The 57,671-nt window shown below is 60.0% G+C and carries 39 protein-coding genes, 12 pseudogenes and 2 riboswitches (1 of these 53 running past the window's edge); of the genes and pseudogenes, 17 read left to right on the top strand and 34 right to left on the bottom strand.

What is annotated here, in order from left to right; genetic code table 11:
• Positions 1-32, top strand: the end of a protein-coding gene (locus tag X760_RS65900) for a helix-turn-helix transcriptional regulator (protein ID WP_023721455.1). The gene continues 202 nt to the left of window position 1, outside the view; only the last 32 of its 234 coding nucleotides appear in the window; the start codon falls outside the window, past its left edge; the stop codon is at positions 30-32.
• 874 nt (positions 33-906) lie between these two features.
• Here X760_RS65900 and X760_RS65895 read toward each other — a convergent pair.
• From X760_RS65895 to X760_RS75195, 5 genes and pseudogenes are all read right to left on the bottom strand, one after another.
• Positions 907-1,623, bottom strand: a complete 717-nt coding sequence (locus X760_RS65895; RefSeq protein ID WP_023721453.1) for an OmpW family protein — start codon at positions 1,621-1,623, stop codon at positions 907-909.
• Between the two features lie 752 nt (positions 1,624-2,375).
• Positions 2,376-4,466, bottom strand: a complete 2,091-nt coding sequence (locus X760_RS65885) for a prolyl oligopeptidase family serine peptidase (protein ID WP_023721451.1) — start codon at positions 4,464-4,466, stop codon at positions 2,376-2,378.
• Positions 4,467-5,214: 748 nt separating this feature from the next.
• Positions 5,215-6,787 (bottom strand): annotated as a pseudogene (locus tag X760_RS0139120) (IS66 family transposase).
• Positions 6,788-6,841: 54 nt separating this feature from the next.
• Positions 6,842-7,195 carry an IS66 family insertion sequence element accessory protein TnpB gene (tnpB, locus tag X760_RS65875; RefSeq protein WP_023721448.1) on the bottom strand — a complete coding sequence of 118 codons (354 nt, stop codon included), beginning with the start codon at positions 7,193-7,195 and terminating at the stop codon, positions 6,842-6,844.
• Positions 7,176-7,643, bottom strand: a complete 468-nt coding sequence (locus tag X760_RS75195) for a transposase (protein WP_156948185.1) — start codon at positions 7,641-7,643, stop codon at positions 7,176-7,178. The genes tnpB and X760_RS75195 overlap by 20 nt, the downstream gene beginning before the upstream one ends.
• Before the next feature lie 912 nt (positions 7,644-8,555).
• Here X760_RS75195 and X760_RS65860 point away from each other — a divergent pair.
• From X760_RS65860 to X760_RS77335, 4 genes are all read left to right on the top strand, one after another.
• The gene (locus tag X760_RS65860; protein WP_245278689.1) at positions 8,556-9,926 is read left to right on the top strand and encodes a lysine N(6)-hydroxylase/L-ornithine N(5)-oxygenase family protein; all 1,371 of its coding nucleotides are present in this window, start codon (positions 8,556-8,558) and stop codon (positions 9,924-9,926) included.
• Between the two features lie 506 nt (positions 9,927-10,432).
• Positions 10,433-11,212, top strand: coding sequence for a phytanoyl-CoA dioxygenase family protein (locus X760_RS65855; RefSeq protein ID WP_023721444.1), 780 nt, complete (start codon positions 10,433-10,435; stop codon positions 11,210-11,212).
• 333 nt (positions 11,213-11,545) lie between these two features.
• Entirely contained in the window at positions 11,546-13,549 is a 2,004-nt protein-coding gene (locus X760_RS65850; RefSeq protein WP_023721443.1) for a class I tRNA ligase family protein, read from the top strand.
• Positions 13,550-13,853: 304 nt separating this feature from the next.
• Positions 13,854-14,006 (top strand): hypothetical protein, encoded by a 153-nt coding sequence (locus X760_RS77335; protein ID WP_023721441.1) that lies wholly within the window; start codon positions 13,854-13,856, stop codon positions 14,004-14,006.
• Between the two features lie 371 nt (positions 14,007-14,377).
• On the opposite strand, the gene X760_RS65845 is transcribed toward X760_RS77335, so the two are convergent.
• The 3 genes from X760_RS65845 to X760_RS65835 form a co-directional block, all read right to left on the bottom strand.
• Positions 14,378-15,853, bottom strand: a complete 1,476-nt coding sequence (locus X760_RS65845; protein WP_023721439.1) for an NAD-dependent succinate-semialdehyde dehydrogenase — start codon at positions 15,851-15,853, stop codon at positions 14,378-14,380.
• Positions 15,854-16,337: 484 nt separating this feature from the next.
• Entirely contained in the window at positions 16,338-17,759 is a 1,422-nt protein-coding gene (locus X760_RS65840) for a pitrilysin family protein (protein ID WP_023721437.1), read from the bottom strand.
• 956 nt (positions 17,760-18,715) lie between these two features.
• Positions 18,716-18,931: a hypothetical protein gene (locus X760_RS65835; protein WP_245278688.1), complete on the bottom strand. Its 216-nt coding sequence runs from the start codon at positions 18,929-18,931 to the stop codon at positions 18,716-18,718.
• A gap of 382 nt (positions 18,932-19,313) precedes the next feature.
• Between X760_RS65835 and X760_RS65830 the strand changes: the two genes are divergently transcribed.
• The gene (locus tag X760_RS65830) at positions 19,314-19,526 is read left to right on the top strand and encodes a cold-shock protein (protein ID WP_023721434.1); all 213 of its coding nucleotides are present in this window, start codon (positions 19,314-19,316) and stop codon (positions 19,524-19,526) included.
• A 250-nt stretch (positions 19,527-19,776) separates the two neighbouring features.
• Here the strand turns inward: X760_RS65830 and X760_RS65825 are convergent, their stop codons facing one another.
• Positions 19,777-20,247 (bottom strand): MucR family transcriptional regulator, encoded by a 471-nt coding sequence (locus X760_RS65825; RefSeq protein WP_023721433.1) that lies wholly within the window; start codon positions 20,245-20,247, stop codon positions 19,777-19,779.
• Positions 20,248-20,892: 645 nt separating this feature from the next.
• Between X760_RS65825 and X760_RS65820 the strand changes: the two genes are divergently transcribed.
• Positions 20,893-21,195 (top strand): DUF982 domain-containing protein, encoded by a 303-nt coding sequence (locus tag X760_RS65820; RefSeq protein WP_023721432.1) that lies wholly within the window; start codon positions 20,893-20,895, stop codon positions 21,193-21,195.
• 825 nt (positions 21,196-22,020) lie between these two features.
• Positions 22,021-23,055 carry a cytochrome-c peroxidase gene (locus X760_RS65815; RefSeq protein WP_031194669.1) on the top strand — a complete coding sequence of 345 codons (1,035 nt, stop codon included), beginning with the start codon at positions 22,021-22,023 and terminating at the stop codon, positions 23,053-23,055.
• A 462-nt stretch (positions 23,056-23,517) separates the two neighbouring features.
• Here the strand turns inward: X760_RS65815 and X760_RS65810 are convergent, their stop codons facing one another.
• From X760_RS65810 to X760_RS65800, 4 genes and pseudogenes are all read right to left on the bottom strand, one after another.
• Complete coding sequence (locus X760_RS65810) at positions 23,518-23,856, bottom strand: hypothetical protein (RefSeq protein WP_031194667.1); 339 nt, start codon at positions 23,854-23,856, stop codon at positions 23,518-23,520.
• A 245-nt stretch (positions 23,857-24,101) separates the two neighbouring features.
• Positions 24,102-24,611 (bottom strand): annotated as a pseudogene (locus X760_RS65805) (phenylalanine--tRNA ligase beta subunit-related protein); the annotation flags it as partial.
• Positions 24,612-25,004: 393 nt separating this feature from the next.
• Positions 25,005-25,095 (bottom strand): annotated as a pseudogene (locus X760_RS78175) (MOSC domain-containing protein); the annotation flags it as partial.
• Between the two features lie 161 nt (positions 25,096-25,256).
• Positions 25,257-26,762 (bottom strand): PLP-dependent aminotransferase family protein, encoded by a 1,506-nt coding sequence (locus tag X760_RS65800; protein WP_031194665.1) that lies wholly within the window; start codon positions 26,760-26,762, stop codon positions 25,257-25,259.
• Between the two features lie 72 nt (positions 26,763-26,834).
• On the opposite strand from X760_RS65800, the gene X760_RS65795 reads away from it, so the two are divergent.
• Together X760_RS65795 and X760_RS65790 are read left to right on the top strand one after the other, a co-directional pair.
• Positions 26,835-28,067 (top strand): aminotransferase class I/II-fold pyridoxal phosphate-dependent enzyme, encoded by a 1,233-nt coding sequence (locus X760_RS65795; protein WP_023721427.1) that lies wholly within the window; start codon positions 26,835-26,837, stop codon positions 28,065-28,067.
• 52 nt (positions 28,068-28,119) lie between these two features.
• The gene (locus X760_RS65790) at positions 28,120-29,022 is read left to right on the top strand and encodes a dihydrodipicolinate synthase family protein (RefSeq protein ID WP_023721426.1); all 903 of its coding nucleotides are present in this window, start codon (positions 28,120-28,122) and stop codon (positions 29,020-29,022) included.
• Positions 29,023-29,353: 331 nt separating this feature from the next.
• Here the strand turns inward: X760_RS65790 and metE are convergent, their stop codons facing one another.
• Together metE and X760_RS76585 are read right to left on the bottom strand one after the other, a co-directional pair.
• Positions 29,354-31,699: a 5-methyltetrahydropteroyltriglutamate--homocysteine S-methyltransferase gene (gene metE, locus X760_RS65785; protein ID WP_023721425.1), complete on the bottom strand. Its 2,346-nt coding sequence runs from the start codon at positions 31,697-31,699 to the stop codon at positions 29,354-29,356.
• A gap of 94 nt (positions 31,700-31,793) precedes the next feature.
• Positions 31,794-31,995, bottom strand: a riboswitch (cobalamin riboswitch).
• Between the two features lie 493 nt (positions 31,996-32,488).
• Positions 32,489-32,776: pseudogene (locus X760_RS76585) on the bottom strand (MFS transporter); the annotation flags it as partial.
• Between X760_RS76585 and X760_RS65770 the strand changes: the two are divergent.
• Complete coding sequence (locus X760_RS65770) at positions 32,739-33,479, top strand: DUF6538 domain-containing protein (protein WP_348633248.1); 741 nt, start codon at positions 32,739-32,741, stop codon at positions 33,477-33,479. The pseudogene X760_RS76585 and the gene X760_RS65770 overlap by 38 nt on opposite strands.
• 31 nt (positions 33,480-33,510) lie before the next feature.
• Positions 33,511-33,642, top strand: a complete 132-nt coding sequence (locus X760_RS78930) for a hypothetical protein (RefSeq protein ID WP_023721421.1) — start codon at positions 33,511-33,513, stop codon at positions 33,640-33,642.
• Positions 33,643-33,959: 317 nt separating this feature from the next.
• On the opposite strand, the gene X760_RS65765 is transcribed toward X760_RS78930, so the two are convergent.
• Positions 33,960-34,793, bottom strand: coding sequence for a helix-turn-helix transcriptional regulator (locus X760_RS65765; protein ID WP_036245509.1), 834 nt, complete (start codon positions 34,791-34,793; stop codon positions 33,960-33,962).
• Positions 34,794-35,011: 218 nt separating this feature from the next.
• Positions 35,012-36,328: pseudogene (locus X760_RS65760) on the bottom strand (MFS transporter); the annotation flags it as partial.
• 281 nt (positions 36,329-36,609) lie between these two features.
• Here X760_RS65760 and X760_RS65755 point away from each other — a divergent pair.
• Positions 36,610-37,287, top strand: coding sequence for a transposase (locus X760_RS65755; RefSeq protein WP_245278687.1), 678 nt, complete (start codon positions 36,610-36,612; stop codon positions 37,285-37,287).
• 32 nt (positions 37,288-37,319) lie between these two features.
• Here the strand turns inward: X760_RS65755 and X760_RS78170 are convergent.
• The 11 genes and pseudogenes from X760_RS78170 to X760_RS65715 form a co-directional block, all read right to left on the bottom strand.
• Positions 37,320-38,256 (bottom strand): annotated as a pseudogene (locus X760_RS78170) (adenosine kinase).
• A 44-nt stretch (positions 38,257-38,300) separates the two neighbouring features.
• Positions 38,301-38,507: pseudogene (locus X760_RS79175) on the bottom strand (adenosine kinase); the annotation flags it as partial.
• Positions 38,508-38,615: 108 nt separating this feature from the next.
• Entirely contained in the window at positions 38,616-39,791 is a 1,176-nt protein-coding gene (gene metK, locus X760_RS65745; RefSeq protein ID WP_023721418.1) for a methionine adenosyltransferase, read from the bottom strand.
• A gap of 54 nt (positions 39,792-39,845) precedes the next feature.
• Positions 39,846-40,221 (bottom strand): annotated as a pseudogene (glyA, locus tag X760_RS75175) (serine hydroxymethyltransferase); the annotation flags it as partial.
• An 896-nt stretch (positions 40,222-41,117) separates the two neighbouring features.
• Positions 41,118-41,909 (bottom strand): hypothetical protein, encoded by a 792-nt coding sequence (locus X760_RS77325; RefSeq protein WP_023721416.1) that lies wholly within the window; start codon positions 41,907-41,909, stop codon positions 41,118-41,120.
• A 266-nt stretch (positions 41,910-42,175) separates the two neighbouring features.
• On the bottom strand, positions 42,176-42,334 hold the full coding sequence (locus X760_RS77320) for a hypothetical protein (RefSeq protein WP_023721414.1): 159 nt from the start codon (positions 42,332-42,334) through the stop codon (positions 42,176-42,178).
• Between the two features lie 103 nt (positions 42,335-42,437).
• Positions 42,438-43,850: a hypothetical protein gene (locus tag X760_RS65735; protein ID WP_156948183.1), complete on the bottom strand. Its 1,413-nt coding sequence runs from the start codon at positions 43,848-43,850 to the stop codon at positions 42,438-42,440.
• 174 nt (positions 43,851-44,024) lie between these two features.
• Positions 44,025-45,557, bottom strand: coding sequence for a Fic family protein (locus X760_RS65730; RefSeq protein WP_023721412.1), 1,533 nt, complete (start codon positions 45,555-45,557; stop codon positions 44,025-44,027).
• A gap of 534 nt (positions 45,558-46,091) precedes the next feature.
• Positions 46,092-46,610: an FAD-dependent oxidoreductase gene (locus X760_RS75165; protein WP_348633247.1), complete on the bottom strand. Its 519-nt coding sequence runs from the start codon at positions 46,608-46,610 to the stop codon at positions 46,092-46,094.
• Between the two features lie 3 nt (positions 46,611-46,613).
• Positions 46,614-47,214 (bottom strand): annotated as a pseudogene (locus X760_RS78925) (phosphomethylpyrimidine synthase ThiC); the annotation flags it as partial.
• Between the two features lie 177 nt (positions 47,215-47,391).
• Positions 47,392-47,507: riboswitch (TPP riboswitch) on the bottom strand.
• Positions 47,508-48,008: 501 nt separating this feature from the next.
• Positions 48,009-49,166 (bottom strand): porin, encoded by a 1,158-nt coding sequence (locus X760_RS65715; protein WP_023721406.1) that lies wholly within the window; start codon positions 49,164-49,166, stop codon positions 48,009-48,011.
• A 1,068-nt stretch (positions 49,167-50,234) separates the two neighbouring features.
• Between X760_RS65715 and hemN the strand changes: the two genes are divergently transcribed.
• On the top strand, positions 50,235-51,575 hold the full coding sequence (gene hemN / locus X760_RS65710) for an oxygen-independent coproporphyrinogen III oxidase (RefSeq protein WP_023721405.1): 1,341 nt from the start codon (positions 50,235-50,237) through the stop codon (positions 51,573-51,575).
• A 227-nt stretch (positions 51,576-51,802) separates the two neighbouring features.
• Here hemN and X760_RS0139055 read toward each other — a convergent pair.
• Positions 51,803-52,030, bottom strand: a pseudogene (locus tag X760_RS0139055) (VapC toxin family PIN domain ribonuclease); the annotation flags it as partial.
• 8 nt (positions 52,031-52,038) lie between these two features.
• Here X760_RS0139055 and X760_RS78155 point away from each other — a divergent pair.
• Positions 52,039-52,362, top strand: a pseudogene (locus tag X760_RS78155) (transposase); the annotation flags it as partial.
• Positions 52,363-52,372: 10 nt separating this feature from the next.
• On the opposite strand, the gene X760_RS65705 reads toward X760_RS78155, so the two are convergent.
• On the bottom strand, positions 52,373-53,335 hold the full coding sequence (locus X760_RS65705) for a membrane protein (RefSeq protein WP_023721404.1): 963 nt from the start codon (positions 53,333-53,335) through the stop codon (positions 52,373-52,375).
• A gap of 186 nt (positions 53,336-53,521) precedes the next feature.
• Between X760_RS65705 and X760_RS78150 the strand changes: the two are divergent.
• A pseudogene (locus X760_RS78150) lies at positions 53,522-53,695 on the top strand (3-methyl-2-oxobutanoate hydroxymethyltransferase); the annotation flags it as partial.
• A 273-nt stretch (positions 53,696-53,968) separates the two neighbouring features.
• A complete protein-coding gene (locus tag X760_RS78920) occupies positions 53,969-54,574 on the top strand; it encodes a cold-shock protein (protein ID WP_280940429.1) in 606 nt (201 codons plus the stop codon).
• A 116-nt stretch (positions 54,575-54,690) separates the two neighbouring features.
• Here X760_RS78920 and X760_RS65695 read toward each other — a convergent pair whose 3' ends face one another.
• The 4 genes from X760_RS65695 to X760_RS0139045 all read right to left on the bottom strand — a co-directional run.
• Positions 54,691-55,773, bottom strand: a complete 1,083-nt coding sequence (locus tag X760_RS65695) for an HPP family protein (RefSeq protein ID WP_023721401.1) — start codon at positions 55,771-55,773, stop codon at positions 54,691-54,693.
• Between the two features lie 724 nt (positions 55,774-56,497).
• On the bottom strand, positions 56,498-56,758 hold the full coding sequence (locus X760_RS65690; protein WP_023721400.1) for a hypothetical protein: 261 nt from the start codon (positions 56,756-56,758) through the stop codon (positions 56,498-56,500).
• Positions 56,755-57,012 (bottom strand): hypothetical protein, encoded by a 258-nt coding sequence (locus X760_RS65685; protein WP_023721399.1) that lies wholly within the window; start codon positions 57,010-57,012, stop codon positions 56,755-56,757. Before X760_RS65685 ends, X760_RS65690 begins: the two co-directional genes overlap by 4 nt.
• A gap of 185 nt (positions 57,013-57,197) precedes the next feature.
• Positions 57,198-57,671: TCP-1/cpn60 chaperonin family protein (locus X760_RS0139045; RefSeq protein ID WP_031194654.1), on the bottom strand; the 474-nt coding region annotated here is incomplete at its 5' end.

The raw sequence follows: 57,671 nt of genomic DNA, 5'->3' as shown, positions 1-57,671 counted from the left end.
CGTGCGAGATTCTGTTGAGCCTGCGGTCATAACTGATGCCGGCGCCTCTCGCGGAGCCACCGCTCCCGGTGGACCAGCCCGCTTTTCTGCGGCAAGCTCAGGCGTCTCGGCCATTCGGCTCCCGCCCTGGCGCGGGTCGTCAGACCCTCGCAACCTGATCTGGTGGGCCTTTCCCAGCGGTTCAGGGTGGGCGGCGCGCCCTTCTACGGCCGCCGCGGCTTCCAGCAACCCTTCGCTCTCGCTTCGGGTCCTTCTGTTCGTTTCGGTCCTCTGGATGCGGTTCGCCTGGACGGCGGCCCTTCCGGCCGCAACCCGCCGCCCACCCCCCCACTTCCCGGGAAAGCAGCGATTGGCGAGCGGAGGACGACGTTGCATGCAAGACAGAAGCGAACCATTAGCGGAGACCGAGGTGAGGGCAGCGCTCGGGCGCCAGGCTCTATCAGGAGGTCCCAGACCGCATCATTGCCGAGATGGAGCCCGGTACCGTACCGTGTGTGCCGCGGGCAGGGCGAAGCGCGGCCCTGGGCTGCCGAGGGACGCTTTGGGGCGCCAGCCCACCGGTGCAGCAGAAAAGAACCGGCAGCTCGCAGCATGGCTGAACACGGCATCTTGTCGCCGTGGAGGAGGTCCGTGCGCGCAGGCGCATAATCTCACACAGAACGTCGGGGAGACCGATGCCGGCAAAGAGTCTGGCCGCTGCATCCTGATCTAAGGCGCGTCTCTAGGCACTTCCATTTCAGGCATTAGTCGAGGCCGCGTTGACCAGGGTACGCTTCTTGGTCCACTCGAGGAAGGCGGCCGCCCTCTGTACAACGGCTTCTTCCCGTGCAGGGGCGACCGAAAAAAGGGCGCACAAGGCGCCCTTCATTTCAGATCAGCTATAGCAAGCCGCCTCGCCTTCCGTTGTCAGAAGCGGTAGGTGACACCTGCGCCTATCAGCCAGGGATCGAGCGCCGCCTTCCCCGTCAGCTTGGCGCCGGCCACGGTGACGTCGAAGTCTGGCTTCAGGAAAAGCTTCTTCACGTCGAAGTTGACGCCCCAGTGCTCGTCCACCATGTAGTCGAACCCGACCTGCAGTGCGGTGCCGAAGGTGTTCTTAACCTTGAGATCATCGGCGCTGCCGGCATCCTGATTATAGAAGATTGTATAGTTCACGCCGGCGCCGACATAGGGCTTGAAAGCACCGAAATCGGTAAAATGGTACTGCAATGTCAGCGTGGGCGGCAGCAGCCAAACCTTGCCGATATTGCCCAGCCCGCCGATCGAGCCCTGGCCTGCGATGTTGGCATAGGTGGTGCCGAGGATAAGCTCGGCGGCGACGTTGTCGGTGAAGAAATACGAGATATCGAGTTCGGGCGTCACGGTGTTCGAATAGGAAAGACCGGAGCCGGGCGCCGTATCAACGTAGCCCGAATCCTGGGTGATGACCCCCAACCCACGGAGGCGGATCTGCCAAGGGCTTGGCCATTCCGAGGCCAAGTCTCCTTCGTCCGAGGCCAAGACTGCTACTTCCGGGACGCTCGCGGCCTGCGCAAGGTCCGCCGCGGCGGCCTGGTGTCCCATCACCATGAGGATGACAGCCGCTGTTATTCCCTGGACCACGCCCGGTCGCGTTCTGGCCATGATATTCTCTCCTTTTTCTTCAGACATGGTGCGTTGCACTACTAAGAATCTCATTTTATCAGTTTATACTGAAGCATTCTCATACTCACCTTGCATGAGACAGTGCCGTCATTATTTGCGAATTCGCGCAATCACGGACCTGTGCTCACTTTTTTTGAAACATTGCCTTGTTTGGCGCACCAATCAGCCATCGGCTTGCCAACCGATCGCGCTGCGAAGGAAATTGTTGCCCAAGGCAATGAATGCCGCCCGCTCGCGATTGTCCTTGCGGTAGCTGTGCCTACCTGCGCTGGGCTTCGTAGAAGTAAGCGGGATAGGCACTGTATTTAGCGAAGCCGGAATCCTCAGTGAGGACCCCCAACGCGCGCAGGCGGATCTGCCAAGGGCTTGGTTCTGCGATGACCCAGGTTGCTGTCGTAGGGCACGGGCGAGGCGGAGGGTCGCGCAGGGGAGGCGGAGGAACGTACAGGGCTCGTGCAAGCTCCGCCGCGACGGCCTGCTGCCCCATCAGCACCAGGACGATGGCCGCTGTTACTCCCCGCGCCACGTTTGTTCGCTTTGTTGCCATGGTATTGTCTCCTTGCTTTTCAGACATGATAGGCTGCAATGGGAATAGTCTACTGTATTGTTTGAGGCAGACTTAGCTCTGTCGCGCATTTTACGCAAACTCGGTACTCATTATTTGTGCAGTTGTTGCAGACATTCGATCTATACCCACTTATTCCTAGTTTGCTCTGTCGCGCTCCCGGTCGTCAATGAGCGCTATCGGCGTGCCAGCCGATCACGTTGCGAAGAAAGTTGGTGCCAAGACTGATGAATGCGGCCCGCTCGCGATTGTCCTTGCCGTAGCCGTGCCCGCCCGCGCTGAGCTCGTAGAAGTAAGCGGGATATCCAAGGGCCTGCAGCTTTGCGGCCATCTTGCGCGCGTGGCCCGGGTGGACGCGGTCGTCGCGCTTCGTGGTGGCGAGCAGGACAGGCGGATAGGGCTGTCCCGGCGTCGCGGCGTGATAGGCGGAGATTTCCTTCAGGAAAACCCAATCGTCAGCCTTGTCGGGATCGCCATATTCGTCGATCCAGCTCGCGCCCGCCAGGAGCTTGGTGTAGCGGCGCATGTCGACAAGCGGAACTGTGCAGAACAGCGCGCCGAAGTGCTCAGGGTAGCGGGTCAGCATGTTGGCAATCAGCAGGCCGCCATTTGACCCGCCCTCGGCGGCAATCCGCCTCGGCAGCGTAATGCCCCTTCGCACCAGGTCGGCGGCAACGGCGGCGAAATCGTCATGGGCAAGACGTTTGCCCTGTCTGCGCCCGGCATCGTGCCAACGGGTGCCGAACTCGCCGCCGCCCCGGATGTTCGCCACCACGCACGTGCCGCCGCGTTCGAGCCACAGCTTGCCGAGCGAGGAATTGTAGGAGGGCAGGAGCGATATGCCGAACCCGCCATAGGCGGTGAGGTGAACCGGGGCATCCCCGTTCCCGTCAGCCGGACCGACCTGCGTATAGGGAATCATCTCGCCATCGATCGAGACCGCCTCGTGGCGCGTGACCACCAGTCCGGATGCGTCGAAATTCTCCGGGCTGCGCTTCAGGATTACTGAAACGCTGAGAGGCGGCGCGGCGTCGAGATCCAATAGGAAAAGCTGCGGCGGCGTGATCGGATCCTGAGCCCAGACCAGGATCTCTCCATTGGTCTCGTGATCTGCCGCATCGAGTGACCAGAGATCAACAGTCCGTTCGGCGGGAAACGTGTTCAGGGCTCGGCGCGTCCATTCCTGCGGGCCCGGGGTGAATATCTCGAATCTAGGAACGAGGTTCGCCAGGTAGGCGACAATGAGCTTCCCGTTGTTCCAGAAGAAGGACTGCAGGACCCGCCTCTCGGCTGGTTCGAACAGAGTGCTAAAACGGCGCTCGCCAGCCAGGAAAGAGGAAAGCGAGATGCCGATCAGCGCGTCGGCGCAATAGGTCGTCCCGGCAACCGTCCATGCTTTACGCGGCTTTACCGCCAGCCAATCGCCGAAGGTGTTCCATCTGGCGTCCTTGGGAAGGCCGATCTCAATCTTCGGCCCGCTTCTATCGCCAATGCGGACTATTTTGTCGAGCCAAGCCAGCTGCTCGACGAACCACAGGCGCTCGCTCTTGGCGGTACGGTCCAGATGGCCACACACAACGAGGGTTTCGGAACCCGTCTCGAAGATTACCGGCGCGGTGAGGGGATCCGCGCCACGGTTCCACAGTCGCACGGTGCGCGCGTAACCGGAGCGGGTGGCCATGCCATGACCAAGCGCACTGGAAAGCAGAAGCGTGTTGGGGTCGAGCCAATCAATGTTGCCCTTGGCCTCGGGGAGATTGAACCCGTCGGCGACAAAGCTCAGGGAGCTCAGGTCGAATTCGCGATGCACGACCGCGTCGCTGCCGCAGCGCGACAGGCGCAGAATGGCTCTTTCCCGTCTCTCCGGCTCGATCGATGCGCTGCCCCAGACCCAATCTTCTCCGTCGCTAGCGGCGAGGGCGTCCAGATCGATCAGCAGCTCCCACTGGGGATCAGTCTTCATGTAGGCGGCAAGGGTGGTCCGGCGCCACAGCCCGCGCGGATTTCCGGCATCTTGCCAGAAATTGTAGAGGTACTGACCGCGGCGCGTGATACGGGGAATCCTGTCGGGACGGTCGAAAATCGCTGTAAGCGCCGCCCGGTCGCGCTCAAACTGCGTTCCCGCGAAGTTCTTCAGGGTCTTTGCCGACTGGCTGGCGGTCCACGCAAGTGCCCGTTCGCCTTCTACATCTTCAAGCCAGAGATGGGGGTCATCGTCGGGTGCATTCAGCGTTGGACGGAAATCGAATGCGGTCATGTCCGGCTAACCCGAAGAGTGAAGTCGCCTGGAAAACAGGCGCAAAGTCTTCCGTCGGCCCGGGAAAGCTCCGCTTTCGCGGCTGCGACCGCATGTTCGGCGGGCATGATCATGCGATGATTTCTCCTCTGTCCGTGCCGCAGCGCGTTTTGCGGACAGCCCCGCAGGAGTCGTGCCAAATAGGAAAATCGTTTCCAAGCAATGCGATCATCCTGATGACGCTGTGTCTCATGTCCGACATCGTCGAACATCCGACAACGAGTGCAGCCGTGACCGCCTGATAGAACCTCCCGTGCCAGATCGGTGGGCACTGCGGATGCAGTGAAGCTCACCGCGAAACTGGCCGAACTTCGGGTCGACATCGGCGACGCGGCGATCGACGACCACTTCGTCGCCGGGGTCGGGCGCGGCACAGCGTGAGGACACCGCGGCGCGATCATCGAATAACTGCGTTTACGTTGCCTCTATCCTGGCCCACCCGTGGGCGCGCAAAAGACTGCTTTACGGCCTCAGCCCTTTGCCTGGATCAAGTCGCAGGGACCGAATGGCGCACGGCAGAGTGGCCATAACGCAATTGTCTTCCGGCTATCTTTCCAGAGATTCGACAATCCAGTTGGTGAAGGTCCCATATCGCCCAATCATTGATGTGCTTAGGTATGGGCATGCGCCCATCGAAAGCGCTCATTTCCCCGCACGTCGACGCCGCCTTTCAACGACGGTCGCTTTCAGATGGACGCGTCCGGGCGGATCAGGCTGCGGCGGTTTTGGCGAAGTTGAAGGGCAGCAGGTCGTCGATATCAGTATCGACAGCGCGTTGAGGCAGCTCGGTGAGGACGTGGCGCAGCCACGCTAACGGCTCGACGCCACAGGCGCGGCAGGTCAACATCAGGCTGTAGATGACGGCGCTGGCCCTGGCTCCGTCGACGGTATCGCTGAACAGCCAACTTTTCCGGCCAGTGGCAAAGATTCTGATGTCACGCTCGAGAAGATTGTTGTCGATCGGCATGCTGCCGTCCTCGGTGTAACGAGTCAGATATCCCCATTGGTTCAGGGTGTAGGAGACGGCGTCGCCGAGCTTGCTGTCCGGCAAGACTTTTGGGGCGATGTCGTCGAGCCATGCCTTGAGAGCCTGGAGGATCGGGACACTATGTTGCTGGCGGAAGCGGCGAATGCAGTCATCTCGCGTTTCGCCGTCATCGGGGATTTCGTTCCGCGCCTGCCTTTCAACCCAATAGAGCTGTTCAAAGAACCGGAGCGCCTGTTCCGGCGGGCCGCCGCCTTTCTTCCTCGCCTTTAGGGCATCGACGAAGCGCCGCCTGGAATGGGCCATGCAGCCAAGATGCGTTGCCCCTTCCAGCGTGCGCCAGGCGGAATAACCGTCACTCATCACGATGCCGCGGTAATCGCCCAAGAAGGTCTGCGGGTGTATCTGGCCGCGACCCGGCTGATAATCGAGCAGCACGATCGGCTCGTCACTGTCGTGGCCGCTCCGGTATGCCCACATGTACGAGGTGCTGGTGGCCTCTCTGTCCATTTCCTTCAGCACCTGGACCGTGGTCTCGTCGCCATGGATGAGGGGCTGCGATCTGAGCCGCAGCTTCAGCACGTCATAGATGCGGGCGAGATGCTTTTCGCTCGAGCCGATCACCCAGTGACCCAGAGCGCCACGGCTGACAGGAACGCCCGCGCGCTCGAAGGCCTGCGCCAGGCGGTAGAGCGGTGTGCCGTCGACGTATTTGTGAACGAGCACGAAGGCCAGCGTCGAGGCCGTGGCGATGCTGCCCGGCAAGGGTTGCGCGGGCATCGGCGCGGTCACGACCGGCGTGTTGATGCCGGTACGGTCGCAATGGCGGCAAGCATACTTGAACCGCACATTCTGCAGGACCTTCGCCTTCACCTCGATATGAAGTTGCTCGGTAACGGCCTCGCCCATGCGATGCATCTGGTGACGGCAGCAGGGACAAGCCTTCTGGTCGTCGGGAAGGTCATACTCGACGCGCTCGCGCGGCAGGTTTTCCGGCAAGGCCTTGCGGCCGCGCTTCTTTCCCGTCGCCCCTTCGCTCGCCGGCAAGCCCGTGTCCGGCAGGACAACGACATCGCCATCTTCGCTGTCGGCGGCGTCCTCCTCCGCGGCCTGTTCGGCTTCATTGAAGAGGCGGTCAATGTGCTTTTCGCTCTTCGGCGCAAAACGATGCAGCCGCGCAAGCGCCAGCTCTTCCTCGAGTTTGACGACGCGTTCGGCGAGTTGACGGTTCTGCGCCTGCAGCGCAGCAATGCGCGCCATCAACTCTTTCAACAGTCGGTTCGCCGGGTCGATTCATCAGATTCTTGAATCGAAAGCATACCGCCGCGTCAACCGCTCAATTCGAGAGCCCTCAACCGGCAACCTGATATTGCCGCACCGGATGGCGGACCATCGCATCGATATCGATGCCGTCGAGGATCCAGTGCAATTGCTCGGTCGTAAGCGTGACCACCGCTGCCTCCCGGCGCGGCCACCGGAACCTGTCCTCGGTCAGCCGCTTCAGGACCAGCACAAAGCCCGACCGATCGAAGAACAGGAGCTTCATCCGGTCGCGACGGCGATTGCAGAACGCAAAAACCGCCGGAGCAAACGGATCGAGCGCCATCGTCTCCTGCACCAGAACCGCAAGGCTGTTGATGCCGGCCCGGAAGTCGATCGGCTCGCGGTGCAGGTAGACTTTCAGGTCAGCGCCCAGTCTGAACATGACCCAGCGCTCCGATGGTTGCCGTCAATGCATCCACATCACCGCATTCCAGCGTCAACTTCACGCCGTTCGGCAGCGACGCGCTCACCTTGGCTGGAGAGGAAAAATGCGCTGTCCTTTTCGATGCCGACCTACGCACCCCATCGCAAGTCCCCGGCAAATCCACCGCAGCCATGCTGCTCTGTCGCAGCAAGGCCCGATCGGAAGTGCTTTCAATCTGAACCGGGATGAACGCTGATGGTGAGGGCGGCGGGAGGGTCTCCGCGCGCCTCTTTATCCACTTCCGAAGAAGGTTCGCATTGACCCCATGTTCGAGCGCGAGCCTCGATACCGACACGCCAGGCTCAAGGCAGGCCGAGACAAGACGGTCCTTCGATGCGGGGTCGTATCGGCGTCGCCCGTCCCGACCGACAAGCCTTACCCGCAGTTTCTGCTCATCTTCTTCCATCACTTGGTGTCCACCTATTTTGGTGGACACCTGCATGCATCAGAGCACTCAACAGCAAAAGGTGCGGGGAAATTCGCGCTTACCGCCCATCCGCAACCATCTCATCAAGAGCATCGATCCGACACCGACATAGAGAATTGCTTCTCCATTTAGAGAGGCCTCGCCGCGGACATGAGATTGCGTCACTCTTCATGATCGCGGCCTCCAAGGATGTCGGGATCCAGCCAGTGCAACGGCACGACAGGGCGAAGGATCTGGCAGCTCTTGCAACTGCCGACCTCGATGGACAAGGCATATCGCGATCTGTCCGGCAGAGACAGAAGGTTCTGCACTGTCCGTTCATGAAGACGTCGTGCTGGTCTCCATAAGAGAAGTATTCTGGTGCAGAAGGTGCCCGATTAGCTATTCGGAAAGGGGACATCGACGTGCAAATCGGGCGCCGCCGGTACGCGTCCCCCTCAATGTCGGATTTCCGACAGGGTCGCAAATCCGCCAAGCCGTTGTTAAATAAAGTTTTCCTTCTCTGGCACGGCCCATGCATGGGGTCCTGCGAACGCATCAGCGAGACCTCCTCCATGATCATGCGCACCGAAAATGCCGTCGCCGCAATGAAAACCGCGCTCTCGCCTGCCATCAAGCGCCGAAAGGCCGGCGCGTCATGGTTGAGGCGGGCGACTGCGCCGGCTTCAAACACCTTAATGGGCCTGGAAAGCTCCTCGCGTGCGGCGACGCGGGCATCCAGACGGGCGGAAAGGATATACCGTTGATGCCCCCAACCCACGTCGGCGGCATGACCCGTCGATTGTCACCGCGCTGGAATGCTCGGGTCTACATTCGACAACCCGAACGCGCAGGACAATTCTCGCAAATCCGGTCGGCACCGGGGCTCGAAAACGCCCGCGAGGGGGCCCAATGGCTATGGCCGATATTCGCCGCGAACAAGCCGCCGAGTCGGAAAAATTTATAGGAGCAAAGCAAGTGGAGTTATCTTGCGTTGGAGTCGGTGCTGGGCCGTCTAATTTGAGTCTTGCGTGTCAGATACACGAGCAAATTGGGCGAGGGGCGCTGTTCCTGGATCGGCAAGTCGACTTCCGTTGGCATCCCGGCATCGCGTTCGATTCCTCGGAGCTCCAGGTCAGCCACTTCAAGGATCTGGTCACGCTGGTGAATCCGCGATCAGCCTACACTTTCGTAAACTTCCTGCACGAGAACGGGCGTCTGTATCACTTCCTGAACGCACAGTTCGAAGCCGTGCTCAGAGTTGAGTTCGAGCAATACCTGAACTGGGCCTTCCACAGGAACCCACTTGTGCGTCGCGGCGAGACCGTGCACGAAATCCGCTTTAACGGCGAGTTTCGGGTGCGGACGGATAAGGCGGTTCTCGGCGCCAGAAACGTCGTGGTCGGCATTGGCAAGCAGGCGCAAATTCCGCCTCAGTTTCAGGGCTGGACTGGACACAACCTGTTCCACTCATCTGTTTTATTGCACGTCCATCCTGAGGTGCGGAGAAAGCATGTCTGCGTGGTTGGCGGAGGCCAGTCGGGAGCCGAGGTGATGTTGCACCTTGTCGGCCTGCCGAAAGAACGGCGGCCTGCCTCGATCACTTGGGTCTCGCAGCGTGAGAACTACCTGCCTCTCGACGACAGCCCGTTCACAAACGAGTTGTTCATGCCCTGCTTTTCGGATCGTTTCGCGGCGATGAGCGAGTCGCAGCGTAAGCTGCTCCTGCGGCGTTTCGTGCTTGCCTCGGACGGCATTTCGGAAAGCACGTTGCGCGCGATCTATCAGGCGCTGTACCGCCACGCATTTGTCGAGCCAAACCGATGCGACATCACACTGCGGCCGGGCTGCACCGTCTCGCACTGCATCAACGCCGGACCGGGTCACAGGCTGACCCTGCAGCACGGCATGGACGAGGTCGAAGAAGTCACGGCTGACATCGTCATCCTGGCCACCGGTTACGAGAACGCGGTGCCAGACTTCTTGGAACCCATCGCGCACCGGCTGGAGCAGATCGACAATGAATTAGCTATTCGCGAGGATTTTTCGGTGAGCTGGGACGGACCGCGTGACAGACGCATCTTCGTACAAAACGCGAGCCTCGGGCAGCGCGGCCTGGCCGATCCGAACCTAAGCCTGCTGGCCTGGCGCGCGCGCCGCATCCTCGATAGCCTTCTTGGGCGCGCGCCATGCGCGAACCCCGAGCATCCTGGCTTCATCAGCCATACCTCGATCGAGAGCTGGCCCGCCCCCGCAGCCGAAGAAATGGGCAGCGGGATATGACTCGTAGACTTTTGATCATCGGCGGTGGCATCCTAGGAATGATATCCGCCTCCGCTGCGGCGAAGGCCGGAGGCTTCTCCGAAATCATCGTGACCGAACAAGCCCTTGGACCAAGCGGCGCATCGCATTATTCTGGGGGCGTGCATTTCCCCTCCGGTTGTCAAGACCGTACCAGGTCGCTCACTCGAAAGAGCGCCGTGGTCTTGGCGGCCATGGCTGGGTCGGCGGTCAGCGGATGGTGCCGGCCTTTAGCGATGCGTGTCGTGGCTGGACCGGGTGAAGCGATTGATCCGGCCCAGTTTACGGAACCCCTGGACCCGGCTGAGCCTGACATAGGCAGTCTCGCGCCGAGCTTCTGCGGACAATATCCGCCGGAGCGGAACGCACTTAGCATCGCCGTCCCACATGATGTGAGTCCGTCTCCGTGGACCCGCAACTTGACCAGCGCCCGACTGCCCTAATTGGGATGTCCGACCAACCAGTCTTTCCAACAGGAGGCTTTTCACATGTTGACTGATGCACAAAGAGAAAAGTGGCAGAAAGACGGATACGTCAGGCTCGAAAGGTTCTTCTCTCCAGCGGATCAGGAAGATATCTCTACTTTTGTCGAAGATATGTCACGATGGGATGTCAGCGATGATAAATGGCTCATGTGGTTCGAGAAGACGACGGACAATCGAAAGATCATCTCCAAGATCGAGAATTTTCTCGATTTCCATGATCCATTGCGTCGTTTGCTCTTAGAAGATCAGCGCATAAAGTCAGCGGTCCAGGATTTGCTTGGCGAAGAGTCGCGCAGGCTCAAGGAGTTGCTGATTTTCCACTACCCCGACAGCGGCGGCTATCTCCCGCATCAGGACATTTATCACATTCCACACAAACTCCCCGACCGGATGGTCCATGCGGTGGTTGCCATAGGCATCGACGACTCCGACCCGGAAAACGGCGGGCTTTTCTTCAGCCCCGGCAACCACAAGAAGGGGGTGTTTCCCATGGATGCCGGTGGGGTGATCGATCCTCAAGTCGCCGAAATGTTCTCCTGGGAACCCGTAGTATGGAAGGCTGGCGACATCTTCATCTTCGACGATTACGCACCGCACTACTCACGACCGAACAAAAGCAATCGTTCGCGGCGGACACTCTACTTGGTGTTCCAGCGTGCTTCAACCGGTGGACCGACCCGCGCTGAATATAACGTGCTTAAGCGCGCCCTTAACCCGCCCGAGGGCAAAGTGGCCGATCTCGACAAACTCAAGCCCCCAAATGGCATTTTCTATCGCGATTGAGCTCACGCAGCCAGGCGGAGGCATGCACACGAAACTGATCGACCGCTCAAAAATGCGCGGAGAGTATGGCGTTCTGATTTGCGGGCTGGCGGAGCATCGACCGCAGCCCGTTACGACGCTTCGGCACGTGGATTGTGGAGGTGGTCGCAGGGCGGTCTTCTATAACGCCTACAGCCCGACTGGCGCACCCGTCGTCGCCGCCTGGGGCCCAGAGCCGGATTATTCTGGCCGAGGCCGGCAACGGGTTGGGCTGCCGCTTCTCTGCGCAACTTGCACAAGAGGCTGTTGCGTTGGCAGCCGAAGATACCACAGCTTCAACAGCTTAGGTTCGTCATGCGCAAACACAAGTTTTCTCGAACCGGGCTGTCGCGCGCGTTCGGTATCGACATGGCCACGCTTGGAACGGGAAGCGCCGGCACGGGGTTTTCGTTCGGTAGGGTGGCACCGGGCGTTACATCCGAGCCCCATCGGCACGACGAAATCGAGGCCTTCGTGATCCTGTCAGGATCGGGCAAGGTCAGGACCGACCTTGGGGAAATCCCGGTCGAGGCGGGCGATGTCGTTCTGTTCCACCCTTTTGAAGCGCATGTGCTGCGCAACGACGGAAACGAAGACCTAGATTTCGTCGATGTCTACTGGCGAGACGGCGAGGCCGCCCTTGATGCCGCTGCAAAGACCACGGCTCCACGCGGGCCGATCTTCGTCTTCTCCACGCCACCGACGCCTAATGGCGATCTGCATCTGGGGCATCTTTCTGGCCCTTATTTTGGCGCTGATGTCTACACGCGTTTCCTGCGCATGAAAGGGGTCGAGGCCTACCACCTGACAGGAAGCGACGATTACCAGAGCTACGTCACGATACGCGCCGATGCCGATCAATCGACGCCTGCAAACGTGGCGCGCTACTACGCCGACGAGATTTGCGCCACGCTTGCGCTTCTCGATTGTGACGTCCACAGCTTCCAACCCACAATGGACAATGACGGTTACGGCGAGTTTCAAGCCGCGTGTTTCCGCAGTCTTCTGAGCAGCACGGCGGTAGATCTGCGCCAGAGCCCTGCGCTTTTCGATGCTGTGACAAGCCACTATCTTTACGAACCGGATGTTAGCGGCCTCTGCCCCGATTGCGGCGGCTCCGCCGGTGGCAACATCTGCGAGGAATGCGGCGCCCCAAACCTTTGCCACGACTTGGGTGCAGCCCGGTCACGGCAGTCTGCCGAGGCGCCGCTGGTCGGCTCCGTCCGCCGCCCGGAGCTTGCCTTGGACCGATGCTACGACAATATCGACCGGCATCTAAGGGCGTCGGGCGTCCCGCTACGGATCTTGGATCTCTTCGCGCGCCTACGCCGACGCGGCAACTTTTCAGTGCCCATTACCCACCCCTCGGACTGGGGCCTGCCGGCCGAAGGGTTCCCGGGGCAAGTGATCTGGGTCTGGCCGGAAATGGCCTTCGGTTTTCTTTACAACATCCAGGCGCTCGGCCGCTTGCTGGGTCGCGACTGGAAGGCGGAGATGCCCGGCAACGACTGGCAGATTGTCCATTTCTTCGGCTTCGACAATTCGTTCTACCACGCGCTACTCTACCCCGCTCTTTACGCCGAGGTCTTCTCCCACTGGACGCCACGCATCCGCTATCACGTCAACGAGTTCTACCTGCTCGACGGCAAGAAGTTCTCAACCAGCTGCCGCCATGCGGTCTGGGGCAAGGAGGTTCTGAGCCCAAAGACAGTCGACGTCGTGCGCCTCCATTTGGGCCTGACACGCCCGGAAGGTGAGCGGACGGATTTCACGCTGGACGCGCTGCGCCGCACCGAGAACGAGGTGTTCCAAGGGATTTGGCTGAACTGGCTTGATGCGTTGAACCAGGAAATCAAGCAGGATTTTGGCGGCCGTGTACCCGATGCAGGCGACTGGAGCCCGGTCGACCGCGCCTTCTTTGCTCGGATAGAGATCTATCGCGCGGCGATGGAGCGCGCCTATTCGGACGAAGGCTTCTCGGTCCGGCGCGCGGCCGCTCAGGTCTGCGATTTCGTGCGCGATTGCGTGATCTACCGTCGGGCGCAAGACTATGCGGCGGCGCGACGTTTCTATCCCGCCCGCAATCGGACTTCGCTAGCCCTTCAGACGACGGCCGCTGCGATCCTGGCACCGACACTCGCTCCGCTGCTGCCCCGATTCGCCAGAACGCTGGCGCGAGGCATCGATGGCGTCTCAACCGAAACATGGCCCCGGTCCGTCCAGCGCCTTGCGCCCGAGACGCGCTTTGATCTCGGACCGGTGTTGGTGTTCTACGCCAAATCCGGCAATCCTCATCTCCATGAGGAGGAAGCACTATGAGCCCAAAGGTGCACCAGTGAGCTATCCCAATCTCGACCAGATCTGCGCGGCAATCAAAGCCGATGATGCCAAATATCTTTACTCGCTGTCACTGGCGACCGAAGCCGCTATCAGAGGGTAGAGACCAGATTGGCGGACCTGAACCAACGCATGTCGACACCCTGGCTCGCGCCTTCGAGGACCGCTCGGCCGATCGCTTCCCAGCCCTTGCTGTTTCGTGCCGCAAATGCCGTGTGGGCTCGACTGCGCTGACCAACCTCTTCGGCATCGCGGGATTTCCGTCCTCCAGCCGGTCAAGACTGTCATGCGGTTCGAGGCGCTTGGTCAACCGGGCGCGCCCTGGATCGTGCGCCGATCACCGGAAATGTCGAATGCGAATGCCTGCCTGATGGTATCTTCGATTCTGTCCGAGCCTGTACTGGCGCGGCAGTCGGCCGAAGAACAACTGAGCTACTGACGATCGGAAGGTAGCAGGTTCAAAATTCTGCCCCACAAACCGGATATTGCGCACAACCAGCGTTCGCGATCGCGATGGTGCACAAGCTTCCAACCAGACCCGCGCAATGACAGCCCGTCGCCTGAAGATAGTCGGCGAGGGCCGCCAAATCCTTCGCAAGCGTATCCTCCGTCACATGCACGCCGTCTTCGCCGACAATGCAGACGCTTGTCTCGTCGAGAGATAAGTCCAGCCAGGGTGCTCCTTCAGGATTGCGTGTTTGCTCGGGACGGAGCCGCCCCTCAGTTCCCAATCGAGGAGCGATCCTACAATACACATGTTTGGAGATCGCTCGCTAGGTTACCGGTCTGTGAACCCTGCAAGCCGAAAATTCAGATGCCGCCCATGCAGAGATATTTCATTTCAAGGTAGTCCTCGAGGCCATGGCGGGATCCCTCCCGCCCGATGCCGGACTGTTTTATCCCACCGAACGGCGCCGCTTCTGAAGACATCCGGCCGGTATTTACCCCGACCATTCCATATTCCAAGGCCTCGGCCACACGCCAGACACGCTTCAGGTTGGAGGCATAAAAGTAGGCCGCGAGGCCGTAGATCGTGTCGTTGGCCTCACGCACGACCTGATCCGCATCTTTGAAGCGAATAATCGGTGCCAGCGGCCCGAATGTCTCTTCTTGCGCGACGGTCATCTCGCTGGAGACACCGGTCAGGACTGTCGGTTGGAAAAACGTGCCATTCGTGCCGATGCGTTTGCCCCCGCATCGAATTGCGCCGCCTTTGGCGACGGCATCGGCAATATGGGATTCGATCTTGGCCAAAGCGTGCTTGTCGATGAGCGGTCCGATGTCCACTCCGGGAGCGAAACCGTCACCAACTTGAAGTTGGCGAGCCCGTTGCACGAATTTCTCGACGAACTCGTCGTGAACGCCCGACTGGACATAAAGGCGGTTCGCCGAAACGCAGGTCTGGCCGGCATTGCGGAACTTCGCCTGGATCGCACCGTCAACCGCGGCATCGATATCGGCATCATCGAAGACGATGAAAGGTGCATTGCCGCCGAGCTCAAGGCTGACTTTTTTGATCTGGTCCGAGCACTGGCGCATGAGAAGGCGCCCGATCTCAGTCGACCCGGTGAAGCTGATCTTGCGGACCTTGGGATTGGTACAAAGTTCGCGGCCGACCGCGTCACCTTCGGACGCATAGATCAGGTTGACGACGCCTTCAGGAAAGCCAGCCTGATGGGCGAGGGCGAACATTGCTCCCGCCACCAGCGGCGTCTGTTCAGCGGGCTTGAGGACGATCGTGCAGCCCGCCGCCAAGGCTGGCGAGATTTTGCGCGCCACCATCGAGGCCGGGAAATTCCATGGCGTTATCGTGCCAACAACTCCGATGGGCTGCTTGATTACCAGCATTCGGCGGTCCATCGATGGTGCGGAGATCGTCTCGCCATAGACGCGATTGGCCTCCTCGGCGTACCATTGCAGATACGCCGCAGCATGCGATATCTCCGACTTGGCTTCGGCAAGCGGCTTGCCCATCTCCGCGGTGAGAATCGCGGCGAGATCGTCGGCGTGGTCGATGATCAACTGATGCCATCGCCATAGAACGTCGCTGCGCTCACGTGCGGTCAACCCTGCCCATCCAGGCTGCGCGACATAGGCCTTGTCGATCACAGCGCATGTCTCCTCGACACCCATGTCGGGTAGTTCTGCCAGCACTTCGCCAGTCGACGGGTTGAGGACCTCGAATGTCCGCTCGCTGATCCGCGTGCCAAGTGCCGGCAGGCGATCAATGGGTCCAAACAGGTCGGGGGATGTCAGGTGACGGATCATCGGCAGGCACAGGGGCAATACCGGATTCCTCCTCAACGCAGCAGGTATATATAGCAGGTGCGGTGTGTACTCCGCGACGTCCGGGTTCCTTATAGGGCCTCGGCCAGACAGCTGGTAGACCACGGTACCCAACTGGAAAGGGAGAAATACGCTAGAAGATGTCTCGCGGTTCTACTAGTCGAACGATTGAACAACGGACATCGGCTTCGCCAGCCCCGCGCAGTGGATGCTGGTGGCCTCGGCCTACAATCTGCGGACCACGAATCGGCGACTCTATCCACTCGAAGAGAGGCTGGCCTGAGGAGGAGCGCACCCCAATAATGACGCCGGAACCGGCAAATGCCTGGCAAGGCCCGCGAACACCGCTCCTCGCGGCTTTAAACAGATCCCGTTTGCCCGGCGAGCGCCCGCAAGATGAGAAAGAGGATGGAGAGGAACAGGGTGGCGAAGGCGCGCCGAAGGAAGACCGGCCGGCGCATTTGCACGGGGATGGAGCTCATGATCAATTCCCCGCCTGTTGCTGCGGCAAAAGATAGCCTGTCGTCGAATGCTCGAGCACCAGATAACGCGCGGCGACCGCCTTGACCTCGTCGGTGGTCACCTTGCGGACGCGGTCCGGCCTCTCGAGCACGTCCTTCACATTGCCACCGGTGGTGAGCGTCTTGCCATAAATGTTGGCGATGTGGTCCAGCTCGTCGTGCGCAAAAATCACCGAGCCGATATAGCGGTCTTTGGCCTTGTCCAGCTCGTCGCTGGTGACGCCATCCTTGGCGATCCGGGCGACTTCGGCAACGGCTGCCGCTTCGAGATCGACGAGCTTTGCATCGCCGCGCGGCGAGCCGGAGATCGTGAAATTGGTGTCGTCTAGCATGGTGCCCTGGAAGGAGGCGCCGGCCGCCGAGGCTATGCCTTGCTTGACGACAAGCTCCTGATAGAGCCGGCTGCGGTTACCGCCGCCGAGGATCTCGGCCAGCAGGTCGAGCGCCTCGGCCTCGCCGGGCTCTGCGGTATGATAGGACGGCACCACCCATTGAGTGGAAAAGCTCGGCACCGAAACGCGCGCATCGGTCAGCGTCACTGTGCGCTTGGTGTTCTGCTCCGGCTCGACCGGACGGTTGCGCGGGGGCAGGTCCGGCCCGCGCACAACCTTGCCATAGGTCTTCTCGGCCAGCGCCTTCACCGTCTCAGGCTCTACGTCGCCGGCCACCACCAGCACGGCGTTGTTCGGTCGGTAGTATTTGTTGTAGATGGTGAATGCGTCGGTGCCGTTCAGCTTCTCCATCTCCTGCATCCAGCCGATGACCGGAATGCGGTAGGGCTGGTTCTGCCGCAACGTCGCGTTGACCTCCTCGTCCAGCAGAGCATGCGGGTTCGTCTCTCTGTGCCAACGGCGCTCCTCCAGGATCACGTCGCGCTCGGTCTTGATTTCATCGTCGTTGAGGATGAGGTTGAACATGCGATCGGCCTCGAAGCCCATCATCTCACCCAACGCCGAGGGCGCCACCGTCTCGAGGAAGGTGGTGTAGTCATAGGCGGTGAAGGCGTTATTGTAGCCGCCGATGGCTGAGACGGCTCGGTCGAACTCGCCGGCGGCGTGGTTGGTCGTCGCCTTGAACATCAGATGCTTGAGGAAATGGGCAAGGCCGGATTTGCCGGGTGGCTCGTCGGCGCTGCCGATCTTGTACCAGACCATATGAGTGACGATCGGCGCGCGGTGATCGGGGATGACGACCACTTCCATGCCGTTGTCGAGCAGGAAATCCGTCACCTTGCCGCCGTCGGTGGCGGCCAGAGCCGGAGCGGTCGTCACCAGGGCCAGCGCGGTGGCAATGAACGCCCTGCGCAGCCAGGGGGACGATCGATGGCTGCGGTTGTGGTGGCTGGTCGAAAGGCAAGGTTCGAGGCAAAGTGATTTGTTCTTCATTTTGATGAAGGCGCTGCGTCCCCGTCTCCCCGCGTGGGAGGATCGGCGGGCAGCGCCGAGCCAGATGAATAAGCTCTTCATGGGACCAGGCCTTACTCGAGCCTCATCTTTGGATGGACCCAGGAGACCTGCGGCGGTATTTCTTGGTGAGGTGATCATGGGACGGATTCTCCTTGGTCCGCGACGCCTTGCCGATGACCAAGCATGCACCGTGCCAGATCAGAAAACCGTTCGAGGCAGTGGACAAATCGGGCTCTGCCATGTTGCGCATCCGACATTGTCGGACATCGGACAGGGCCGAACGCGACGCGCGCGCGGCTGAGAATATCTTCTTCGTTCGGAAGACGATTGGGCGCGCTGCCGGGGAGGGTATAGGATGCGCTTCGAATGGCCGCTGCACTGACGGTGAGAATGGAGATGTTGGTCGCCCCAGCGGAACCCTGTCCTCGACAGCCAGACCGGGTCGATGAACGGCAGAGGCGCGAGGAGCGTAGCGAACTCGAGCGCGGAGCCTGCTCGCGCGCTAGGACGGATCTGATCCAAAAATCGGCGAGTTGGGCGATATCCGCGAGGCGCTGGAAAACGAAGATCGTAGGACTCGGGCGGGAAAAAACAATGCGGTTGCGCGCTTCTGGCGTAATGCGCCTGCCGCGAGGCCGTTGAGCCTGATGAGTTGCTGCGGGAAAGGGGAGTGTTTGCGCGGGACCTTGGTCAAACGTAAGAAACAACCGTCGAGCTCGCCCTGGATGGGGCATGCAGGCACGTTTGTCGCTGGAGGACAGCAGCACGGAAGCTGTCCGCGCTTGCCGTCGTCGCTGGGTACCAAACAGGAGAATTTGGCGGTCGCGATCAAATTCATCTGCGTAAATACCGCCTGGCTGTGCTCGGTTTGCCGGGGAACAGATTTTGCCTTCTTTGCGGCTGCAAACGCATCCCTGGCGGCGTGGTCCCTTAGGTCAAGGGCATCGGGTGAGTAACAGCCTGATCCTGCGCGCCAACCGCCTCGCCGGATTGTGGAACCGCTCGCGGGTCGCTTCTACCACAAACAGCAAGGTCATGAAATCAAGTAGGAAGTCGTCGATCGCTTGGGCGATTGTTTCTGACCTGCCCTTGAACTGGTCCAGCATAACGCGCGCGTTATCGACCGCTTCCACGCTGGTGGCATCGATCAACCCCTCGACCCCCTTGAAACAATCCAGTTCGAGACTCCTTCAAGCGCTTGCCAAGCGTTATGCACGAAGGTAGCTCCGTGAACCACCCGCCCTTGACCTGGCGGCACGAGCAGCGGTCGGCCGTACGTCCCGTGCCTCCGAGCACCAGCCATAGACGTGGCGCTGAGGAGCGTTGGAAGGGTCGGGCGCTTCCGGCCATGCTCGAGCGGTAGTGTAAGGACAGTGTTTGCTGGCGACCACGGCCACAATGGAGTGCGCAAGTTGTCGCCGACCAATCAAGCGGCCTTGAAATTTTTTCGTATTGCTGCCCGTAAGTCTCGGCTATGAATCGGACTGGCCAAATGGCCTGCCCACGTTGCAATTGTTACAAAGGAACACGCATATGGCGACCGGAACAGTGAAGTGGTTCAACAGCACCAAGGGGTTTGGATTTATCCAACCCGACGATGGCGGTCAGGATGTTTTCGTCCACATTTCCGCTGTCGAACGCGCGGGCCTCTCGACCCTCGCTGACGGCCAGAAGATCAAGTATGAGATTGAACAGGACCGCCGCACTGGCAAATCCTCCGCTGGCAGTCTCAGCAAAGTTGGCTGAATTTACTCTTGCGTCCTGGCAAGAGTGGGCGCGGTACGTCACGAGGGACTCACGGCCGCTCGACAAGAGCGAGCAAGAACGTGGCTCAACTGCAAGGCCGGGGTAGCAGATCGCTGCAAGGCGTGGCGAATTGAATTCCTCAAGAAACAAGGCTGTTTGAAAGGAAGGCGGGGTTGGCCCCGCCTTTTTATATGACGCGCAGATTAAGCCGATTGCTGCAACGCTCCAGAACGAATCTCGATTGCCGAAATCAAGCCGCGACCTTCTTGCGGGTTCGCTTCGTCGGCCCCGGCTCCGGCGCTTCCGGCGCTTTCGGTTTGCGGCCGAGCCCCATCGTCTTGGCCAATGACGAGCGCGCCGCGGCGTAGTTCGGCGCGACCATGGGATAATCCGCCGGCAGGCCCCATTTGGCCCGATATCCATCCGGCGTCAGCCCATAGTGGGTCGACAGATGGCGCTTTAGCGATTTGAATTTCTTCCCGTCCTCAAGGGAGATGATGTAGTCCGGTGTCACCGACTTCCTGATCGGGACTGCAGGCGTAAGGGCAACCGGCTCTTCTGCAGAAACACCTCCGGCCGTCCGTTTCAGAGCCGCGTGCACTTGGCCGATGAGGGCAGGGAGATCCCCCACCGGGATCGGATTGTTGGAGACATAGGCTGAGACGACATCGGCCGTGAGCTCGATGAGGGTGTCGATGTTTTTTTCGGCTTCTTCTGTCATGAAACTCTCCAGGCGGCGTGAAACACAGTCGGCGAAGCGTCGCTTCATAGTGGCGGTCGCCGCTNGTTTTTTGCGGCTTCTTCTGTCATGAAACTCTCCAGGCGGCGTGAAACACAGTCGGCGAAGCGTCGCTTCATAGTGGCGGTCGCCGCTTAAAGCAACAAAGGTCTCGCCAGGATTATTGCGATGCTCGTCCAGCGAGATCTATGGCGCGGTATCCCGCCGTCGTGACCGTTGATCCGTCCGTAGTTGGCGACCTGCCGCGGTGCTTGCGTATTTTCAGGCGCGTCTCGGCCGTAAGCTTTGCGCCGAAATGACCAGTAATCTCGAAACGAAGCGGGCTATTTCTGTTTCGCCATCCTCTCTTTGGCTGTGAAATCGGTGGCAGAGCAGTGGCCGCTTCCTGGTGGCGCGTGGAGGAAGTATCAAGCGTTGATTCGCAATGGTCGAAACGATGTAGATTCCTCCGTGAGCCGCTCTCGCAGCAGGATGTTAGGGACTGGCCCGCTGGTAAACCGAGGACATCACGCCGCTGCTTTGCTATTGAACCGCTATCGCTGTGACAACACATTCCGCAATGGTGGGCGGGTGTAGAGGAGGCGCCTGTTCACGCAAACTAGCGGTTCAGCAGGTCGGGAGGAACGAATGAGCTCAGGGACTTTCAGCAGCCCACTTTTCGTAAGGCGTGCAGCGCACATCGTGAAAGAGATTGCCAGTCCTGCGGATGCTATCGATTTTCTCAACGAATGGCCAGAAGATCGCCGAGACCGGATCTACGAAGCCGCCCTCAGGGCGTGCTTTGATGCATACAACGGACGAAAACCTGCGAGCGCAGCGCGCAAGACTTTTTTCCGCTTTGCGAAACAGGTCGTCATATTGGAAGATGCAACCTCCGCGATGCAATGGCTCGCTGCCTGCATGTCGGACAGTGGAAAAGCGCAAGTATAGGCGTCGCAGTCGAGTGTGAGGCTGGAGCGGGTACGCCGACGAGGTAATTGTATCCAGATTTCGCCGGCATCTAGAGCGTAGTATAAACAAACAATATTTTGCGCGCTATGGCGATGTTAATCATCTTGTTGTATTTGTAAATCAGCTTCTCGCGACAGGACTGCAACGCTTCCGGTGTGAAAATCACTGCGTGGGACTTGGTTCTATCAAATTCATGACGGTAAATTTGCCCTGTTATTATCGCAAAGAAGTTGTCCCATTGAAGGCTGACAAACGAGGCAAAAATTGTGCTCCGTCGTCTGCCAATATTCGCTCGATGGAGGCTATAAGCCTCACAAGCCAATCAAAACAGCTACTCGGGCGCCCTTTGAAATTCGTTTAATTTCGCTCACCCGAAACGGTCCTCTACAGTCGAAATAAAATTGTCCCGCAAAGGTGCTACAAGACACTATCGCGGATCGATTTGGGCCCACGTGGATCTGGCGAAGGCAGGCGGAAGTCGAGCAGGACCTGCAGCGGAACAGATCACCGGCCCCGAACCGAAATCTGAGACAGCGGCGGCCCCGATTTCTTCATAGTTGAAGGCGCAGAGAGAACCGAAGCACGGCTCCGGCGCTGCCGCTTGCCGAGCAGCGATCCTCCGCCTCCCAAAATCCAATCGAGAAGAGCGTTCAATTCCGGGACGGTCCAAGCTCTGCCGCAAAAACAGGTGTCAGACCACCCGGTCCGCAACTGATCTAGCGCAGGGCGTTCATGAGCCGCATATCCCAGAGTGGCTGCGTGCATGACGCAGCGAGATCATTTGTGAAAATCCTATTCAGTACGATGGCTGTCCCCTTGCTGACAGCCACCGCCTTTGCTGCGGATTCGATCCCCGCAGACCTCAGAGAAACGGCAATGGCCACTTTCAAGGCTTTGCCACCCACCACGCCGGCAGTCGCCAACAACCCGATCACCCCGGAAAAGATCGCTCTCGGCAAGGCACTGTTCTTCGATCCACGCGTCTCTGCGTCAGGCGTCTTGTCGTGCAACTCGTGCCACAACCTGGCCACCGGCGGCGACGACAATCACGAAACCTCGATCGGCCATGGTTGGCAGAAGGGACCGCGCAACGCGCCGACTGTACTGAACGCTGTCTTCAACATCGCCCAGTTCTGGGACGGTCGTGCCGAAGACCTGAAGGCTCAGGCGAAGGGACCGGTCCAAGCCGGCGTCGAAATGGCCAATACACCGGGTCAAGTCATCGCCACCCTCAAGTCGATGCCGCAATATGTCGATTGGTTCGATGCAGCTTTTCCGGCTGAAGTCGATCGGGTCACCTTCGACAACCTCGCCAAGGCAATCGAAGCCTTCGAGGCGACACTGGTCACGCCGGCCCCCTTCGACAGCTTCCTGAATGGCGATGACGCCGCCATGACTTCCGAACAGAAACAGGGCCTGGCGCTTTTCATGGACAAAGGCTGCTCGTCCTGCCATGGCGGTATCAACGTTGGTGGGGAAGCCTATTACCCATTCGGCCTCGTGGAACAGCCTAGCGCCGAGGTCCTGCCGGAAAAAGACAAGGGCCGATTTGCGGTCACCAATACTGCCGACGATTCCTATGTTTTCCGCGTGGCGCCGCTGCGCAACGTTGCACTCACCGCGCCATACTTTCATTCGGGCAAGGTTTGGGATCTGAAACAGGCCGTTGCCATCATGGGAACCACCCAGCTTGGCGTGGTACTGGCGGACGAAGAAGTCGACCTGCTTGTTGCCTTCCTCAACTCGCTGACCGGAAAGGCACCCGAGCTCGCCTATCCCATTTTACCCGCCGAAACGGCGACAACGCCCCGGCCTGTAACGCAGATCTTAGGAAAATAAACGGCCAGCTGACTGCGGAAGATCGCAATTGGCAATGATTGCGACTTTTACTGGGACGAGACGATCGCGACCTCCATGAGAACGCAAATGGCTCGTTTCCAAAGTGCAGACACTGCTTCCGTCACCAGCTCGTTGCGATGGAATCATGTTTGGGATCTGCCGTGCGACATGCCAAGGAAGGCGTCTGACGCATGAGGCTCGCGCGCTGTCGATACCGCGCGGCGGCCGGCCATCGCGCTGGCGGCCGAATAGCCGCGCGCCCGAGTGACCGGCCCCCCCCTAGGGCGATGGGGCAGCCACTCCGTCCTCCATGTCCAGCGATTCTTCGACTGCTTCCGGATTCCGGGCGATGGTCCAAAGGAGAGTATTCGCCGCTATATCCGGTTTCGAGCGACCTTGCTCCCAGTTTCGAAGCGTTGCCAGATCGAGACCATACCTTACGGAGAATGCCTCCTGAGAGAGCTACGTGCGATCTCGGACTTCGCGAACACTTATCGGCCGCGGGGCATGAACCTTCGCGATCACCCCTGCGGACGACAGTTCATTCTTCAGTGCCAACAGGTCGTCGACGCAAGGAACCGTCACGAACGCCTTGCCGTGATCGACCATCTCCGTGAGTATCGCGTGGGCCGTCCTGAGCGGCAGCTGTCTCTTTACGAGAATGCGGGCGGCCTCAGGAGTATTCGCGCCGTGAAGAAAACCGAGGCTCAGTCGGACGGGAGAGCCTGACGGCACCGGCACGACGTCCCGGGTTCGCACCCGTTGTCCGAACCGCTCCATGAATTTCGATGTAGTCGACATTAACCTTCTCCGCGATCACTCGACCGAGCTTGCGTAATTTGGACCATCCAACACTGGAGGGCATCGCGATAAAAGTACGCCAAACAACGCTAAGGGAGAACAAACGGTTGATTTCGTTCGACGCTCGTTTTCGAGAGCCGTTCTGGGTCGTTCGCAATCAACTGTGTAGGCCAGCGGAGCGAGCAAGGAGCGCCAGATCCGGACAGGGCTGAGTGGGGTGTTTTTCCGAAAGGTGGGGCCATGCCCTAAGGAACACGAGATGTAGTGGACTCGTTGATCCGCGCGGTTTCGATTCGCGCACCCGGGCACAACGCTTGGATAAGTCCCATCAGATGCTCTCCGGTGGCCGTCATCTGTTTAGCTGACATTGGGCCGAGGGCTTCCAGCACGAGCCACATGGCGCGGGTATCGACCGTGACCATGGTGCGCCGCCCCTGCCGCCAGTTCCAGCGGCGGCACGTGACACCGGCATCATCGCACCAGATGACTTCGCCCGGTTCAGGATGCTCGGTTACCATTTCACCTTGCTGGATCGTGTCGAATGGCTCCGCTCCCTTCGCAATTAAAAGTCTCGGGACCCCTTGGTAGAGATCGAGATCCTCCCCGCCAATCGGAACGCCATACAACACGCTGACGGCATTGTAGGCATCAACCAGTGGGGATATCCGCGGGAGAGAGCCATGTTTCCGCACCCGCTTGAGAAGCGCGGCGGCCGAGCACGGCGTTCGATTGGGCTTTGTGCCGAAAGCCTCGCAGGCAACGGCCCACGCCGCAAGATGCGCGTCCCTTGGGCGTCATCGCGAAGCGCCGCCTGTTCCGCCGCCGCAATCGTGTCGTTCAACGCCTGTGCATCCGGCACATCGATTTCAGCGTTCCGCACCACAATGCTGATCAGATGAAAATCCGGGTAGCGGGCCTTGATCTCGGGGGCAATCAATGGCGTGAAAGACATGGGATGCTCTTTTCTCATGGGGAGGCTTTGCGCTGCGGGTCGTTCGGGAAATGTTTGAAGAAAGGTGCTTGTCGAGCGTCCAGATCTTCTTGCATCGGCATGGTGCATGCCGCACCATGCGTTGGATAATTCCATCATTCGGCCGTGGACAAGGCCTGGTAGAGATCGTCGATATGTCTTGCGGGTGCTCGAGCCCGCCTCGGCCACTACGCCTCCGCCAGATCCTCCATTTCATAGGAGGCAGCGGGCGCGATATGGATGTGAAGCAGCTTTCCTTGCCGGGTCATGCATCGCTCTCGGAAATTCGTCTCGCACGAAAATCTGCCGCCAAACTGGCCTGATCAACAGCACCAGTTGCATGGCGTTTTCCCAGTCCAGTTGGCTTTGCACGAGATGCGGTTCAGCCGAAGGGTCGGTTTCCTCGCCAGCACGCCACGTCCCCGCCTTTTTAGCCACCGTGTCCCGGCAACGCGTCTTGCAGCTGCTTGACAACCGCTCGCAGGACCTCAACGCCCTTCTCGATCTGCCGAATGCTCAAAGCGGCATAGCCCATGACAAGCCCCACGCGATCGATGTGGCCTTCGTCCGACTGCCGCTCGTAAAGGGGCGAGATCAGGTGTAGCCCCAGGCCCGCACGTCGGGCGGCTTCGACCAGTGCCGTTTCCTGCGATCGTGGCAGGTCGTTGAACCAAACGGCGGCGTGCAGACCGGCATCTGCTCCCTGGACAGCGATGCGATCGCCGAAGCTGTGCCGCAAGGCACCCAACAACGTTTCCCGACGCTCGCCGTTCAGCCTGCGCACGCGGCGCACATGGCTTTCGTAGCCGCCGCTCTCGATCAAAGATGCAAGCGCTTCCTGTTCAGCGACCGGCGAATGCCGGTCCGCGAATTGTTTGGCGGTTGCGAAGACCTCCTGCAATTCGGGCGGGACGACGAGGTAGCCTATGCGCCGCATTGGCGAGAGCGTCTTGGAGATTGTGCCGAGATAGATGACAGCCCCGTGGTCCTCGAGGCTGTGCAGCGGTGGAACCGGATTGATGTCGTAGCGATATTCGCTGTCGTAGTCGTCCTCGATCACATAGGCGTCGTTGTGCCGCGCCCATTCCAGAAGCTGATGGCGGCGTGCGATCGGCATGACGCCGCCCAGCGGAAACTGATGCGATGGCGTGACATAGGCCAGTTTTGCCCCGATCCCCGCCAGCAACTCCGTCTTCATCCCGCCCTCGTCGACGGGGACCGGGACGGGCGAGGCACCCGTACTGGCAAAGACCTGACGTGCCATCCTATAGCACGGGTCCTCGATGACGAAGCGGTCGGCGGGATCGACAAGCAGGCGAGCGCACAGATCGAGGCCCTGCTGCGAACCGTTGACGATGATGATCTGCTCGAGGTCGCAGCTCAGGGTTCGGGCGCGCCAGAGATAGCCCTGGAGCGCCTGACGCAGCCGGCGCGAGCCGCGAGGGTCGTCATAGGCAAGACGCAACGGGCGCTGCGCCATCGCCTCGTTCATCGCGCGTTTCCAGATCAATGCAGGGAAATCCGACGGAGCCAGGTCGCCATAGCGGAAATCGACCTTTAGCGCATTCGGCAGATAATCTGGCCAGGGCGGTGTAGCGCGCAGTCGTCGCCCATAGGCCGACAGAAGAACCGGGCCGACCCGTTTCGCGGACATGCGGCGTGTCTCAGGGCCGATCAACGAAGATGCAACGCGAGGTCGCGCGCCTTGACGGGCTTCGATGAAACCTTCCGCCGTCAGTTGCTCATAGGCGACCGTCACCGTCGTTCGCGAAACCCCAAGGTCATTTGCCAGGCCTCGGGAGGACGGCAGCTGACTGCCGGTTTCGTAGACACCGCCGAGGATCTGCTCGCGAAGAGCCTCGTAGATCTGGCGTGCACCCATCGCGTGCGTGCGACCTGCAGAACCGGCACTTGAAGACTGGACCATTTCATTCATCGCCAACTGGATATTTCACATTGGCCAGTTTGCCGTCAATCTTTCGGGGACCAAGAAAGATCGAGAGGCCGAATGACCCGTTCCTATCAATCCGAAACCGATGCTCTCACGCGGTCGCTCAACGACACCGGTCCCGGATTCGCCACTCGGGCGATCCATCATGGCTACGATCCCGCCGGCTTTTCCAATGCCGTTCAGCCGCCAGTCTTCTTGACCTCGACCTATGGATTCGAAAGCGTGGCAGCGAACGAGGCCGCCGCCGCGCTTGGCGGAAGGCTCTATGCGCGCGAATACAATCCGACGACGGAGATCCTCGAACAACGGCTTGCCAATCTGGAAGGAGCCGAGGCAGGTCTGGTCGTTGCCTCGGGGATGGCGGCTTTCGGCACGCTGATCCTGTCGCTCCTGTCCCAAGGCGATGAACTCATCGTCCACAAGACGCTTTATGCGAACACGCTTGCCATGGTCGAACAGGCGGTCCCCCGCTTCGGCATCAAGGTCATCGCGGTCGACCTGTCCGATCCTCACAATCTCGACGCCGCGATTACCGAGCGGACCCGGCTGGTTTTCTTCGAGACGCCGGTGAATCCGCTGAGCCGCATCCTCGACATCGCTGCCATTGCCGAGCGCGCCCACGCGCGCGGTGTAAAGATTGCAGTCGACAGCACCTTCGCTTCCCCCGCGCTCCAGCGGCCGCTCGAACATGGGGCAGACCTCGTGCTCCACTCGCTGACCAAGTACATCAATGGGCACGGCGATGCCCTTGGGGGCGCGCTTCTGGGCGACGCGCCAACGCTCCGCACGCTGCACGAAACGGGCCTGCGCTACATCACCGGCGCAGCGCTCTCGCCCATGTCAGCCTTCCTGATCCTGCGCGGTCTGAAGACGCTCACGCTGCGCATGGAACGGCACAGCGGCACGGCCCTTGCGGTGGCTCGGGCGCTCGAGGCGCACCCGGCGGTGGCATGGGTGAGTTATCCCTTCCTCGACTCGCACCCTGATCAGGTGACGGCGCGAAAGCAGATGTCCAACGGGTCGGGCATGTTGGCCTTTGGCCTTCGCGCTGGATACGAAGGCGCGCGCCGGATGATGGACCGGCTCAACCTGATCACCCGGGCTGTCAGCCTCGGCGATACCGACAGCCTCATCTATCATCCAGCAAGCCTCACACGTGCTCGGCAGCCGATCCGCAAGGATGCCCATTTGGCCGACGGAGTCGGCGAGGACCTCATGCGTCTCTCGGTGGGGCTCGAAGACGCCGATGACCTGATCGCCGATCTGCGGCGGGCTTTGGACGTCTTGTGATGACTTGGCGTGCGGCCACCTCTGCGCTCACACATAGATCTGGAGCCTTGCCATGGCATTCCTGAGCGGTCTTTCCGCGTTCCCCATCACCCCGAGCAATCGTGACGGCCGCGTCGATAACGTTGCCCTGCGCAGGCTGATTGCTCGGCTTGGCACCGCTCAGGTCGATTCCATCGGTCTTCTCGGCAGCACCGGCACCTACATGTATCTGTCGCGCGAGGAACGGCGACGGACGCTCGCCGAGACCTTGGACGAAACCGCGGGGCGAATGCCGGTCCTGGTGGGTGTAGGCGGGCTGCGCACCGATGAAGCCGTGGGGCTCGCGCAAGACGCCAAGGCCCTTGGAGCTGCTGCGGGTTTGCTTGCCGCCGCTTCCTACACCCCGCTTACTGATGACGAGGTGTTCGAACATTTCTCCACTGTGGCGCGCGAAAGTGGCCTGCCGATCGTCGTCTACGACAATCCAGGAACGACGCATTTCCATTTCAGTCCACCCCTTGTCAGCCGCCTGGCAAAGGTGGCTGGGATTGTCGCCATCAAGAATCCGACAGACAAGGGCGATGCGATCAAGAGCCATCTGGCCGACCAGAGGCGCACTGTGCCGGAAGGGTTCTCGATCGGCTACAGCGGCGACTGGAACGCCGCAGAGGCCATGATCGCCGGGGCCGACACATGGTACAGCGTCCTCGCCGGCATCCTGCCCGAGGTCTGCGTGAAGATCGTCACGGCGGCGCAACAGGGCGATGCGGCCGAAGCGCGACGGATCGATGCCACGCTTGCGCCGCTCTGGAGCCTCTTCAAGGAGTTCTCGAGCCTTCGCGTCGTCTATGCACTTGCCGAATTGCTCGACATTTGCCGTGCCGACCCCCCGCGTCCCATCCTGCCTCTGCCCTCAGCAGCGAAGCGCCAGATCGCCGCCGCGTTGGAACGCTTGCCATCGGATGTCAAGCGGTGAATAGCGAACCCGGCAGCCAGTGAAGGAACCTGTCATGTATGTACCCGCGCATTTCGATGAACCGAGCCGAGAAGTCCGCTACGAACTGATCGAGAACAGTGCACTTGGCATGCTGGTCTCGACGCCAATCACATCCCCTTCGAACTCGACACGTCACAGGGAGAAAACGGTACCCTTTACTCCTGCGCGATTAATACACGTGCCGAAGGAAAGTGCACATTTCGCTCGAGTGACTTATTTCAAAGGATGTGATCGCGTTTTGGCACATTCACAGCCGACATGCGGCAGCCGGCAACTCACCACATGGTGAGCAACCAGGAAACCCTCAGGCCTACACTTTCTCCCGGAGCGCACGTGCTGCAGCGACCATGTTCATGAGGGCAGGGCGGACCTCCTCCCATTTGCGTGTTTTGAGGCCACAGTCCGGGTTTACCCACAGTTGGGCATCCGACAGTCGGTCGCGGGCAAGCATGACGAGGTCCGAAATCTCCCCGACTTCCGGGACACGTGGTGAGTGAATGTCGTAGACTCCGGGCCCGATTTCGTTCGGATATTTGGAGCTCGTGAAGGCGTCCAGCAGTTCCATTTTCGAGCGCGACGTCTCAATCGAAATGACATCCGCATCCATTTCAGCGATCGCGTCGATGATCTCGTTGAACTCCGAGTAGCACATGTGGGTATGGATTTGAGTCGCGTCCTTTACACCCGTTGAAGCGATCCGGAAGCATTCGACAGCCCAGTCGAGATAGTCGTTCCAATCAGACTGGCGCAGTGGCAATCCTTCGCGAAACGCGGCCTCATCGATCTGGATCATCCTTGCGCCGGACCATTCGAGATCCGTCACCTCGTCGCGGATGGCGAGCGCGATCTGGCGGCATGCTTCGGAGCGGGGTACGTCGTCGCGAACAAAAGACCAGTTGAGAATGGTCACCGGGCCTGTGAGCATTGCCTTCACAGGGTTTTCCGTAAGCGACTGGGCGAATTGGCACCAGCGCAGCGTGATCGGATTGGGCCTCGATACGTCGCCGAAGATGATGGGGGGGCGCACGTAACGCGACCCATAGCTCTGCACCCAGGCATGCTGGGTGAAGGCGAAGCCGGACAGCTGCTCGCCGAAATGCTGTACCATGTCGTTTCGTTCGAACTCACCGTGCACCAGCACGTCCAGCCCGATCTCTTCCTGCCAGCGAATTGCAGCCTCGATCTCCTTCTTCAGGAAGGTCTCGTAGTCGACATAGCTCAGCTGGCCCTTCGCATGAGCGGCCCGCGCCCTGCGTACCTGCGGCGTCTGCGGGAAGGACCCGATGGTCGTCGTCGGGAACGGCGGCAGCCCGAGCGTGCCGGCCTGGACTCTGGAGCGCTCGGCAAAAGCGCTCTCTCGTCGCTTCATGCTGTCGTCAATGCTGGCGATCCGCCCCTCAACAAGCGGGTCATGGATCTTCGTGGATGTCACGCGAGTGGCGGCAGCCTCGGCAGACGCTTTCAACGCGCCTGCCACCGCATCCCTGCCTTGGGACAGGGCCCGGGCAAGCAACACCAACTCGTCGGTCTTCTGGGCCGCGAAGGCGAGCCACGACCTGATGTCGGCGTCGAGTTCCGTCTCCATGCGCAGGTCGATCGGCACATGCAGCATCGAGCACGAAGGCGCGATCTCGACGCGGTCCAAGGGCCAGCCGGCGACGATCGGTTTGATGCGGTCGAGAATGGCGGGCAGGTTCGCACGCCAGACGTTGCGGCCATCGATCAAGCCAAGCGAGAGCACCAGATCCTTCGGTGCGAGCCGACCCACCGTTTCCAGCTGCTCGGGAGCGCGCACGAGATCAATATGCAGCCCGGCCAGGGGCAGAGAAACCGCGGTTTCGAGATTGTCTCCCAGGGGCCCGAAATAGGTAGCCAGCATGATTTTCAACTCGGGCGCGGCTTTTGACAGGTGGCCATAGGCGAATTCGAACGCAGCTCGTTCGTTCGGGTTCAGATCGAGGACAAGCGCTGGCTCATCGATCTGCACCCAATCGGCACCCGACAGCTTCAAGCTCCGCAGGAGTTGCTCGTAGACGGGCAGAAGCCGTGGTAGGAGCGCGATGGGATCGAAGCCTTCGGCAGGCGATTTCGCCAGCTTGAGGAAGGTGACCGGTCCAAGGATGACTGGGCGTGTGTGAATGCCCAGGGCTTTAGCCTCGAGGAAGTAATCAACCGGCTTCGTCGACGAAAGGGCGAGCGTCTGATCATCGTCTAGTTCCGGCACAATGTAATGATAGTTGGTGTCAAACCACTTGGTCATTTCCATCGCGGTTACACCAGGCCGATAAGCCGCATGCTGGTGACCACCGTGCCCGCAATCCTCCGTCTGACCTTGGTTGCCGCGCGCCATGGCGAAGTAGATGTCGAGTGGGATCTCGCCGCCATTCCAGGCGTAACGGGACGGAAGGGCGCCGACCATGGCTGCGGTGTCGAGCACATGGTCGTAAAGCGAGAAGTCGTTCGACGGGATTTTCGACACGCCGCGATCGCGCTGCTCCTCCCAGCTAGCGGCACGGAGCGCCTTCGCCGTCGTGAGAAGGTCGGCAGCGGACGATTTTCCGGACCAGTAGCTTTCAAGCGCGAATTTCAGTTCTCGCCGACGACCGAAGCGCGGCACGCCGAGCGTTGCTACAGGAATTTGCTGAGAGATAGTCATGCCATACCCCGATGGTTGGGGCGTCGGTGACAAGGAAGGCGCTAGCAGGTCGGCACGAACGCCAGGCTGCAGCGGCCACCGAGACACCCCGCCCGTGGACGTAATTCGCCGTGGCAGGTCTCCTGGCTCGCGGGGTCATAGCCTCTACCCGTCTTCCCAAGGCTATTCGCCTCAGTGACATGAGTGGGGTTGGCTTGCCGCTAACAGTTGCGGGGGCAGCGCCGGCATCGCACCGGCTTCCCTCTTAGCTCCGCTGCGGCAGCGCCGAACGGAGAACCACGGCACGGGAGACAATTACAGCAGTTCGCTTCTTAGTCAATGCCGCATAAAGAAATGTTTATGTCGTTATGTTAAATTTCCGTTGGTATGTTCCCAAAAGTCGCCTCGAAAGCGAAAACTGTGGAAGCGTTGAGCGGCCGGTAAATCAAAGCAATGACGCACAGCGGTCCAGGAGGATAGGAGTTCGTCGGCTGCCGGCGGCAAACATACCGGCAAGGCCGTGGTGCTGCTTGCCGCATCATGCGAACGCCACCTCGGCATCGAACTTCGGCTCCAAGGTTCCGACCGCCTCTTTGGTGATCTGCTCGCGACCACATTCGACTCAATGGCGAGGCTGTTGCCCATTTGGAACGGGTTGGCCGTAATGCCCGCGGTGACACGACACAACGATTTTGAGGGGAGCACCCGAGGCCCGGTGCAGCGCCGCGTTGCGGAGGATCGAGGCCGACGTCTCGAACTGCTCGTTCGCAGCCACCGGCTCAAGGTAACCGCGCGCAAACCATCGGGCCAGCTCAAGTCCTGTCCCGAGTGAGGCCTGAGCGGCAAATCGTCGTGCACGCGCACGGTTTGGCGTTCGATCTTATAATGCGTCTTGGGCGGGCAATCGCCACGGTGCAGCGCTTCCAGGCGCGCAACGATTTCGGCGTCATCCTGGGTCTGCCTGTTGTTGTGGCGAACATACTCGACCCAGGTTGGCACGTGATAACACTCGGTCCATAGTTCGGGCTTTTCCAGGTCACGCAGCAACGCCCATTGTCTGGTGCCATCTCGCAGCCGGGCTTTTCGCCACGATGTCATCACACCGAGAAGTTTCAATCCTCTCCCGCAACACCAGCTTACTCCCTTTGATAGGGAACAACTATCTGACTTTCTTGGTCTTTTTGCCGCCTGTCTGGTACACAGGGGTGGTACACATGAGCTTGAGAATGCCCGGACCTTAAGACTGGCTTGTATTACTCTTCGGCAACGCGCGCCTGCCGATTTGAAGGATATTCCACTCGATGGAAGGGTGACAATTCCCGTTGGCGGCACCATCAGAACGGTGAAAGCGGTCGCAACCGTCAAGGTCAGCCTCGATACCAAAGACCCCGCAGAGGCCAAGAGGCGGCATCGCGAGACGGACGCTGCGCTCCATGAGTTCTGGCAGCGGTTCAGGCAAGGCCCTCAGCCGCTCACCAACAAGCAGTTCCAGGCCCTCGCGGGCATCCTCTACGCTCGCTTGGTCGGCATGATGGACAGCGAACCGGGGGGAAGGCATCTGGAAAGCGGTCCAGCGGCTAAACAAGGGCAAAGAGGAGGGGTTGACCGCTGGTTCGGTCCTACAGTCGATGAACTGTTCGTTGAGCGGGGCGTGAACACCGATCCCCTCACGAACCGGCGTGTTCACGCTGCCTTCAAGGCAATCCAGCTTGCGGCTGAAACGAATCTCAGGAAGCCGGAGGCGACTATTCACCCGATGAGGCGCAGAAGCGGTTCCCAATTGGGAAGCCGAGGGCGGTGAGGGCAAGCCAGCGCCACGGGCGGAGGGGGACTTGGACCTGTTTGCCCTGCTGGACCACAAGTTCGCGACACAGGGCCTCGAGGAGAAGACCAAGAGTGATTATGCGCGGGACCTCGCCAATTTCATCAAAAGCAGCGGGCAGTCAAAGTTCGGGGCCGATTGACATGGAGATAACCATCGCGGCGGACCGCCCAGGCGGACCGCAAGCCGGAATACAAGCGGGTGCAGGCGGCCAAGCTCGTCCACAAGATGGCGTCGGGCACACACCGGCGATGGGAGAGCGGACCGTGGAGTGCAGGAACTTCACGTCTATCCACGCTCCCGTGGGCGTGTCCTGCGGCACATCGGCAGCGATATTGAGGAGGCAGTTGAGCTTCTGGTCGAGCACTCTTACCTGCCACTACCTACGATTAACGTCATCTCGTACTGAAAACGCAGCACGCAAGGTCGATATGTAACATGCGCCCTTCGTGGATGATTCTAAGCTTCCTCGGGCGCGGTCAATCTGTGATAACGGTCGCTTGGAACCTCCATCACCGCGACGCGATCAAGGTTGGCGTATCGCGCTCGGTAGTAACCTTCTTCCTCCACTTCGGCGAAACTACACTGGGGAACGTCAAAGGTCGCAGCTTCCAATCCGAAGAAAGTCGTAGTGGTTTCTTCATCCAAGAAGTTCCACTCATCTTCTCCGTCGTCATACGTGACGCGAACATAGGAGGCCATGCGCACGGCTTCCTGATCACCCATCTCTGCGATGATGGCATCGCATTCTTTCTTCAGCTTTCCTGAAGCCTCACCCTTATCCCAGTCATCCAAAGCCCGATAGATTTCTGGATGATAATACTCTGGCATCTCCTCTACATCGTCACCGATAAGCTCAATGGTGCGGACATATTGCGGATTGATCAAGAGTATTTTGTTGTCAAGGCTCCAACAATACAGCCATGGCCTGCTTGTGTTATTTCTACGAAGATTATGAAGTTCCTTCAACTGATGTAAGATCGATTCACGCGCCTTTTCATCGATAGGATATTGGCGGCTGCCAACAGTCATCTTGATTCTAAGCGTGCCGTATCGCGTTTCGGCATCGGCAATTGCAAACGGGCTCGTGCGCCACTCCTCGACATCAATCTTCCAGCCCAGCAGCTCCTCGACTGTGCATTTCAACGTGAGACAAAGGTCCTTGATCTGCTCGACGTTCAACTGCGTTTTGCCTGTTTCCCAACGGGCCACAGTCTGTTGCGTCGTTGCCATCTGCTCTGCCAAATCTTTTTGAGTCATGCCCAGTCGAACCCTAAGTTCTTTTATGTTCATAACTCACCTCGCGTGTTCAATACACGCATTGTGGATGAATTAATCTAACACGTCAAGCGTGTTCAAAAATCGCAGCATGTGTTTCTAGGGCGTCTTCGAGGCTCCGGCAGCCGTTCGTGACCACTTGCGCAAGACACAGGGCTGGTACACAGCACGAATGGGCGATCAAAAATTAGTGCTGAAATTCAGATAATTATTGTGGGCGAGTCTGGATCTCTCTGATCGACACGATAGTCGAACCATCACCATGATCGGACCGCTTCGTGGCCGCAGGTCAAGTTGCAGCGTCGGTTCGGTGAACTTGTTGGTCGGATCCAGATTGAGCGTTTCAAAATCCGGCTGACGCAGAAGGATGCCCATCAGTCCCCCAATCACAAGAACCAGCTGGCGGACGAGCAAGGCTCCCGAAACACCTTGGACATCCGCCAGTTCGCCCCAAAGCCAGCTTCCCGCCGCCATGCCGCCGTATGTGGCCGTCTGATAGAGAGACAGGGCGCGTCCAACCACCCACCGTGGCGCCGAAAGCTGCACTGTGACGTTAAACAGCGAGAATGATTGAATCCAGGCCGCACCGGCTGGCATGAAGAGCAGACAGCTCAGCCCAACGTGCTCGCTCCATGCCCGAAAGAAGCAGCTGATCGCCAATATAAAGAACGCACCGCGAATGACCCATTCGTTGGAGAGAACTTCTCGGACCCGCCCGATGAGGAGCGCGCCGCAAATCGCTCCCAGGCCGAAGAAGCCAAGCGTCACGCCGTAGATGACCGCGGTCCCTTTGACCTGTTCGCGAGCAACCAACGGCAGGAGAGCCAAAATGACAACGACGGTGAGGCCGAAAACGAAACTCCGGCACATCACCTTGAGAAGGTTCGGCGACAAGAGCACGTAACGGAAGCCGGCCGCCATCGCACTGCCGAAAGCCTCCCGCGGCAGCGCTTGTCGTGCCCGTACGGCTTTCCACCGCAACAGCGCAGCGATCAGAGCGAAGTAGCAAAAGACGTTGAAGAGGAACGCGAAGGCCGCACCGGCTGTGGCCACGATTATGCCGCCAATCGCCGGCCCGATGCTGCGCATTAGATTGTAGCTCATGCCGTTGAGCGCAACCGCGCTAGGCAGGTGTTCGCGAGGCAGGATATCCCCCATCGAGGCTTGCCAAGAGGGATCGTGCAATGCCCAACCACAGCCGATCAGAAAGGTGAGACCCAGAAGGGTCCAGGGTGTCATTTCCCCCGCATAGGTCAGGAACGCCAGGAAAGCGGATACGCAGACCATCAGCAGTTGCGCAGTCAACATGATCCGGCGACGGTCAAAGTTGTCCGCGAGCGCTCCCGCCGCGAGCGAAAAGATCATGTAGGGGAGGGTGGTCGATGACTGGACGAGCGCCACCATTCCATGGGAGGCGCGATGCTCGTCATCAGCCAAGCCGCCGCCACACCGTCCACTAGGGTGCCAAGGTTCGAAACGAGTGCAGCCGACCATAGCGAACGGAAGGTCTTGTGCTGAAAAGGAACGAGTGAAGATGTTCTCTTCGGCATTGTGGGAAGCTTCGGGATCGAGCGCGGGGCTGGATTTGGTTCGCCTCCCTCAACCGTGGCCTCGCCGTACAAGCCAAGCTGCCACAGTGGCGCGCCTGCTAACCCAGAAAACTTGGCTTACAGGCATGCGCAGGACGCGCGAAGCCGCTCAAATCTCCCCAGATGGCCATCGAAGACCGGCATCACTTGCCCGTTGAGCGGCTATACGATAATGCTCCGCGCTAAGCAGGAAGCGCCAAAAATTCGAGCGGCGACTTCATTCTCCTATTCAGGAAGGAACTATGAGGCGGCAGACGCGACCATTCACTGTGGAAGTCAAACAAAAGCGCAATTATCAAGAATCCGCACGTTCCATCTGGGGCAATTTCGACATTGCCGCGGCGATGGCCGAGACAACAAAGGAAGTCGAGCCGTTAAATCGTCAGCTTGTTGACTCTACTGTAGTGGCCCTTGATGCTGAACCTTTGCACAAACCGCGAGTGGAGCATTTCATGGCCAATCCCCTGGAAACCGAGTCAGCAGTAGTTCCTAGCGAACCGGCAGACAAAGCGGAAACGCCAAAACCGAAGACGAGAGCGCGGCGGTCGAGGAAGCCAGAAGCTGAGGCGAGCGCGCCTGCCGGCAAGAAGGGCGCCAAGCCGATATCTGCGACTACTGAAGCACCGCCGTCAGCGCGAACAGGCCGAAAGAGCTACTCCGCGAAGGATCGTGCCCAGAAGCTGGCGCAGATCGAGGCCTCGATCGGCGGCGGCGCTACTCTCAAGAGCGCGGTGAAGCAAGCCGGCATCTCGGAACAGACATATTATCTTTGGAAGAAGGCGGCGGCGCCTGCGGCGGACAGTGACGGGCTGAAGGATCTCGTCGCGCTCGAGGAAGAAAACAAGCGGCTAAAGAGCCTGCTTGCCGATCGTCTCCGCAAGGAGAATGCGGAACTGAAGAAAAGGCTCGGGCTGGATTAAGGAGGGTGGGCAGCTGGTTCTTGGCTCGCCACCTACAGCAATCCCGCCTGCTCGGCCTCGCGGCGCAAATTCTGCCTTGGCCTTGGGCCGATTTGCTGGATGACCAGCCCGGCTGCCAGCGAGCCGAGATCGCCGCAATCCTTGAGGCTGCGGCCTTGCGTGTAGCCGTAGAGGAAGCCGGCGGCATAGAGGTCGCCGGCGCTTGTCGTGTCGACCAGCTCGCGGATCCTGGTCGCATTGATGGTCACGGTCTCGTCGCCGCGCACGATCACCGAGCCCTTTTCCGAGCGGGTGACGGCGGCGATCTTGCAGTCCCTGCGGATCCGCGCCAGCGCCTCGTCGAATGAAGCGGTCTGGTAGAGCGACTTGATCTCGTGGCTGTTGGCAAAGACGATATCGACGGTGCCGGAGCGCATGAGATCGAGGAACTCGTCGCGGTAGCGGTCGACGCAGAACGAGTCCGACAATGTCATCGACACTTCGCGCCCGGCGGCATGGGCGAGCTTCGCCGTCTGCCTGATCGCCTCCTTGGCGCGCGGCGGGTCCCACAGATAGCCCTCGAAATAGGTGACCGCGGCGCCCGACGCCTTGTCGGCCTCGACGTCCTCCGGGCCGAGCTCGACGCAGGCGCCGAGATAGGTGTTCATCGAGCGCTCGCCGTCCGGCGTGACGAAGATCATCGAGCGCGCCGTCGGCGGTTCGCCGTTGAGCGNAGGTGTTCATCGAGCGCTCGCCGTCCGGCGTGACGAAGATCATCGAGCGCGCCGTCGGCGGTTCGCCGTTGAGCGGCCTGGTGTCGAAGGCGACGCCCTGGGCATGGATGTCATGCGCGTAGATTTCGCCGAGTGCGTCGTTCGAGACCTTGCCGAAGAAGGCGGCGCGGCCGCCGAAGCTGGCCACGCCCGCCGCCGTGTTGCCGGCGCTGCCGCCCGAGGCTTCAATGGCCGGGCCCATGCGGCTGTAGAGCAGTTCGGCGCGCCTCGTAGATCGGAAGAGCGTCGTGTAGGGAAAGNGGCCACGCCCGCCGCCGTGTTGCCGGCGCTGCCGCCCGAGGCTTCAATGGCCGGGCCCATGCGGCTGTAGAGCAGTTCGGCGCGCCTCGTGTCGATCAAATTCATCGCGCCCTTGATGATGCCGTTCGTCTCCAGGAACGCCTCGTCGCACTGGGCGATGATGTCGACGATGGCATTTCCTATACAAAGCACGTCATAGTCCGGCATCAATTCATGTCTCCGCCAAAAACCCACCGGCTTTCTGGCATGCCGGCGCGGGCGGGTCTGGCCAGTGGGAATGGGCTTTCCGCTTGCCAATCGGTTCGGCGCCAGCCCTCACGGGGCGGCAAGTCCTGCCTCGCGACGCAATTCGTCGGCCCTGTCTGTCTTCTCCCAGGTGAAGTCAGGCTCTTCACGGCCGAAATGGCCATAGGTCGCGGTCTTGCGGTATATAGGGCGTAAGAGATCAAGCATCTTGATAATGCCCTTCGGTCTGAGATCGAACAACTCAAGAATGAGGCGCTCGATCCTTCTTTCCTCAACCCTCGCTGTTCCGAACGTGTTGACCATGACAGAAACCGGACTGGCCACGCCGATTGCGTAAGCAAGCTGCACCTCGCAGACGTCCGCAAGTCCGCTAGCGACGATATTCTTTGCGACATACCGGGCCGCATAGGCAGCTGAGCGGTCAACCTTGGACGGGTCTTTGCCCGAAAAGGCGCCGCCGCCGTGACGACCCATCCCACCATAAGAATCGACGATGATCTTGCGTCCAGTGAGACCGCAGTCGCCGCGCGGCCCGCCGACTACGAACCTCCCCGTCGGGTTGACCAGAATTCTGATGCCTTCCGTCTCCAGGTGGGTCGGCAGGACAGGCTTTATGATTTCCTCAATGACGCCCTCGCGGACCGTCTCTTGCGAGACCTGCTCGTCATGTTGGGTCGATACGACGATGGTATCCAGGGCGACAGGGCGCAACCCCTCATAGCGCACTGAGACTTGGGATTTCATGTCAGGACGCAACCAGCCAAGCTGTCGTGCTTTCCGGACATCTGCCTGTCGTTTCGTCAAGCGATGAGCGAGCTGGATCGGCAAAGGCATCAGAGTATCGGTTTCGCGGCATGCGTAGCCGAACATGAGGCCCTGATCTCCCGCTCCCTGTTGGAGGTCCTGCCCTCGTCCCTCGTCAACGCCCTGGCTGATGTCGGGCGACTGCTCGGTGAGTGCATGAACGACGGAGCAACGCCGGCCGTCAAAGCCGACGGCCTCGTCGTCGTATCCAATATCGAGAATCGTATCGCGCGCAACTTGGCTATAATCCACCTGCGCATCGCTGGTAATCTCGCCAGCCAGAACGACCATCCCTGATTTTACCAACGCTTCACAGGCGACGCGCGCCTTGGGATCGGTGCGGAGGATGGCATCGAGGATGGCATCCGAGATGTTGTCGGCCAACTTATCCGGGTGTCCCGCGCCAACCGATTCGGAAGAGAACACGAACTGCCTAGCCATGAAATGCCTCGCTTCGGGTGTTGGAGTTGTATGGGGCATTTTGCTTAGCCCACCTTACCTGTCGGTGAGGCCCGGGACCTCGAACGCAGCGCACAGGTCGGCAACGTCTCTTCGCAAGCAGGCATGGAGATCTTCGTCTTCTGGCTCGCCGGAGGACGGAGTCCATGAAGCCAGCAATTTGCACGGTTTCCACATCGCGCAAGCCCATTGACGTCACTGCTGGCGCCCCCAGGCGAATTCCGCTTGTGACCTCAGGATGGCGCGAGTCCCCCGGCACCATATTAAAGTTCGTAATGATGCCTGCCTTCGCTAACCGCTCGGCATAAGCCTTGCCGGATAGTGGTCGATCGGGAAGATCAAGGATCAGCATGTGATTGTCAGTGCCCCCGGTGACCAGGTCATAACCTCGGTCCAGAAGCGCGTGGGCCAGAGGCCGCCAAGCGAGACCGTCCGCAAGTGTCGGGCGGCGCGATGGCGCCGTCGGCGGAGTTGTCCATGGTGGTTTCGCGCTCCAATTGGATCTATTTCACGGTCAAGCATGCGATCCCCTTCGACGGCGCGTCTTGTGTCGCTTCGAGCCGTTGAAGGTCTCGTTTGTGATAGCCATCGCCGTGGGGCAGGAGATCAACCAACAACTGAACCAGCCCGCCGTCCTTACCTGCTGCTTTGAGATGGTACGAGCACCACGGGCGTTGTTCGTTGCAGTAAAGAAAGTCGGCTCTGGCCAGTAGCCGGACGTGTCGTACAACGTGCTCACGACGCAGACCCAGAATCTCCGCTAGCTGGCAGACAGTTAGGTCCGCGTGCGCGCAAAGACCTAGGATTCGAAGGCGATCTAACTGCGCTGCCGTCCGTAGGCGACTGACCAGTGTCAGCATTGGTCAGGACCAAGCCACTTGGAAAGCCTAGGCACTCGTCCTACTGAATTTGTCATTTCGCGTTCTCCACAGATGTTGCGGCTTTCGAACCAAATTATATGGTTGATTGTCCACCGACCGGACAATGTCGGTGGCCGTGAAGATACTGTTTTGAGCCGATATGGCTGTGTCGAACAAACAAGATGGGCGCTCTTCTTGCCATTGCCTTTAGCCGAAATTGCACGCAGTTCGGCGGGTCGGAGAATAAGCGGCGCCACGGTTTGGACCCCACTGACCTCAGACGTTGCAATAAGCCTACCATTCACAGCGAACCGGAGTTGCTAAGAGTCAATGAATTTCCTTGAAGGATCTGTTGCAACGTTTGCCCAGCCCGCTCGTGCTCCCGGTTTGCAGCGGTCAATCTCGAGCAGACTGACCGTGATGCAAAGATGACAAAGAAGGTTCCCTTTCAATCCGATCTTCTTCCGGCGCCAAGGGATACGGCCTGTCCCCTTGTAGTAAAGCGTAGTGAGAAGATTCCATGTGCGGTCAGCTTGATCCTGGATTTTACGCTCGCTGGACTGCTTGATTTTGCGGGGAATGGTGACCCTATCGTCCAGCACGTCCTCCCAAACGAGCTGAGCTCAAGGAGGCTCATGCCGTCGAATGGTGAGATTTTGCGGGGCTCATCGGCTTTGAAATATGTGTCGATCAAGTGCCGCATATCAGCCTCGTAGGCCTTCAGATCGAGGCTTTCGTTGCTGGCCAGACGCACAGTGTCCCGCGCATTCAGGTAATGCTCGACCTGTTTCTTGATGCGGGCAACGTGGGAGTTGTTGTAGCCTGCGGCATCCATTTCATCCGCGATATTAGCATACGCCCGCAGCAGCCCTGCGGTTGCCTTGTACAGGGCCGCGCGCTGAGGTTCGCGCGATTTAAGGTCTGACGCGATTTCGGTGTTGCCGCAGAAGAAGTGGATGTATTCTAGTTCTCCTTTCGGCGGCTCCACTCGCTCGCAAAGCAGGACAATGCGTTCCAGGGCTTGATCGAGACATTCTTTTCCTTTTTTCAGACTTTCCTTGAGCAGCACATCCGGAGCCGGCCCGTCGTCGGAATGATCAAGTTCCGACGTATAGACCGCGATCGCATTCTCAACCTTCTTGAACAGGCCCTTGTAGGCGACGATATAACCCAAATCCTTGTCCTCGCCGTCAAGCCGATTGGTCCGGCAAATCGCTTGGAACAGGCCGTGGTCCTGCATAGACGTGTCTATGTAGACATAGGTGCAGCGCATCGAAAGCTGTGAGCAGCTTGTCGACGACCACCAGCAGCTTCATGTTCGCCGGCTCCTTGGTGAAAAGAGCCTTGGCCGCCTCCTCGTACACCTCGGTTTTGGACAAACCGCCCTTGGCCTCAACGCGCTTCAGCAACTCGGTGTAGGTGTTGTAAATGACCTGCCGGTCGGTATCGGTGTTGGCGCCCGTCCTTCCTTTGTGATGTCCTGCGCATTCGGATTGTACGATTTGATCAGGGCGCACTTGTTGCGGAACGGGTCTTTTGAAAAAGCTCGAAGTACTTGCAGGCTTCGTAGATGCTGGAGGCCACGAGGATTGCGTTGCCGCGTTCGCTTGACAGGCGGGGCTTCACGCTGAAATCGAAGACGATGTCGCTGACGACACGATCCATGCGGGATCGCGAGCTGAGCACGTTTTACATCGTGCCCCATTTCTTTTTTAGCTCATCCCTTTGCCAGTCATTCAGGGCCTTGGTTTTGGCATCGAACCACTGATCAATTTTGTCCTCTGAACCCAGGCGCTGTCCGGGGGCCGAGCGTCTCAGTGCCGTTTTCGCGGAAGGCTGACAGCGCCAAATCTTCCCGCCGCTCAAACAGCCCATAAAGGAACATTTCCACAGCATGCACGGTCGCTATGGCAGCAAGCCGCCGATTATCGGCGCCGCCTTCCAGCTGCAGCTCTTCTGCCTTGCGGAAGAAGTCGCGCGCCATCAGGAGAAAGCCATCGACCTGCGGCAGCATCTCGTTTTGGCGCGCGAGATATTCAAGCACCAAGGCCGCGACAAAATCCTCTGCCCACGGCTCTGCCTGCCAGCCTCCCAGCACGGTCTGACCGGAGACCAGCCAGGCATCTCCAGCCGCCAGCACGTGGGGCACGTCATCGACAAAATCAGACCGGCGAATAGCCTCCATCGCGAGTGTCGTGGCGATGACCTCGGGATCCTCTTCGCCCGCGTCGCGCGGAAGCGCGCCTGTGTCAGGAATAACTTGTGTGATCAGCCATGACACGGCTTTCCGAATTGCGTCGTGGTAGCGGTCATCGCCAAGCCGCTGAAGGGCGACTGTCGCAAGGGCCGTGGCGCGCAGGCCGGGCCGGGGAACCCCTTCTCTAGTTTCATTCCAGCAGCCCCCACCCTCCTGGCGGCGCACGAGGCGATCAGTCAGGACCGCAATTTCCCGGCGCAGATCGCCGATAAGTTTCGGGCTTCGCGAACAGCGCCAGAGTGGGTAGCCGATATCTTCAACCGGGGCGGCCGCTTCTCCCTCGCCAGTGCCGAGCGCGATCATATGCGTTGCGCATTCGGCCAGCGCGCCGTCAAGGCGCCCCGCTTCCGTCGCGCTGCCGTAAAGGTCCAGGAACCACGCCAGCGAATAAGACCAGTCGGCAGGCAAGTCCTGCCCATTGTGATCCCTTGCGACGACGGCCACGACGGCGTTGCGGCCTTGGGGCGTGCGGGGCTCTATCCCAAGGATCGGGTATAATTCGGGTGTCGGCTGCTGAAGGATACGCGCCGGCACGAGCGACAGTGCTTTCTCCAGCGAGGGAGGAAAATCCTCCAGTTCTTCGGCCAGTTCGGCAGCTTCTCTCCTCGTCCCTCGCGGCGCGCTTCTAACATATTCTGCCGCAACCACGGCAACGGTGCGCTGCGCCCGTTCAGCGGTGCCGGTGGCAATCAGCTCGGCCGGAATGTCACCATCCTTGATCGCCCAGTGCGTACGGTGCTGTTCGAACTGTTGAATGCGCAGCCGGTCCGCAATTCTCAACACCGCTGACCGGTCGAGAAAGGCATGTTCCGGATCGGGCTCGAAGGTGAAGGCCAGTTCGTGTCCGCGCCGAACGATATTGCGTATGCGGCCGTGCCGGACCACGCGCGCGAGCGGGCCTCCCTCCCCAACTTCGTACATCAACAGCGCCGGGATTTCCTCCAGCCGGCGCAATGTTTCAGGGCGCGCGAGGCCGATAGCCTCGGCCTCGGCGCCGCTCTATTCCTTGAAACGGTCAATGGTTGACGTGAACGGCGGCGTTTCCCACCACTCGCCGTGGCCCGAGACAAGCAAGTTAAACATGGCACACCACCGACCTCACGCCGCCTTCTCCATAGACCACTTCACCCGTTCGGCGAGAAAGGCGGCGAACGTTTTCACATTCATATTGACGCTCGCCTCCTCCAGCCCTGCGAGGTAGGCCTTCCGGTCATCGACTCTGACGACTGTCCAGGGGTAACCGCCTGAAGCCAGCATCGCGTTCATGAGGAACCGCGCCATTCGTCCGTTGCCGTCCGGATAGGGGTGCACATAGCCCACAAGCCAATGCCCCAGCACGGCACGCACGGAGGCCTCCTTCTCCGCCTCCAGCAGGTCGAACAGCTCATGCATACCATCGGCCACCGCTTCGGTACGCGGCGGCACGTGCTGCGAGCCGCGCAGGTACACAAGGTGGTTGCGATATCCCGCCAGCGCGCTGGCTTTGAGGATGCCGGCGGTCACTGACGGCGCGAACAGCTCCCGGTACCACTCCCGGTGAGTGTCCCGCGTCAACGCGCCGGCTGGCTTGCCGTTGATGATCGCGGCAACAGAGTCTTTGACCTTCTGGAATGCGAGGTAGTAGCCACGCGCGGCAAGCGCATCCCGGTTCTTGCGGTCCTCTTCATCAATCTCCGGATTCCAGCTCCCCTCGCGCACCCGGTCGATGAGTTCCGGGGTGACGCTGTACCCTTCTATCGACAGCGAATGGTAGGCGTCGCTTTCGTAGATATCCTCGACGAACTTCATATAGGCGTCTTTGTCGGACGGCAGTCCGGGTGCCTTCGGGAATATCTCGATGATGGCTTCGCGCTGCGATTGCCAGATCGCGCGCAGGCGGGCGACCAACGGCGGTACGCCCGCCGCAATGGTTGTCACTCCAATTTGTCCCGCGAACGGATCGGATTCGCGCACGTCATAGCCGGCGGCTTTGAAGGCGGCCACGATTTCATCGGCAAAGGAGTCGCGTCCTACGCGACGGAAGGCCCCCGCAAGCCGTCCCGCCACGGCGGAATGGCCGCCATCAAGCAGCAGGACCAGAACGGTTGATACGTCGCGCACCGACGCCATAGCGATCTGCATCTCGATAGGCGCGCGCTGGAAGAACGCTTGCGGCACCCGGGTAAGGGCGGCCTCGACAGTGAACACGCGCTGGCCGTTTTTCTCTGTCAGTTCGGCCGGCATCTCCTTGACCTTGAGGTCATAGAGCGAAGTGCCGAACAGCAGGTCGATTTTGTTATTCGTGCCTTTGGGGGTGTTCACCACCACCTGAGGCGGAATAGTGGGCGCTTCCGCGTGCAGAAGCAGCGAGTGCTCCGGTGACACGAACCAGTCCTTGCCGAACCGGTCATTGCAGTAAAGGGAGCAGAACTCCCAGAAGCTCGCGTACCAGGGGGTGGTGTCTTGCTGCTGTGCCTGCGGGCTGGTCGACATGAGCCAGCCTTTCATAACATCGCGCAGGAACCCGTTCTGCAGCAGCCGCTCCCGGTGGACGCGGGTCAGCTCATCTGATTTGAATATGCGCCGCCCACCCTTCTGCAGCTCTTTGAGGACGGCCAATGATACAGCGAGTTTTTCATGGGGCTTGGCCATGGCCGTACCTTTGCAACTTTTTAGAGCTGTGCGATTACAAGTATATATTGCTGATAGGAGACAAGTCAATGATGCTGTGGAGTTGCAAGTTTTTTAAGTTGTGCAATAACAAGCTTTTTATGCGATAATCGGCAAGTGAAATCACAGTTTTGATCGTTTCCATAGCTCGTCTGCGCGAAGGATCGTCACCCGGATGGGCCGAGACCAGCTCCCCAGCAGGCTACGCAGGGGCTCGGGGCGAGCCTACAGCCTGGCCCTCCGAAGCGCTTCGAAGGAGGACGCGCCTCTTTGAAAAACTCGCCCGTTGTGCATCGTGGGTACCTGTAAACGCGAATTCTCAAAGAAAAGACGCTCCTTACCTCTCCCTCCCGCCACGATCATCACGGCCGCGCCCGCGCTCACTACGCCGCGACGCCCGCGAGATCGGCTTCTCGGCAATCGCCCCGAGCGAGACATCACGCGTATGGAGGATCAGCATTTCACCGCGCATGCCGCGTAAATCGTCGTCGGCCCGCGCGATGCCCGTGCAGTCGATCACCTGATCAAAGCCGGAAAAGCCAACCTCGCCCGTCTCGAAAAGGAAAACGACGCCCATCGCACGCAGTTGCCGGCGAGGGCTTCGAGAGCCCGACGGGGATCGAGATGAGCTTCGCTACAAAAAAACAGGCTCTGATGAAAGCGGCCGGCAAGATCGGGCTCGAGGGCGGCAACAACCTTTTCGTCGACGCACTCATAGTTGCGCGAACGAGCTGCAAAACGGGCAAGCTCGAAGGCATCGCGCTGATGGGCGACGACGAGAGTGCCGGCCCTCGTCACCAGCGCGGGCAGCGCCCTTTCCCACCAGTCGGCTGCAACGTTGCCGAAAGTGACGACCGCCTCCTCGGCGCCTTCGCGTTCGCACCAAGCGGCGAGCATGCCGCCGGCGAGCCAGGAGGCATTGCCGCCGATCTGGCTGCGAATTTCAGCAACCGTGACGGATGCACCCGGCGCGGCCAATTCATGGGCAACGGTGAGGCCTGCCACACCCGCGCCTTTGACAAGAATGCGGCGCATGGCTCAGCGCGCCCTCTGATCTTCCTGCGCTGAGGCCTGTTTTTCCACCTCGGGCGTTTCGACCGGCATATAGAGATCGCCGCCCTCGCGGTATTTCGCCGCCATCGCCGCCATGCCCTCCTTCTGCGCTTCGGCGCGAATGTCGTGAGAGATGCGCATCGAGCAGAATTTCGGCCCGCATATCGAGCAGAAATGTGCCAGCTTGTGCGCTTCCTTGGGCAAGGTCTGGTCGTGGAAGGACCGCGCGGTTTCCGGATCGAGCGACAGGTTGAACTAGGCCTCCCAGCGGAACTCGAATCCGGCCCGCGACAGCGCGTCGCCGCGGATGTTCGCCGCCGCGTGACCCTTGGCCAGGTCGGCGGCATGGGCGCTCGCCAGTCACAAATCCGTTGTCTTCCGGCCGGACATGGCGGCCGTCACAGGCTTCGACATCGCCACGCGCGGTAATCCATTCGTGGCGAAGCCGGGCAAGGCCTTTTTCGATCCTGGTTTTGATGGCCGGATCGGTGTAGGGGCCGGACGGATCGTAGACGGTGACTGGCGGTTCGCCGGCCGTTGGATGGACTGCAATTTCGCGCATCGGCACCCTGATCTGAGGGTGAATGCTGCCATGCTTGTGGATCTTGCGTGAGGCGGGCAGCGGTCCCGTCGGGACGGCGGGGGTGGGGGCATTCATCATGAGGCTCCTTTGCTCGTGCATTGGAGACCCAGTTCTGTGCCGGAAGAATGAAAAGACGCTTTGGTCGACCTGCTCGAAACAGGACCTCGGGCGTGAACTCCCGCAAAGCGCTTGCACCGTCCCTACGCCAGTATGAACTGGATCAGGTTCAACGGGTCACTGCGCCGCGAAAGCCAGCAGTATCTCAGCCCCTTGCCGGGACTCCCCTGGGTGAATGCTTCAGGTTGAACGGGCGAGCGGTATCTTGCCAAGCGCATTCGGGCCGCGGTGGTGATCGTCGGGCGATCGTCTCGGCCAGGCGCAAGATCGGATGGAGCATCGCCTGAGAATCGTCTGTTCCTCGATCAGCCTCGCTTATGCTCTGGAGCTTGTTCTCTCGCGCCCGAATTTCCGCGGGGATGGCTGAACGGAGGCGATCCATTTGCGATTTTCAAGTGCGTCGGGCCGCACCCCAGTTCGGAAAACCTGGCCGGGTAGTGCTGGATGGCAGGGTCCGTCAAGCGGGCGGAAGGAATGAGGAAATGAAAGAGTTGCAGATCAAAACGCATAATCGAGCGATGAATATCGCCTGCGCGATCATCCGGACCAGATCTGATATGAAACATCGTCCGGCCCCGAGATCGAGGCTCCAATCTCGTATAGCTTCCATACGACGTTCTCTTGGAGTGTTGCGGGATTGGTCCGCTCAACCGGATCTCGAGCTCAACCCTTTCATCCCGTTAGAATGAGCGTTCGAAACGCAGGATTCCGGCGACACCGCTCTTCTTGTTGGCGTTGGTCCAGTTCACGTTGGAAGCGTCCACCTTGCCGACGGCGAAGTTGCCGTAGCGGCTATAGTCGAGTTCCGCCGTAACTGTGAAATCTGGAAGAAACGCATAGGCGACGTTTGCAGCGACACCATGGTTCTTGAGCTGATCACCGGAGAGCTGAAGGTTGAACGAAGTTGTCTCGTTGAGGTTGTAAGTGGCGCCAGCCCAGAAAGCCCAGTTCCCACCCCAACTCTTATAGAAGCCGCGACCATGAGCGTCGATGGCGTTCGTGGAGTCGTCGTTGAGCTTGCCGTTGGAACCGTAGCCGAGCATTCCGAACAGCAACAGTTCGTTGGTGACATTGATGTCGACACGGACCTTGGCGGCCACCGATTCGTAGTTGCTATCATAAGCGGCAACGCCGGTGATCGCGCCCCAGCCATGTGTGTATTTCAAGCCGCCGACTACGTGCGGAGAGTAGCTGTCGATTGTGCCGACCACGCCCGAGCCTTCTTCGAGCGAAACCACGGCCGAAAAGCCGGCCCCCGCGTCGAAGTAGTACTGAACCACATTGGTATCGAAAGCGCCGTACGGAACCGGCGTCTGGTTGAGTACGTCAACCGCGCCGCCAATAAACATGTCGAAGGCCGACCAGTCCTTACCAACTCGGAGGCCACCAAGCTGAATCCAGGCGAAAGTCAAGGTGCTGTCTCCGTTGAAGGCATAGGACCGAGAACTGTCCGAAACCGAAGTGTGGCGGTTACCGAAGTTCATGCGGGTTTCGGTGTAGGTCTTCAACGTGCCGAGTTCGGTCTCCTGGCCGGTCCAAGTTTTCAATGTGAAGCGCGTGTTGTTTTGCCATGTGTCCTGATGCTCACCAGTCCTCACATCGGAGGTTCTTGCGTGGTCAAACAATCCGACATGGCGCAAGCCGATGTCGTAACGGACATAGCCGCCGATGCGCAGGCAGGTCTCAGTGCCTGAAATGTAGACGTAGCCCGAGCCGTAAACGTCGCAGATTTTAACGTACTCAGTCGGGTCAGGCTCGGCAACGGCGGTCACGGCGCGAGCGTCGGAAACGGCAATCAGTGCCGCAGTTGAGCCGAGGAGGAGGCTCCTAATGTTCATTGTTGATCTCCGTTCAAACAGTAAAAGGGATGGACGTCAGTGAATGAATTTTTGCTAAGGAACCATTCGATAACGATGCGCATTGAGTGAATTTTTGAGCAGTTTTGATGCTCTCGTCATGCCAGATGTTCATGAGAAATTGAGAATACTATTGGGTATTATTGTTACAGATATGCAATTGTTATTACAAATATAATTATTGCCGAAACGACGCCATTCAACATTTCTGTACAAACCATCACCGGTCATCTCCGCTAGTTGTGGGCGGGCCGTCACAAAGGCTTCTATTGCAAATGACGTGCCATCCTGACGACGCAGCTGCGGCTTGAAGCTCAAGTGTGCCGGCGGACCTTGCTTGGCTCTTCCTTCCTTTCTGCCTTGCGGATCAATCCAAGCACGAACGGCAAACGTTTCGGCTACGGTTCGTCTGTTCGCTTCGCGACAGTTTCGTTCAATGGCGACAGCTTTGTTTGCTGTGAGTCCCGACGTTGAGACATCATGCGGCGGGCGCCGCTCGGTACGACGCCGTCATTTTGGCGAGCGCGATGGTCGGTAATCACGCGCTGAACGCGCAGCCTTGCCTTCACCAGGCAGCCTTGCCTTCACCAGGGAGTCAGTAGGCGCGCCAGCCTTGGCATTGCGGCGGACCTGACGGTCGCGTCGAGCAGGCTCTCGTCCTGATAGACGGCGCGCCACAGCTAATGCTTCTTGCCAGCAATTCACAAAACGAGCTCATCGAGATGCCAGAGATCACCATGGGGCTGCGCTAGCTGGCGAGCAAAGTCTGGTCCCAACGCGGTGTTATCTCGTTGGATGCGGCAGCCGCTCAGCAGAATCTACGCGACCAGGCGCTGGCTGAAGGGAAGGGATGGTGGAACCAAACGGTCACGCGTGAGGGTCGCGGCGGGAACAGCCATGGCCAGTCGCTGACCGTCCAGCCAAGATTGAACGGCCGCTATTGCTGCGAAATACAAGTTTCGAGCCCAAAGCGGAACGGACTGACATAGCGCAAAGACACAGGCGAGCGCAGCGGTAAGGTTGGTGGTTATCAGCATGGGACGGTAACTGTTGCAGACCACGAAATATCGAGAGGCCCGGCTGCCTTGGTACACTATCTATCCGACTGTGTCGGAGTTCTCTGGGGCGGTCGGCGCCGAGGCTTATGAGGAATGGCTCAAGAACCTGCCGGCTGACGGTCCGGTGTCACTCTATCTGCACGTTCCGTTCTGCCGATCAGCGTGCTGGTATTGCGGCTTTCCCACCACCATCACCCGCCATGATGCGCCGATCCTCAACTATCTGGCGACCGTGCGTGAAGAGATCCGTCTGGTTGCGGAGCGAGTGCCGCAGACGTTGCCCGTGAGCGACATACATTTCGGCGGCGGAACTCCGTCTCTCATAGGACCACCCGAGTTCCTCGCTCTGATAGAGTTCCTGCGACGCCGCTTCGCTCTGTCGAAAACAGCTACGGTCGCCATCGAGATCGATCCACGCACGTTCACGGTCGAGATGGCCGAGGCCTTAGGAGCGGCCGGCGTGAACCGCGCGAGCCTCGGCGTGCAGAGCTTCGATCCAATCGTTCAAAAAGCGATCAACCGGATCCAGAGCGAGGCCCAGACGTCGGCTGCCGTGGAAATGCTGCGTCGGCACGGCGTGAGCCGCATCAACTTCGATCTCATCTTTGGTCTCCCGCATCAAACGGTGCAATCCTGCGTCGAGACAGCGAGGGCGGTGGTCGCCATGCGCCCCGACCGGCTTGCGGTGTTCGGGTACTCGCACATTCCATCCCAGATAAAGAATCAGCGCCTCATCGAGGAGGAATTTCTGCCGGACAGCGCTGCCCGCGCTGAACAGCATGCGGCTGTGGCCGTGACGCTGATTGCCGCCGGCTACCGAGAGATCGGGCTCGACCATTTCGCCTTGCCGGACGACGAGCTCGCGCTGGCACAGAAAACCGGTCGCCTGCGGCGTAACTCGTTGGGCTACTCGGCCGACACCTGCAGAACCCTGATCGGTTTCGGAGCGTCGGCTATCGGCCGCATCGGCCAAGGGTACGTTCAAAACGAAGTTACACGGGATTCCTACATCCAGCATATCGCAGCTGGCCGTCTGGCGACGTCAAAGGGCTATCGCCTCACCGACGACGACCGCGTGCGAGCCGCAATTATCGAGCAACTAATGTGCGATCTCGAGGCCGATGTGCAGGCAATCTGTGCCGCCCACGGATCTGATCCGATCCGTCTTCTCGATTCAGCTGAACGCTTGGCGATGCTGGCCGAGGACGGGATAGTGGACTTCGAAAACGGTTTTGTCCGCGTACGGCGGGAGCATCGCTTTGTGATTCGTGCTGTCGCTGCCGCGTTCGATGCTTTTCTCGATCGGGATGGCCGTAAGCATAGCCCCAGGTGAGGGCAAGCATCCAACCGGAAGCTAAACTCGACGCCCTTGGCCGAGGCCTGTCATGAAGCGCGCGTCAAGGATGCGAAAAGCAGAGCTGATCCGCCTATTTCATCTCATCTTCAATGACATCGACCTCGTGGCTGCCACCGAGGCGTTTCCATATTGATCGTGGTAGGTGCGGGATATCTCGGTGTTTCGCCGTCAGCGCATGAAGATCCCCGCCATGTGATGGGTCAGGAGATCGCGGTGGCTGCGATCAGCCCGTCCATCGATGACAGACCGCGGCCACGCCGCTTCGCGAGGCCCGTCAGGTCGCCCCAGGCCAAGGCAACCAGTTCGTCCACCGGCAGGACTCTCGACTCGAAGCGCTGCGGCAGGTCCCGGGCGAGCCATTCGGCCAGTGCGTCACGTTTCCGACCTTTGTCCATGAGGGCAGCGCCGCGCCGGATCTCGGCGATCGACACAGACCCGCATTGACCCTACGCGGCTGGTCTTCCTGGATGAAACATGGGTCAAGACCAACATGGCGCCGTTGCGCGGCTGGGGTGTGCGCGGCAAGCGGCTGATGGCCCACGCACCATATGGCCATTGGAAGACGATGACCTTCATCACCGCGCTGCGGCAGGATCGGGTGGAGGCGCCTTGGGTCATTGACGGACCCATCAATACGCAGGCCTTTCGCGTCTATGTCGAAACCGAACTCAACAAAACACTGAAGCCGGGCGACATCGTCATTCTCGACAATCCCGGTTCTCACAAGGGCCAAGCCGTCCGCGACATCGTCAGGGCTGCTGGCGCAAGGCGGGTCAAGCCCGCGAGAGCGGCAATTTTGTTCCGGCTATCACCCTCTCGTCGAGAACGGCGTGACGGAAGCGATAAAGTTGCGCCGGCCGGCCGCCGGTTTCCGCGGTTGTCTCACCGGTTTCCTCGACCAGCTCCTGCTGCTCGATTAGCCGGCGAAAGTTCGGCTTTCGTACGAGCCTGCCGGCAAGCGCCTCCACGGTGCGCTGCAGCTGCAAAAGCGTGAAGACCGGCGGCATCAGTTCGAATACGACCGGCCGGTATTTGATCTTGGAGCGCAGCCGCGCAATGCCGGTCGCCAGGATGCGACGATGATCGGCGATCATCGATCTGCCCGAGACCGAGGTGGGCGCAGCGGAATGTCCGGCGCGTATTGCTTCCTCCACCAGGGCGGCTTCGTAGAGCAGCTCATAACGTTGAAGCGCGAGTTCCTCGTTCCAATGGCGGTCGTCAAAGCCGAAGGCGATCGCCGCCCGCCGTCGTCGGTCGAGGCGTGTCGTACTGTCGTCAGTGCCATCCGCCCATTCCATCAGGCGCGGCCGCAATTCGTCCAACACGACCGCCGGTGTGCCGGAGCGGTGATCCTCCCACGGGAAATAGTCGTACCAGCTTCCCCAGTGTCGCCCGGCCGGGTCGCCAGCTTCGTCTTGGTGGGTGAGCGCCAGATAGCTGATAGAGACCACGCGGTCGTCAGCGCCAACCCTGTCGCGATCGGCGAAGGTGTAGAGCTGTTCGATATAGCCGAGCGGCTGGCCGGTCTGTTGTTCCACCCATCCCCTGAGGCCCGACTGCAGCGAACGGTGAGCAAGCTCGAACGGGCCCGAGGGCAGGGCGTTTGCCTGCGGGATGGTCAGAACGCAGGGGGCGCTGCTGTCCATGGCGACCACAACGGCGATCAAGTCCGCATTGACGTCGTTGGCCTTGCCTCCAGCTCCGCCTTTCCTAGTCCCTTTTGCGCGTTCGTCCATGGTCCCCGAGGTTGTTGAGCAGAGCCCCGCCGCGTAAGCGGCTGAACCGATTGAATTCCGTTTTTGTCTGATAATTGTCGGCGCGTCAACACCACCCGTCGTGGCGATTTTAGCTCTTCGCAGCTGCACAAAAAGTGCCAACGCGACATCCGTGCTTGGGGAAGGAGGCCCATTGAGTGCGCCGATTCAAAGCTCGTCGATCGACATTCCGACGTTGTTCTCGTCGGCGACAGCGCGGCATGGTTCTCCATGGCTTGGCGTCGACGCTGGGCGTGACGCTGGAGATGATAATCATGCACGGTCAGGCCTGCGCTCCTGGAGCCGGCGCAAATGGTCGTCGACCCGCCGTTCGGTTCCTTTTGAAGAAACCCGGAGCAGGCTTTCCGCAATGCCTGATAAAGCCCTTCCAGTGCGCCCGCGCCAGCATCATCGCACTCGCACTCCAACACAACCTATGCGAGTCAGTAAATCGACTCGCCGGCACTATTGTTTCAGGGGAAATGAATCTAGTTTCAAAGGGTTCGGCCGATAGGCCGGGCACAGCTGCGGCCTTCACGGCCTTTTTGACATAAACGCGTCGCCCGATTGAGATTATCTTGACGGTAGCGCAGTGCGCCATCCATGCCAGTCGAGATGATCATGGGCAAATATCGAGACCATCGCGAGCCACGCCGGCATCGCTATGACGATGACCCCGTTTCCTTTTCGGAACGGACTTCCGAGCCAAGCTATTTTCAGCGCCCGCCGCCCGTGACGGCAGATCCTGTCGATGCGGAGGTATTGTGGTTCACAGTCAGCAAGGGTTTTGGCTTCGTCAAACTGTCGGACGGCACGGAGGCCTATCTGCACGTGCGAGTGTTAGAGGCGGCCGGAAGCCGGGATGTTGCCGCGAGGACGCCTCTCAAGATCACGGTCGAAAAAAGTCCAAAAGGTCATCAAGTCGCGCAGGTGCTGGAGATCGGCGATCACCGCTCGAAAACTCCGTCACATACGCGCGTCGCTGGAGGGACCTTCGTTGAAACCGGTGCGCAGCTGGAGAGGGGGGGCACGGTCAAGTGGTACAAACCCGAAAAGGGCTTCGGCTTCATTGCTCCTGACAACGGTGAGAAGGACGTCTTCGTTCATGCCAGCGCCCTGACGCGCTCAGGGCTCAGCGTGCTGGTGGCGGGACAGAAGGTGTTTGTCGAAGGCGGGCAAGGCAAGAAAGGCTGGGAAGTCCGGAGCATTCGCCTTGCCTAGACGGCGATGCATTGCTCGCCTCGAAGGAGATGCCGGAGAGCGTCGGGCGGCCGCCATACTGCTATCCTATTGGCGCCCCATCGGGTTCCCGGATTGAGCAAGTCCGGATCCCTATTTTATGCCGCTGCCAGCGTTGTGTCCGCCATGTGCACGCGCGCTGCCGCTGCCAGCAGGTCGGTCTGGGTGATCAGCCCAATAATGCGTCGCTCGGCATCGACGATGACCACGGCATGGCTGCGGCCGTCGGTGAGCACCGGCAGCAGGCTCATGGCCCGCGTATCGGGAGAGGCGGTGCCAGCCTTCGACATCACAGCCCTCACCGCGTCGGTCGCCTTCGTCAGCTCGCGCAGGCCAACTACACCGACCAGCCCGCCCTCGGCGTCGGTCACCGGCAGCGTCCGGATGTTGTGATCGAGCAGCAAGTGACGCGCCTGGTCGGCAGGCGCATGTTCATCGGCCGAAATCACATCGCGCGACATGATGTCCTCGCACAGCAGGGTGCGGTGGGAGCGCACCATCGCCTGCAACTCGACCTGCCGCAGCAGCCGCTCAAGATCGTTGCGGTCGATATCGAAGGTTTCCTCCAGCGCGCCGAGCGCGGCATCGATATCCTCGGGCTGGAAGCCGACCCGCTCCCGCGCCGGCGGATCGATGGTTCCATGCGCGCTTTTAAGGGCGGGGGCCGCCACATGTGGATAGTTGCGCCGCGACAGTTTATGGATGCCGTAGCCGAGTGCGACCAGCACGATCGAGTTCAGCGCTACCGGAACGAAGGGAAACAGCAAGCCGGAACTGAAGACGGCCGGTCCGCCGAACACCGCAGTTAAGGCGGTGGCGCCACCCGGCGGATGCAGGCAGCGCGTGAACGACATGGCGGCGATGGCCAGCGCCACCGCAATGCCGGTAGCAAGAACGGGTTCACGCACGAAATGCGCCACGATCACCCCGACCAGCGCCGAAATCGTATTGCCACCGATAATCGACCAAGGTTGCGCCAGCGGGCTTGAAGGCACGGCAAAGAGCAGCACGGCCGATGCTCCCATTGGAGCAACTAGCAGTGCGACATGTGGGCCAGACCCGTTCGCCAGCGCACTGATCACGCCAGTCAATGCGATGCCGATCATGGCCCCGATGCAGGCGAGCAGCCGCTCGCGCAGCGTTGCACCGGCAAGGATCGGAACAAAGAGACGAAACGCCATGGCATACCCTTGGGCGAGTGGTCGGAACTCCGCGCTCCGCAATGCAGGCAAAGCCACAGATTTGGAAGTTAAGCCAATTCGGAAAGTCGGCTCACGGGGGAATACTTTTGCGCGAAACGGCCATTGCCAAATGGGTGCAGACATTTTGATCGGCCAGAGAAGGCAGACGGCACGCTGATCCGCTCGAGCGCAGCTAGAGGCCGAGGGCTGCCGTGCCGCGGGCAGCCGGAAATGGGGATGGTCGGAGGTCGAGCTGGGATGGACACTAAGGAATTCAGAGGCTTCGAAAAGCGTGCTGACAATGTCGGCATGGCAAGACAAATCAGGCCCTTGTCGCTCCACTTCCGAGGCGAACTCCAGCGGAGTACAGCTTCTACGCGGTGCTTGGTCTGCCTGTCCTTGCCACCATCGGATTCGTTGGCGTCATGCTGAAACGTCCACCTGTAGCCGCTGAGAAGACGACTGCCGCCAGTGCCGTTGTGGAACCGCTATATGACGGCGGCTTGGTTACAGAGCCGGCTCGTGTCGATCGGGCGGGGGAGCCTGATGTGACGTACATGGTCCAGAAAGTGGCCAATGAAGGTGCTGGCATCGTCAACGTGATCAGGTCACGTAATAGCGGTAATACAACCGCGACCACGAGCCTCTCAGGCGTTCGATGAGGCGGGAAAATCCGATCACCAGACCAAACGCGTTTCCGCCACACTGCCACACACGAAACCGATCAGGTCACGTTCCAGGCTCGCCAGAAGATTGGAGCCAAGGCCACCTCGGCTGAACTCTGCCATGCCGCGGCCGCCACCTCTTCCAGCGGCGGTAGAAAACGTGGGTCAGCAGCGCCGGCATGGGCGAGCAACTCCCAAATCGCGAGCAGCGCCATCGGCTCAAGCGGCCGCAGATGTCGGCCGATGAAGCGGAAGGGCGGCGGTGCGATGGAAGCGCCGTGCGACAGCCTATCCAGACCTGTAATCGTGATCAGGCTCATCTGGGTCTCCGGACGCCAGCGTTGCAGATGGTTTTAGGCAAACGTGAGCAGGCCGTGGATCCCAATCCGGTCAGGCCGACCACGATCATGGCCGAAAGAACGAGTTCCAATTGAAAGAGCTGACGACCATAGGCGATCAGGTATCGGAGCCTTTCGAACGATGCGATGAGTTCTACCGCAACCAGGGTCTGCCAGCCGTTGGCAAGGCCTTCTCGCAGCCCTGTAAAGATCGACGGCACGGCGGAAGGCAGCACGAGTTTCGACCAGCGGCTGAACGAAAGGACACGGCCAGACCCCGTCTCACGATGACGCCGTTGCGCTTCGCCGCCATCAGGCTGGGTAGAGGACTTGCACGTCTAAAGCTGTCGATCATGCTCGGCACACAAAAAAGGGCGGCATTGCTGCCGCCCTTTCCGCTGTAGGTTGATAGGGGGCTGGATTAGAAATCCATACCGCCCATGCCGCCCATGCCACCGCCGGGCATACCAGCCGGCATGCCGCCGCCAACCGACTCCTTCTTCGGAGCCTCCGCGATCATGGCTTCGGTGGTGACCAGCAGGCCGGCGACCGAGGCCGCGTCCTGCAGAGCCGTGCGCACAACCTTGACCGGATCGACGATACCCATGGCGATCATGTCGCCATATTCGCCGGTCTGGGCGTTGTAGCCGAAGGTTGCCCCCTTGTTCTCGAGGATCTTGCCGGCGACGATAGATGCTTCCGCACCGGCGTTGGCCGCGATCTGGCGGGCCGGAGCCTGCAGCGCGCGACGCACGATGGCGATGCCGGCGGTCTGGTCGGAGTTGGCGCCGACAGCCTTGATGCTCAGCGAAGCGCGCAGCAATGCGACGCCGCCGCCGGGAACGATGCCTTCTTCGACGGCCGCACGGGTCGCGTTGAGGGCGTCATCGACGCG

It is taken from the genome of Mesorhizobium sp. LSHC420B00 (assembly GCF_000503055.1).
GTDB lineage: Bacteria > Pseudomonadota > Alphaproteobacteria > Rhizobiales > Rhizobiaceae > Mesorhizobium.
The sequence above is the reverse complement of the archived record's forward strand: the minus strand, read 5'-3'. Positions and strand labels throughout refer to the sequence as shown.

Coding starts and splice junctions, on each gene's coding strand:
- X760_RS65895 (WP_023721453.1), bottom strand. CDS start 1,623: ATGGCCAGAACGCGACCGGGCGTGGTCCAGGGAATAACAGCGGCTGTC.
- X760_RS65885 (WP_023721451.1), bottom strand. CDS start 4,466: ATGACCGCATTCGATTTCCGTCCAACGCTGAATGCACCCGACGATGAC.
- tnpB (WP_023721448.1), bottom strand. CDS start 7,195: ATGTTCAGACTGGGCGCTGACCTGAAAGTCTACCTGCACCGCGAGCCG.
- X760_RS75195 (WP_156948185.1), bottom strand. CDS start 7,643: ATGGAAGAAGATGAGCAGAAACTGCGGGTAAGGCTTGTCGGTCGGGAC.
- X760_RS65860 (WP_245278689.1), top strand. CDS start 8,556: ATGGCTATGGCCGATATTCGCCGCGAACAAGCCGCCGAGTCGGAAAAA.
- X760_RS65855 (WP_023721444.1), top strand. CDS start 10,433: ATGTTGACTGATGCACAAAGAGAAAAGTGGCAGAAAGACGGATACGTC.
- X760_RS65850 (WP_023721443.1), top strand. CDS start 11,546: ATGCGCAAACACAAGTTTTCTCGAACCGGGCTGTCGCGCGCGTTCGGT.
- X760_RS77335 (WP_023721441.1), top strand. CDS start 13,854: ATGCGGTTCGAGGCGCTTGGTCAACCGGGCGCGCCCTGGATCGTGCGC.
- X760_RS65840 (WP_023721437.1), bottom strand. CDS start 17,759: ATGAAGAACAAATCACTTTGCCTCGAACCTTGCCTTTCGACCAGCCAC.
- X760_RS65830 (WP_023721434.1), top strand. CDS start 19,314: ATGGCGACCGGAACAGTGAAGTGGTTCAACAGCACCAAGGGGTTTGGA.
- X760_RS65825 (WP_023721433.1), bottom strand. CDS start 20,247: ATGACAGAAGAAGCCGAAAAAAACATCGACACCCTCATCGAGCTCACG.
- X760_RS65820 (WP_023721432.1), top strand. CDS start 20,893: ATGAGCTCAGGGACTTTCAGCAGCCCACTTTTCGTAAGGCGTGCAGCG.
- X760_RS65815 (WP_031194669.1), top strand. CDS start 22,021: ATGGCTGTCCCCTTGCTGACAGCCACCGCCTTTGCTGCGGATTCGATC.
- X760_RS65810 (WP_031194667.1), bottom strand. CDS start 23,856: ATGTCGACTACATCGAAATTCATGGAGCGGTTCGGACAACGGGTGCGA.
- X760_RS65800 (WP_031194665.1), bottom strand. CDS start 26,762: ATGAATGAAATGGTCCAGTCTTCAAGTGCCGGTTCTGCAGGTCGCACG.
- X760_RS65795 (WP_023721427.1), top strand. CDS start 26,835: ATGACCCGTTCCTATCAATCCGAAACCGATGCTCTCACGCGGTCGCTC.
- X760_RS65790 (WP_023721426.1), top strand. CDS start 28,120: ATGGCATTCCTGAGCGGTCTTTCCGCGTTCCCCATCACCCCGAGCAAT.
- metE (WP_023721425.1), bottom strand. CDS start 31,699: ATGACTATCTCTCAGCAAATTCCTGTAGCAACGCTCGGCGTGCCGCGC.
- X760_RS65765 (WP_036245509.1), bottom strand. CDS start 34,793: ATGAACATAAAAGAACTTAGGGTTCGACTGGGCATGACTCAAAAAGAT.
- X760_RS65755 (WP_245278687.1), top strand. CDS start 36,610: ATGAGGCGGCAGACGCGACCATTCACTGTGGAAGTCAAACAAAAGCGC.
- metK (WP_023721418.1), bottom strand. CDS start 39,791: ATGGCTAGGCAGTTCGTGTTCTCTTCCGAATCGGTTGGCGCGGGACAC.
- X760_RS77325 (WP_023721416.1), bottom strand. CDS start 41,909: ATGCAGGACCACGGCCTGTTCCAAGCGATTTGCCGGACCAATCGGCTT.
- X760_RS77320 (WP_023721414.1), bottom strand. CDS start 42,334: ATGGATCGTGTCGTCAGCGACATCGTCTTCGATTTCAGCGTGAAGCCC.
- X760_RS65730 (WP_023721412.1), bottom strand. CDS start 45,557: ATGGCCAAGCCCCATGAAAAACTCGCTGTATCATTGGCCGTCCTCAAA.
- X760_RS75165 (WP_348633247.1), bottom strand. CDS start 46,610: ATGCGCCGCATTCTTGTCAAAGGCGCGGGTGTGGCAGGCCTCACCGTT.
- X760_RS65715 (WP_023721406.1), bottom strand. CDS start 49,166: ATGAACATTAGGAGCCTCCTCCTCGGCTCAACTGCGGCACTGATTGCC.
- X760_RS65705 (WP_023721404.1), bottom strand. CDS start 53,335: ATGGACGAACGCGCAAAAGGGACTAGGAAAGGCGGAGCTGGAGGCAAG.
- X760_RS78920 (WP_280940429.1), top strand. CDS start 53,969: ATGATCATGGGCAAATATCGAGACCATCGCGAGCCACGCCGGCATCGC.
- X760_RS65695 (WP_023721401.1), bottom strand. CDS start 55,773: ATGGCGTTTCGTCTCTTTGTTCCGATCCTTGCCGGTGCAACGCTGCGC.
- X760_RS65690 (WP_023721400.1), bottom strand. CDS start 56,758: ATGAGCCTGATCACGATTACAGGTCTGGATAGGCTGTCGCACGGCGCT.